The organism is Pantoea sp. BJ2 (assembly GCF_040255075.1).
GTDB lineage: Bacteria > Pseudomonadota > Gammaproteobacteria > Enterobacterales > Enterobacteriaceae > Pantoea > Pantoea leporis.
In genome coordinates this window covers 1955892-2013562 of the sequence record NZ_CP158292.1, presented here as the reverse complement: position 1 = coordinate 2013562, position 57671 = coordinate 1955892, and the positions used below count along the sequence as shown (strand labels likewise).

General features: G+C 56.4%; 48 protein-coding genes (2 of these 48 cut by a window edge). 21 read left to right on the top strand and 27 right to left on the bottom strand.

All coding sequences use genetic code 11. The features are described from left to right. The 7 genes in view from AAF463_RS09295 to AAF463_RS09265 are tightly spaced (at most 1 nt apart) and all read left to right on the top strand, a layout consistent with a single transcriptional unit that may run on beyond the window. Positions 1 to 1132, top strand: partial view of an ABC transporter substrate-binding protein gene (locus tag AAF463_RS09295; protein WP_110866135.1) — the 3' portion only. It extends 359 nt beyond the left edge of the window; the window shows 1132 of its 1491 coding nt (coding positions 360-1491); the start codon falls outside the window, past its left edge; it ends in the stop codon at positions 1130 to 1132. Beyond that, positions 1129 to 1989 (top strand): ABC transporter permease, encoded by an 861-nt coding sequence (locus AAF463_RS09290; RefSeq protein WP_101764420.1) that lies wholly within the window; start codon positions 1129 to 1131, stop codon positions 1987 to 1989. Before AAF463_RS09295 ends, AAF463_RS09290 begins: the two co-directional genes overlap by 4 nt. Position 1990: 1 nt before the next feature. Beyond that, positions 1991 to 2905: an ABC transporter permease gene (locus AAF463_RS09285; RefSeq protein ID WP_110866134.1), complete on the top strand. Its 915-nt coding sequence runs from the start codon at positions 1991 to 1993 to the stop codon at positions 2903 to 2905. Continuing rightward, positions 2902 to 4305, top strand: coding sequence for a M20/M25/M40 family metallo-hydrolase (locus AAF463_RS09280; RefSeq protein WP_350261925.1), 1404 nt, complete (start codon positions 2902 to 2904; stop codon positions 4303 to 4305). Before AAF463_RS09285 ends, AAF463_RS09280 begins: the two co-directional genes overlap by 4 nt. Beyond that, entirely contained in the window at positions 4305 to 5303 is a 999-nt protein-coding gene (locus AAF463_RS09275) for a D-cysteine desulfhydrase family protein (RefSeq protein ID WP_192411853.1), read from the top strand. The genes AAF463_RS09280 and AAF463_RS09275 overlap by 1 nt, the downstream gene beginning before the upstream one ends. Continuing rightward, on the top strand, positions 5303 to 6286 hold the full coding sequence (locus tag AAF463_RS09270; RefSeq protein WP_350261924.1) for an ornithine cyclodeaminase: 984 nt from the start codon (positions 5303 to 5305) through the stop codon (positions 6284 to 6286). The genes AAF463_RS09275 and AAF463_RS09270 overlap by 1 nt, the downstream gene beginning before the upstream one ends. Next, positions 6276 to 7094 (top strand): rhodanese-like domain-containing protein, encoded by an 819-nt coding sequence (locus AAF463_RS09265; RefSeq protein WP_350261923.1) that lies wholly within the window; start codon positions 6276 to 6278, stop codon positions 7092 to 7094. Before AAF463_RS09270 ends, AAF463_RS09265 begins: the two co-directional genes overlap by 11 nt. Here the strand turns inward: AAF463_RS09265 and AAF463_RS09260 are convergent. The 7 genes from AAF463_RS09260 to AAF463_RS09230 form a co-directional block, all read right to left on the bottom strand. Continuing rightward, positions 7080 to 8687, bottom strand: a complete 1608-nt coding sequence (locus tag AAF463_RS09260) for an ABC transporter ATP-binding protein (protein WP_192233821.1) — start codon at positions 8685 to 8687, stop codon at positions 7080 to 7082. The genes AAF463_RS09265 and AAF463_RS09260 overlap by 15 nt on opposite strands. 181 nt (positions 8688 to 8868) lie before the next feature. Continuing rightward, positions 8869 to 9843, bottom strand: coding sequence for a sugar-binding transcriptional regulator (locus AAF463_RS09255; protein WP_008104043.1), 975 nt, complete (start codon positions 9841 to 9843; stop codon positions 8869 to 8871). Between the two features lie 194 nt (positions 9844 to 10037). Continuing rightward, entirely contained in the window at positions 10038 to 10895 is an 858-nt protein-coding gene (locus AAF463_RS09250) for a phosphogluconate dehydrogenase C-terminal domain-containing protein (protein WP_101764427.1), read from the bottom strand. Between the two features lie 4 nt (positions 10896 to 10899). Further along, the gene (locus AAF463_RS09245; RefSeq protein ID WP_350261922.1) at positions 10900 to 11709 is read right to left on the bottom strand and encodes a TIM barrel protein; all 810 of its coding nucleotides are present in this window, start codon (positions 11707 to 11709) and stop codon (positions 10900 to 10902) included. Then, positions 11709 to 12482, bottom strand: coding sequence for a triose-phosphate isomerase family protein (locus tag AAF463_RS09240; RefSeq protein WP_101764429.1), 774 nt, complete (start codon positions 12480 to 12482; stop codon positions 11709 to 11711). Before AAF463_RS09240 ends, AAF463_RS09245 begins: the two co-directional genes overlap by 1 nt. A 3-nt stretch (positions 12483 to 12485) precedes the next feature. Continuing rightward, complete coding sequence (locus tag AAF463_RS09235; protein WP_350261921.1) at positions 12486 to 14231, bottom strand: dihydroxyacetone kinase family protein; 1746 nt, start codon at positions 14229 to 14231, stop codon at positions 12486 to 12488. A 1-nt stretch (position 14232) separates the two neighbouring features. After that, positions 14233 to 15567: an MFS transporter gene (locus AAF463_RS09230; protein ID WP_350261920.1), complete on the bottom strand. Its 1335-nt coding sequence runs from the start codon at positions 15565 to 15567 to the stop codon at positions 14233 to 14235. A gap of 446 nt (positions 15568 to 16013) precedes the next feature. On the opposite strand from AAF463_RS09230, the gene AAF463_RS09225 reads away from it, so the two are divergent. Together AAF463_RS09225 and tkt are read left to right on the top strand one after the other, a co-directional pair. Further along, positions 16014 to 16472: an RpiB/LacA/LacB family sugar-phosphate isomerase gene (locus AAF463_RS09225; protein ID WP_101764432.1), complete on the top strand. Its 459-nt coding sequence runs from the start codon at positions 16014 to 16016 to the stop codon at positions 16470 to 16472. A gap of 29 nt (positions 16473 to 16501) precedes the next feature. Beyond that, entirely contained in the window at positions 16502 to 18493 is a 1992-nt protein-coding gene (gene tkt / locus AAF463_RS09220) for a transketolase (RefSeq protein ID WP_192233814.1), read from the top strand. Positions 18494 to 18556: 63 nt separating this feature from the next. Here the strand turns inward: tkt and AAF463_RS09215 are convergent, their stop codons facing one another. Next, positions 18557 to 19162, bottom strand: a complete 606-nt coding sequence (locus tag AAF463_RS09215; RefSeq protein WP_350261919.1) for a TetR/AcrR family transcriptional regulator — start codon at positions 19160 to 19162, stop codon at positions 18557 to 18559. 99 nt (positions 19163 to 19261) lie between these two features. Then, positions 19262 to 19942, bottom strand: a complete 681-nt coding sequence (locus tag AAF463_RS09210; protein ID WP_192411975.1) for a type 1 glutamine amidotransferase domain-containing protein — start codon at positions 19940 to 19942, stop codon at positions 19262 to 19264. Between the two features lie 203 nt (positions 19943 to 20145). On the opposite strand from AAF463_RS09210, the gene AAF463_RS09205 reads away from it, so the two are divergent. Further along, positions 20146 to 21162 carry a lipoate--protein ligase A gene (locus AAF463_RS09205; RefSeq protein WP_350261918.1) on the top strand — a complete coding sequence of 339 codons (1017 nt, stop codon included), beginning with the start codon at positions 20146 to 20148 and terminating at the stop codon, positions 21160 to 21162. 34 nt (positions 21163 to 21196) lie between these two features. Here the strand turns inward: AAF463_RS09205 and AAF463_RS09200 are convergent, their stop codons facing one another. Beyond that, positions 21197 to 22588, bottom strand: a complete 1392-nt coding sequence (locus tag AAF463_RS09200; RefSeq protein ID WP_350261917.1) for a PTS transporter subunit EIIC — start codon at positions 22586 to 22588, stop codon at positions 21197 to 21199. A gap of 304 nt (positions 22589 to 22892) precedes the next feature. Here AAF463_RS09200 and AAF463_RS09195 point away from each other — a divergent pair, with 304 nt between their 5' ends. After that, entirely contained in the window at positions 22893 to 24092 is a 1200-nt protein-coding gene (locus tag AAF463_RS09195) for an enolase C-terminal domain-like protein (RefSeq protein ID WP_350261916.1), read from the top strand. Between the two features lies 1 nt (position 24093). Here AAF463_RS09195 and AAF463_RS09190 read toward each other — a convergent pair whose 3' ends face one another. Together AAF463_RS09190 and AAF463_RS09185 are read right to left on the bottom strand one after the other, a co-directional pair. Next, entirely contained in the window at positions 24094 to 24810 is a 717-nt protein-coding gene (locus tag AAF463_RS09190) for a GntR family transcriptional regulator (RefSeq protein WP_350261915.1), read from the bottom strand. Positions 24811 to 24894: 84 nt separating this feature from the next. After that, positions 24895 to 25566, bottom strand: coding sequence for a pirin family protein (locus AAF463_RS09185; RefSeq protein ID WP_350261914.1), 672 nt, complete (start codon positions 25564 to 25566; stop codon positions 24895 to 24897). Between the two features lie 204 nt (positions 25567 to 25770). Here AAF463_RS09185 and AAF463_RS09180 point away from each other — a divergent pair, with 204 nt between their 5' ends. Beyond that, a complete protein-coding gene (locus AAF463_RS09180; protein WP_101764441.1) occupies positions 25771 to 26334 on the top strand; it encodes a TetR/AcrR family transcriptional regulator in 564 nt (187 codons plus the stop codon). Between the two features lie 2 nt (positions 26335 to 26336). On the opposite strand, the gene AAF463_RS09175 is transcribed toward AAF463_RS09180, so the two are convergent. The 6 genes from AAF463_RS09175 to AAF463_RS09150 all read right to left on the bottom strand — a co-directional run bounded on the left by AAF463_RS09175 (position 26337) and on the right by AAF463_RS09150 (position 36177). Further along, positions 26337 to 26918, bottom strand: a complete 582-nt coding sequence (locus tag AAF463_RS09175) for a TetR/AcrR family transcriptional regulator (RefSeq protein ID WP_101764619.1) — start codon at positions 26916 to 26918, stop codon at positions 26337 to 26339. Between the two features lie 162 nt (positions 26919 to 27080). Next, on the bottom strand, positions 27081 to 28514 hold the full coding sequence (locus AAF463_RS09170) for an efflux transporter outer membrane subunit (RefSeq protein ID WP_350261913.1): 1434 nt from the start codon (positions 28512 to 28514) through the stop codon (positions 27081 to 27083). A 1-nt stretch (position 28515) separates the two neighbouring features. Beyond that, positions 28516 to 31671: an efflux RND transporter permease subunit gene (locus AAF463_RS09165; RefSeq protein ID WP_350261912.1), complete on the bottom strand. Its 3156-nt coding sequence runs from the start codon at positions 31669 to 31671 to the stop codon at positions 28516 to 28518. Positions 31672 to 31673: 2 nt separating this feature from the next. After that, positions 31674 to 32816, bottom strand: coding sequence for an efflux RND transporter periplasmic adaptor subunit (locus tag AAF463_RS09160; RefSeq protein ID WP_350261911.1), 1143 nt, complete (start codon positions 32814 to 32816; stop codon positions 31674 to 31676). Between the two features lie 259 nt (positions 32817 to 33075). Then, entirely contained in the window at positions 33076 to 33717 is a 642-nt protein-coding gene (locus tag AAF463_RS09155) for a glutamate racemase (RefSeq protein WP_350261910.1), read from the bottom strand. Between the two features lie 99 nt (positions 33718 to 33816). Further along, on the bottom strand, positions 33817 to 36177 hold the full coding sequence (locus tag AAF463_RS09150) for a membrane-bound PQQ-dependent dehydrogenase, glucose/quinate/shikimate family (protein WP_271459815.1): 2361 nt from the start codon (positions 36175 to 36177) through the stop codon (positions 33817 to 33819). A 368-nt stretch (positions 36178 to 36545) separates the two neighbouring features. Between AAF463_RS09150 and AAF463_RS09145 the strand changes: the two genes are divergently transcribed. The 3 genes from AAF463_RS09145 to AAF463_RS09135 all read left to right on the top strand — a co-directional run bounded on the left by AAF463_RS09145 (position 36546) and on the right by AAF463_RS09135 (position 40017). Continuing rightward, positions 36546 to 37475 (top strand): aliphatic sulfonate ABC transporter substrate-binding protein, encoded by a 930-nt coding sequence (locus tag AAF463_RS09145; protein ID WP_350261909.1) that lies wholly within the window; start codon positions 36546 to 36548, stop codon positions 37473 to 37475. After that, on the top strand, positions 37472 to 38815 hold the full coding sequence (locus AAF463_RS09140) for an LLM class flavin-dependent oxidoreductase (RefSeq protein WP_350261908.1): 1344 nt from the start codon (positions 37472 to 37474) through the stop codon (positions 38813 to 38815). Before AAF463_RS09145 ends, AAF463_RS09140 begins: the two co-directional genes overlap by 4 nt. A 236-nt stretch (positions 38816 to 39051) precedes the next feature. Continuing rightward, positions 39052 to 40017 carry a GT-D fold domain-containing glycosyltransferase gene (locus AAF463_RS09135; RefSeq protein WP_350261986.1) on the top strand — a complete coding sequence of 322 codons (966 nt, stop codon included), beginning with the start codon at positions 39052 to 39054 and terminating at the stop codon, positions 40015 to 40017. Positions 40018 to 40075: 58 nt separating this feature from the next. On the opposite strand, the gene AAF463_RS09130 is transcribed toward AAF463_RS09135, so the two are convergent. Next, positions 40076 to 41374, bottom strand: coding sequence for a Fic family protein (locus AAF463_RS09130; protein WP_350261907.1), 1299 nt, complete (start codon positions 41372 to 41374; stop codon positions 40076 to 40078). Positions 41375 to 41451: 77 nt separating this feature from the next. Beyond that, on the bottom strand, positions 41452 to 42084 hold the full coding sequence (locus AAF463_RS09125) for a DapH/DapD/GlmU-related protein (protein WP_280172800.1): 633 nt from the start codon (positions 42082 to 42084) through the stop codon (positions 41452 to 41454). Positions 42085 to 42216: 132 nt separating this feature from the next. On the opposite strand from AAF463_RS09125, the gene AAF463_RS09120 reads away from it, so the two are divergent. Further along, entirely contained in the window at positions 42217 to 43119 is a 903-nt protein-coding gene (locus tag AAF463_RS09120; RefSeq protein ID WP_350261906.1) for a ParB/Srx family N-terminal domain-containing protein, read from the top strand. Positions 43120 to 43322: 203 nt separating this feature from the next. Here the strand turns inward: AAF463_RS09120 and AAF463_RS09115 are convergent, their stop codons facing one another. After that, the gene (locus AAF463_RS09115; protein WP_350261905.1) at positions 43323 to 44417 is read right to left on the bottom strand and encodes an NADH:flavin oxidoreductase; all 1095 of its coding nucleotides are present in this window, start codon (positions 44415 to 44417) and stop codon (positions 43323 to 43325) included. A gap of 103 nt (positions 44418 to 44520) precedes the next feature. Here AAF463_RS09115 and AAF463_RS09110 point away from each other — a divergent pair, with 103 nt between their 5' ends. Next, on the top strand, positions 44521 to 45396 hold the full coding sequence (locus AAF463_RS09110) for a LysR family transcriptional regulator (RefSeq protein WP_222233486.1): 876 nt from the start codon (positions 44521 to 44523) through the stop codon (positions 45394 to 45396). A 14-nt stretch (positions 45397 to 45410) separates the two neighbouring features. Then, on the top strand, positions 45411 to 45572 hold the full coding sequence (locus AAF463_RS09105; protein WP_225608150.1) for a hypothetical protein: 162 nt from the start codon (positions 45411 to 45413) through the stop codon (positions 45570 to 45572). Between the two features lie 83 nt (positions 45573 to 45655). On the opposite strand, the gene AAF463_RS09100 is transcribed toward AAF463_RS09105, so the two are convergent. Continuing rightward, positions 45656 to 48049 (bottom strand): glycoside hydrolase family 31 protein, encoded by a 2394-nt coding sequence (locus tag AAF463_RS09100; protein ID WP_101764455.1) that lies wholly within the window; start codon positions 48047 to 48049, stop codon positions 45656 to 45658. 14 nt (positions 48050 to 48063) lie between these two features. Then, the gene (locus AAF463_RS09095; RefSeq protein ID WP_110866104.1) at positions 48064 to 49365 is read right to left on the bottom strand and encodes an MFS transporter; all 1302 of its coding nucleotides are present in this window, start codon (positions 49363 to 49365) and stop codon (positions 48064 to 48066) included. A 230-nt stretch (positions 49366 to 49595) separates the two neighbouring features. Here AAF463_RS09095 and uxuA point away from each other — a divergent pair, with 230 nt between their 5' ends. From uxuA to uxuR, 3 genes are all read left to right on the top strand, one after another. After that, positions 49596 to 50789 (top strand): mannonate dehydratase, encoded by a 1194-nt coding sequence (gene uxuA, locus AAF463_RS09090; protein ID WP_350261904.1) that lies wholly within the window; start codon positions 49596 to 49598, stop codon positions 50787 to 50789. Beyond that, positions 50786 to 52204 carry a glucuronate isomerase gene (gene uxaC / locus AAF463_RS09085; protein ID WP_350261985.1) on the top strand — a complete coding sequence of 473 codons (1419 nt, stop codon included), beginning with the start codon at positions 50786 to 50788 and terminating at the stop codon, positions 52202 to 52204. The genes uxuA and uxaC overlap by 4 nt, the downstream gene beginning before the upstream one ends. A gap of 121 nt (positions 52205 to 52325) precedes the next feature. Beyond that, on the top strand, positions 52326 to 53102 hold the full coding sequence (gene uxuR / locus AAF463_RS09080; protein WP_350261903.1) for a Uxu operon transcriptional regulator: 777 nt from the start codon (positions 52326 to 52328) through the stop codon (positions 53100 to 53102). Positions 53103 to 53260: 158 nt separating this feature from the next. On the opposite strand, the gene AAF463_RS09075 is transcribed toward uxuR, so the two are convergent. The 4 genes from AAF463_RS09075 to AAF463_RS09060 form a co-directional block, all read right to left on the bottom strand. Then, positions 53261 to 54643 carry a M24 family metallopeptidase gene (locus AAF463_RS09075; protein WP_350261902.1) on the bottom strand — a complete coding sequence of 461 codons (1383 nt, stop codon included), beginning with the start codon at positions 54641 to 54643 and terminating at the stop codon, positions 53261 to 53263. Between the two features lie 590 nt (positions 54644 to 55233). Next, positions 55234 to 56526: a sorbosone dehydrogenase family protein gene (locus AAF463_RS09070; protein ID WP_101764461.1), complete on the bottom strand. Its 1293-nt coding sequence runs from the start codon at positions 56524 to 56526 to the stop codon at positions 55234 to 55236. Further along, on the bottom strand, positions 56523 to 56945 hold the full coding sequence (locus AAF463_RS09065; protein WP_101764462.1) for a DUF2231 domain-containing protein: 423 nt from the start codon (positions 56943 to 56945) through the stop codon (positions 56523 to 56525). The genes AAF463_RS09070 and AAF463_RS09065 overlap by 4 nt, the downstream gene beginning before the upstream one ends. A gap of 130 nt (positions 56946 to 57075) precedes the next feature. Continuing rightward, positions 57076 to 57671, bottom strand: partial view of an ABC transporter substrate-binding protein gene (locus tag AAF463_RS09060; RefSeq protein WP_192233767.1) — the 3' portion only. It continues 520 nt past the right edge of the window; the window shows 596 of its 1116 coding nt (coding positions 521-1116); the start codon falls outside the window, past its right edge; its stop codon occupies positions 57076 to 57078.

The window sequence follows — 57671 nt, the reverse complement described above, 5'->3', positions numbered from 1 at the left end:
CTATATCCGCACCATCAAATCAGTGGACGTGATCAACGACTATCAGGTGCAGATCCACACCAACGGCCCGGATCCTCTGCTGCCCACGCGCATGAGCCGCTACCCGGCTTACATTGTGCCGCCAGCGTACGTGAAGAAAGTCGGCGCCAGCGAGTTCGCACGCAAACCGGTAGGCAGCGGCGCTTACAAGCTGGATAGCTTTATCCCGGATGAAAAAGTGGTGATGGTCGCCAATGAAACTTACTGGCGCGGCAAACCGGCGATTGATCGCGTTACCTGGCGTCCGATTCCCGAAGCCACCGCACGCCTCACCGCACTGCTGACCGGCGAAGTGCAACTGATTGAAAGCGTGCCAGCCGATTTAGTCCCCGCGCTGAAAAATCGCCCCAACGTCGAACTGGAACAGGTGAAAGGCGGCGGACTGACGATTTACCTCGGTCTTAAAGATGATGAGAAACCGCTGAGTGATGTGCGCGTCCGTCAGGCGCTTTCGCTGGCGTTAAACCGTCAGGCTTATACCCAACAGCTGCTGCACGGCTTTGGCACGCCAACCGGCACCATGGCCGGAGCCAATGACTTTGGTTATCTGGCGGTTCCAGCCACCGCGCAGGATGTGGCGAAAGCCAAGTCGCTGCTGGCTGCAGCCGGTTACGCCAACGGCTTTACCCTGCGCTTCCAGGCGCCGCGCCGCTATATTGCCAGCGCCGATGTGGCGCAAGCCATCGTGCAGGATTTAGCCGCCATTGGCGTGAAAGCCGAGCTGGAGGTACCGGAATGGTCGGTTTACACCCAGCAGGTCGCGTCCCAGAAACAGGCTCCGATGTATATGCTGGCGTGGGGATCCACGCAGACGCTGGATGCCGATGCCGCGCTGTTCCCCATCCTGCGCAGCGGCGAGCCCTATTCCACCGTGCATGATGCAGAGCTGGATAAGCTGCTCGATCAAAGCCGCCAGATTGTCGATCCCGTTGCGCGCAAAAAAGTGTTAGAGCAGATTCAGCAACGCGTCGCGGAACAACAGCCGCTGCTGCCGCTGTACCGTGAAGATACCTTGTATGCGCACAGCACGTCGCTCAACTTCAAAGGCCGCGTCGATGCCCGCATCCCGCTGTTTGATCTGAGGCTGAAATGATTTCACCGGGCACCGTGCTGCAGCGCCGTCCACGCCGCCTGATTTACGGCGATGCGGTAATCGGCAGCCTTTTGCTGATCGTGGTGATTGCCGCGGCGCTGCTCTCTCCGTGGCTGCCGTTGCCCGATGCCTTAAGTAACAATCTCAATGAGATGTTCCTGCCGCCGGGTTCACCCGGTGCGCAAGCCACGCATTGGCTCGGCACCGATCAACTGGGCCGCGATCTGCTGGCGCGCATTCTCTCCGGCACGCGCTTGTCGCTGCTGGTGGTGCTGGTCGCGGCGGCGATTGGCGCGGTGATTGGCGTCGCGCTCGGTATGATCGCCGGTTACGCCGGCGGTTGGGTTGATGCGCTGATCATGCGACTGATCGACATCCAGCTGGCGGTACCGTTTATTCTGTTGATTTTGCTGGTAATTGCGCTGATGGGCGCGTCACTGACCAACATCATTGTGATTATGGGCTGCACCAGCTGGGCGATTTATGCCCGCGTGGCGCGCGCCAAAACCTTAGAGATTCGGGAACTGGAATATATTCAGGCGGTGCGCGCCATGGGCTTTTCGCCGCTGCGCATACTGCTACGGCATATCCTGCCCAATCTGCTGACGCCGCTGGTGGTGTTGCTAACGCTGGATATCCCACGCCTGATCGTGCTCGAAGCCTCAGTGGGTTTTCTCGGCATGGGCATTCAGCCACCCACGCCAACGCTGGGCAACCTGATTGGCGAAGGTCGCTCTTACATGCTGCTGTCGCAATGGCTGGTGCTCTATCCCGGTTTGGTGATTGCGGCGCTGGTGATTGGCTGCAACCTGCTCGGCGATGCGCTGCTACGTCGCACGCATACAAGGCTGGATTAAGATGCTGAACATTCTGCTCAATCGCCTTGGCCAATCGGTATTAGTGCTGCTCGGCGTGTCGCTGCTGATTTTCTTTAGCCTGCACATGACGGGCGATCCGGCGGCGCTGATGATGCCGCCCGGCTCCAGCCAGCAGGAGATCGATACTTTTCGTCATAGCATGGGCTTTGATCGTCCGCTGCTGTGGCAATACAGCCACTATCTTGGCGGCGTGCTGCACGGGGATTTTGGTGAATCGCTGCGCTACAGCCAGCCGGTATTGGCGTTGATTGCCGAACGTCTGCCGGCGACGGCGCTGCTGGCGGTGAGTGCGCTGGCATGGAGTTCGCTGCTCGGTCTGCTGCTCGGCATTATCAGCGCCCTGCGGCCGCACAGCCTGTGGGATTTGTTATGCCGCCTGCTGGCCTTCTCCGGCCAGGCGATTCCGGTGTTCTGGCTCGGGCTGCTGCTGATTCTGCTATTCAGCCTGAAGTTACAGTGGCTGCCCTCCAGCGGTTACGGCACTTTCGCCGCGCTGGTAATGCCGGCGCTCAGTCTGGGTGCGTTTTACATGAGCGCCGTGGCACGCCTGACGCGCGCCAGCCTGCTGGATGTGCTGCAACAGGATTATATCCGCACCGCGCGCGCCAAAGGGCTCAGCGCCTGGCGCATCGTGGTACGCCACGGTTTGCGTAACGCGCTGATCCCGGTGATCACCGTACAGGGCATGTATTTCGCCTCGCTGCTCGGCGGCGCACTGGTAACCGAGATTATTTTTGCCTGGCCCGGCATTGGTCGTCTGGCGATTCAGGCGATTCAAAACCGCGATTTCCCGCTGGTGCAGGCGATTGTGTTGCTCGCCGCCGTGGTGTTCGTGGCGATCAATTTGTTGATCGACCTGCTCTATCTGGTGCTGAACCCGAGGATTCGTTTATGAGTCGCCTTGACGCCACGCTTGAACTGCTGAGTGAACTGACGCGCTGGCCAAGCGTGGCCGGTCAGTTATCCTCGCAGCGCGGGTTGGCTGCCTGGCTGGAACAGTGGATGGTGGCGCAGCTGAATGCCGCGATCGTCTATCCGGTGGCGTCTCAAACCGATGATGTCCCGCCGCTGGTCCATGTACGCATCGATAACGGCAGCAGCAAAACCGTGGTGCTGTACAACATGTATGACGTAATGCCTGCGGATGATGCCGGCTGGGATGTGCCGCCGTTTGTCGGTGGCGTGTGTCACTGGGACGATCTCGGCGCGGTATTTGTCGGACGCGGTGCAGAGAACAACAAAGGCCCAGTCGCCGCCCTGCTGATCCTGCTGCGCGAACTGCAGCAGAGCCAGCAGCTCGATTTTAATATTGAAATCCTGCTCGAAGGCGAAGAGGAAGTGGGCAGCGGCGCGCTGCGGCGATATCTGGCACAACAGCCTTGCCCGATTGCTCCCGCTGAAGCCGTGCTGTTTCCGTCACTGTGCGAATACGGTGGCGGCGCACCGCGCGTCTATCTCGGCTTTACCGGACTGGCCAGCGGACGCCTCAGCGTCACCGGCGGCGCATGGGGCGGACCGTCCTCCGCGATTCATGCCAGCAATGCCGGTTGGATCGCCAATCCGGCGTGGCGTTTAGTACAGGCATTAGATGCCATCGCGCCAGCAGAACACAGCGGCGTATTGGCGTGTCACGCCACGGACGATGAGGCGAATCAATTATTGGCGACCTTAGCCGCCGAATTCAGCATCGATGACGAACTGAAGTTCCGTCGCAGTCAGCGCCTGATGATCGCCGGCGACACGCTGAGCTGCCTGCAAACGCTGCTTGGCAGCGCGGTGTTAACGCTGGCAGAACTGCACAGCGATCCGCCAGGCGGACGCGGCGTCATCCCGTTCCGTGCCAGCGCGGAGCTGGCGTTTCGCATCCCGCCGGGTTTCGATCAGGACGCGATGATTGCCGACGTGCAGCAGCGTCTGGCGCAACCCGATTTAGCCGGCAGCGAGCTGCACCTGTTTGATCGCTATCCCGGCGTGCGCTTTAGTCGCAGCGCCAGCGGCGTCGATGCCCTAATCGCCAGCTATCAAAAGCTGGGCGCGGCACCGCAAATCTGGCCGTGGGCGCCGGGCTGTGCGCCCGCCTACGCTTTCGCGGCCGTCGCGCCCGCCTTTCTGATTGGCGGATTAGGCCACGGCGGCAACGCGCACGCCGTCAATGAGTTTGTCACGCTGGCGGGACTCGAACGCTTCCAGCAATTCATGAGCCTGTGGCTCAACGCATTCAATGATTCGGCCATTGGCCGGGTCGCGCCACACCAGGGAAACACCGCAGTACACAAAAATAAAGGTAGTAAATAATGAAATCAGTAGAAGAGTTTGAACGCGTTCCGCTCGGCTTCTTCCCCACTCCTCACGAGCCGCTGCCGCGGCTCAGTGAGGCACTTGGGATTACGCTGACGATCAAACGTGATGACTACAGTGGCTTCGGCGGCGGCGGCAACAAAGTCCGCAAGCTGGAGTATCTGATGGCGGAGGCCTGCAAAACAGGCGTGAATGTGGTGATCACCACCGGCGGGCATCAGTCGAACCACGCCCGCATGGTGGCTGCCGCCGCACGCAAGTTTGGTATGCGTCCGGTGCTGGTGTTGCGGGGCAATCCGCCCGCAAGCTGGCAGGGTAATCTGCTGCTGGATAAGCTGTTCGGGGCCGAGGTGCAGTTCCTCGATCCCGACGGCTATTTCAGCCAGATTGAAGGTGCGATGCAGGCGCACGCGGATGCGGCTCTCGCGCAAGGTGAAACCCCCATGATTATTCCGCTGGGTGGCGCAACGCCACTCGGCGCATTGGGTTATGTACGCGCAGTGGAAGAGTTAGCGGCGCAGCTGGCACCCAGCCAGATGCCCGCACCCGATTTCATCGTCGCGCCCACCGGTTCCGGCGGCACGCTGGCGGGATTGCATGTGGGCACGCGTCGCTATTGGCCCAATACTAAGGTGATTGGCGTGAGCGTCAGCGCCAAAGCCGACTGGTTCCAGCCACGCATTGCCGGCATGGCGCAGGATTGTGCCGATCTGCTGCAATGGCCGCAGCAGTGGCAGCCGGAGGATATCTGGATTGAGGATGGTTATGTCGGTCAGGCGTACGGCGTGCCATCGGACGGCGGCATCGCTGCCATCTATCAACTCGCCCAACTGGAAGGCGTGCTGCTGGATCCGGTTTACACCGGTAAAGCGATGCACGGCCTGTTCTCGCTGGTCGAACAGGGGCGCATTCCGCAGGGATCGCGCGTGACCTTCGTGCATTGTGGCGGTTCTCCGGCGCTCTATCCCTTCGCCGATCGCCTGCTGGAGGCGTAATGGAAGCCTTATTGCGTGTACTGGATGAAGCCACCGTCGCGCAATTAGGCGGCGGGGATGTCGCTTTGGCGCTGGAAGACGTCAAAGCGGTGATTCAGCTGATGCGTCTCGGCGAGGCGCAGATGCCCGCCGAAAATCACATCGACCTCGGTACGCCGCTCGGTAAAGCGTATGCCTTACCGGCACGCGTCGGCGGCACCTACAATGCCGCAGGCGTGAAGTGGACGGCACATCGTCCACAGCGACCGGATGCGCTGCCCGCCGCCCTAGCCGTGACCCTGATTAACGATGCGCAGAGCGGCATTCCGCGCGGCTTGCTGGCCAGCGGAGCACTCACTGCGGCGCGCACCGCGGCGGTGAGCGCACTGGCGTTACAGCTGGCCGCACCGCGTCCGGTAAAACGCGTGCTGCTGCTCGGAGCCGGTTTGCATGCTCAGGCGCATCTGCGCATGCTGCAGCAGCTGTTTCCGCAGCTGGAACAGATTGGCGTGTGGAACCGCTCCCCTTTTAAACTCAGTGCATTGCGCGAAGTGCAGATCGAAACCGATCTGCAACTCGCTCTGGCGCAGCCTTATGACGCCGTGCTGACCTGTACCAGCGCCGACCAGCCGATTGTCGACGCCGCAGCGGTACGTCCCGGCAGGATCATTGTGCAGGTCGGTTATCACGAAGTGAGTTTTGCCGCCATCAAAGCCAGCAGCAAGGTGGTGGTGGATGCGTGGGGCGATTTTGCCCAGCGCAGCGCCAAAAGCCTGTTCCAGATGTTCCGCGCCGGGGAGTTTGCTGAGCAGGATGTGGCGGCCGATTTCGCCGCGCTGCTGCTGGATCACTGGCGTCCACAGCCCGATGACAGCGTCTATTTCTCCTCGTTTGGACTCAATGTATTTGATATCGCCCTCGCCGCCCGCGTGCTACAGGCCGCCGAGCACGACGAGCTCGGTTCATTGCAGTCGCTGTTTTCAGGAGTTCTGCATGATCATTGATGTGCTTTCACTGCATCAGCGCCAGGCGCGCGGCGAAGCGTTTCTGCTGATCGATGTCCGCGAATTTGCCGACTGGCAACGCGCCACCTTGCCTGGCGCGCAGCACTGTAACGTCTACGACTATTTTATTGAGGATTGCAGCGAGGCAGGTTTAGCGGTGATGGCAGCCGAAGCCGCCACCGCGCTGCAGCCGATGTTTACCGCATATCCCAACGCCACGCCGGTGTTTTTCGAGCAGCAGGTTGGCATGCGTTCACCGCGCGGCGCCTGGTTCGCCTGGCTGCTCAAGCGTGATGATGCGCTGATTCTGGATGGCGGCGTGGATGCCTGGATTGCGGCAGGCTATGAACTCGCGCCGGGATTGGGATTAAGCCGCACCGTGGCGCATCCACCGGCAGCCAACGCACCCGCGTGGAATCGCGAGCTGGTGTGCAGCCGTGAACAGGTACTAGCAGCGGATGGCGTGGCGGTGATCAACGTGGATGCCCGTCGCCCCAGCGAGTTTGACGGCAGCTTTGCGCATGCCTGCTGTCAGCGTGCGGGACGGATTCCGCATTCTCAGCTGCTGTTCTGGGAAGATGTCATCGCCAACGGCCATTTCTTATCAGCGCAGCAGATTGCCGCACGCGCCGAGGCGGCAGGACTGAGTAAAAACGCGAAGTTGCAGGTTTATTGCCATCGTGGTGCCCGCGCCGCCACGGTGTTGGCGGCGTTAAAACTGGCGGGCTATCCCCATGTTTCGGTGTACGTCGGTTCCTGGCACGAATGGGCCGAACATCACGAACTGCCACTGTTACACGGCGGCTGATCGCAGCGCCAGCGCCTGCTGCACGTCCGGCGCAGCGGCGAGCAGTTGGCGGGTGTAATTGTCCTGTGGATGGTTAATCACGCTGGCGGTCGCGCCCGATTCCACAATCCTGCCGTGATACATCACCACCACGCGATCGCACAACTGACGCACCGCGCCGAGATCGTGGCTGATAAACAGCACCGATAATCCCAGCTTGTGGCGCAGCGTATTAAACAGCGCCAGAATCTGCCCGCGCACCGATAAATCCAGCGCCGCTACCGCTTCATCCGCCACCAGCAGCTTCGGCTCCATCGCCAGCGCGCGCGCAATGGCAATACGCTGACGCTGGCCGCCCGAGAACGCGCCCGGCAGACGGGTGGCATGTTCGGCTTTCAATCCCACCAACGCCAGCAGCTCTTTGACTCGCGCATCCACCGCCGCGCCTTTGCGCAGTTGCCAGACGCGCAGCGGTTCGGCGATCTGCTCACCAACCGGGATTTTCGGATTCAGGCTGGCATAAGGATCCTGGAAAATAATCTGCGTGTGGCGACGTAAGCTATGCAGCTGACGTCCTTGCAAATGCTGCCCCTGAAAATGCACTTCGCCGCCATCCGCCGTAATCAGGCCAATCGCCGCACTGCCCAATGTGGTTTTACCGGAGCCGGATTCGCCAATCAGTCCGACAATTTCGCCCTGCGCAATCGACAGATTCGCCGGATGCAACACGGTTTGCCGTTTGGCCGGCCACAGCGGCATGCGGCGCGGCAGCGGATAGCTTTTACTGATGTCGCGCAGCACCAGCAGCGGCGGCTGGGCAACCGGCGCAGTCGCCTCGGGGATTTGCGCTGCCGAAGCAGCAATCAATTTGCGCGTGTAAGGATGCGTTGGCGCGCCGAGCGTACTCAGCACCGCACCCTGTTCAACCAGTTGCCCTTGCTGCATCACGCAGACGCGGTCGGCGTAGCGCGCTACCACCGAGAGATCGTGGGTGATCAACAAGATCCCCATGCCCATCTCCTGTTGCAGTTCCTGCAACAGCGCCAGAATTTGCGCCTGAATAGTCACGTCCAGCGCGGTGGTCGGCTCATCGGCAATCAATAACTCCGGCTGACCGCTAATGGCACTGGCGATCATCACCCGTTGCCGCATGCCACCCGACAGCTGATGAATATACTGCCGCGCGCGCTGCGCTGGATTGACGATGCCGACGCGATCCAGCAGCGCTATCGCTTCCTGCTGCGCCTGTTTCCAGCCAAACTGACGATGCCGCACCAGCACTTCGGCAATCTGTTCACCAATACGCAGCGTGGGATTCATGCTGGTCATCGGCTCCTGAAACACCGTGGCGATGCGGCAACCACGCAATTGCTGGGTTGTGCGCGCATCCAGCGGCTCGCCATTGAACACCACGCGGCCGCCACTCTGCTGCACGCCCGCCGGCAACAAACTCATTAGCGCCAGCGAGGTCAAGGTTTTGCCAGATCCCGATTCGCCAACTAACGCCAGGATTTCCTTGCGATCGAGATGAAAAGAGATGTTATCCACCAGCAAGCGCTGATCGTGAGTGTGCAGCGAGAGATTTTCAACCGAGAGCAAGCGCGCGTTAGTCATCAGGCAGGGATTCTCAACAAGGAAAAATACAGGATATATCCTGAACATAGCACGAACAAGACCGTTAAGTTATGGCACTGCGCGTGGCGGAATAAGGCTGTACGCCAGGTTTAAAATACGCCGTATTAACGGCGATGATCGCCGTTGATGACTTAATGAATAAACGCAGTGAACCGTTTAACTAAACTTTCTCCTGCGACAAACTCAGAATGGTGCGGATGTTCTGCGCGGTGGTGGCGATAATATCAATCGCGCCAGTGCGCAGTGCGCCGAGGATCGCCATCGCTTTGGTATTTTCCGCGGCAATGGCAATTACGCAGGGAATCTTGCGTAGTTCATCAATGCTCAGCCCAATGACGCGATCGTTCATCACGGTATCCACATGCTGGCCCTGCGAATTAAAAAAGTCGTAGCCGGCGACATCGCCCGTCACGCCCTGATTAACGCTGGCGTCGATGATTTCGTGCGGTGTGAACCAGCCGAGTTTCACCATATAGCTGTTTTCGTTCATGTCGCCGATGCCCACCAGCGCCACGTCGGCTTTACGCGCGCGGTCCAGCGTCTCTTTGATGGTGCCGTTTTGCATAAACGCATCGCGCAACGCGCGGTTCTCAACATAAGCGGGCGCGTAAAGCGTTTCGCTGATGCCGCCGAACTTCTTCGCCAGACGACGGCTGATATGGTCAGCGTTAATGGCATCACCGGGACGATGCGTGCCGCCAATACCGCTGATAAACAGACAATTACGCGTCGGCACCTGGCCGGGATAATCGGCGACAGCGGCCACGTTGCGTCCTTGCCCAACGGCAACAATGGCGTCGTCTTTCAGCGACTGCGCTAAATGTGACGACACCAGCGCGGCGACCTGACGTCGCTGCTCTTCCTGATCGGGCTGATCGAGCGCTATCAGCGCACGTTGCAGTTGTGGGAAGCGATTTTGCAGCTGTTGTTCGAGGCGGGTGCTGAAGACGGGATGGTAGCGCACGTTGATTTCGACGATGCCCTCTTCGCGTGCGCGTTTGAGCAGCCGGCCAACTTTAATGCGGGAAATACCAAACTTACGCGCAATCTCCTCCTGGGTGATTTCGTCCTGATAATAGGCAACAGCTATTTCCGTCAGCAGCTCGGAGTCCTGAGAAAGCGTGTTTTTTTCCATCCGTAACCTGTCTTTTTGGGCGTTATATGAAGATGTTGCGACCGCGCCATGTAGGGTGCGAATTGATGCGCACCAGGTCAACATAAATGGCGACCCTACAAAATGGGGCGAGATCTGACTTTGGCAGGGAGTTATATCATTGATACGACTCGCTTCGCCAGACCACAGCGCCGCGAGTCGATCGAGCGTCACGCTTAGCGCTTGATGGCGTCGATTTTCAGCATACGGGCAATCACGATATCCAGCTCTTTCTGATCGAAGATCTGTTTCCAGTCAGGTTTCACAATCTTCTCACGACCGTACTCCATGGCGATCATGCAGGCATCCGAGAACGGGTTGGTCGCGCGGAACGCCACGGCGAGCGCGATCTGAATATGGCCGTACAACATCGCTTTAGCCGCTTCTTCCGGCACGCCGCTGTGCTTCACGGTTTCATCCAGCGCCTCTTTCATAAACGCACCCACCATGCAGGCTACGGTTTCCACCAGCGTCGGTTCCAGATACGCCAGCTGCGTCACGGTGACCCAATGCACCTGCTCCACCGGGCCGTACATCACGCTGATCACCTTGCTCAGCTCGGCTTTCTGCTCATCAGAACCAGTTTCATAGGAAGCCGCCACGTGCTGAATCGCCGCGATACCGCCAAAGGCATCGGCATGTTCTTCTTTGGTGTAACGCTCAAGGAATACCGACGGATGGCAAGGATGCGCCACCGCGTATTCAATGCCATCACGATGGGCGATCAGATTGGCGTAGGCCGCCGCCGGATCCAGCGTCAGCAGAATCGCGCCCGGTTTCATCTGTGGCACCACGCCTTCAGACACTTTGCCCAGCACGATATCCGGCACCGCCAGAATCACCACGTCGCTCAATGGCACCACGGAGGCGGCATCAGAAAGTTCGCGCCCCTGCGCGCTCACCTGCTCTTGCGCCTTGGGGGAGTTCTCACAGTAAAACACCTGGTAATCGCTTTTCTGGAAGTTTGCAGAAATACGCATACCCATTTTGCCGCCCGCGCCAATCACGGTGATGGTTTTCAGTTGCACGCTCATGTTGTTACTCCTGATCTTGTTTACTACGTAAGAATTCCACGGTGCGGCGAGTCCATTCGGCTTCTCGCTCGCAGGTTACAGCGGCATCGTCTTGCCACGGCAACCAATGTTCGACGATTTGGTTAATGCCTTTATCCGCCGGGCGCACGCTGGCGATCATCCGGTCGTAATCCAGCAAGCCTTCGCCCATCGGGCAGCCGGCAAAGGTAAAGCCGATCCAGCCATCACGGCGCGTGAAGGCAAAGTCTTTGATATGCAGATTGCCGACGCGCGCGGCGGTGTTGGCAATCACCTGCTCTGGCAGTTCGAGGCCGGCGACACAGTTGGCGGGGTCGAGACACACGCCGAGCCAAGGCGACAGGAACTTGTTGATCACTGACATCATCGCGCCGCTGTTCACCTGCTCGTATGTCTCCAGACAGAGACGCACCTGCTGGCGGGCAAAATCCGGCAACACGGCGCCAATCAGCTCGGCGGCTTCGTCGAGCGTGGGACGGTGATCGGCGGTGTAGAACATCGAACGAATGACGCGCGCATCAAGGATTTCCGCCATGTGCAGATAACGACGCAGATGCGCAGTCCCGAGGCCGCGCGTGCCGAGTTCCAGCGTGATGCCGAGCGCATCAGCCTGCTGACGCAGCGTCAGCAGTTGTGCGTCAGTCCAGCTTTCAATCGCCGGGTAATCGCAGATTTGAAACACCGACACATCGAGATCGGCGGTCTGTTGCAGCATCTGCTCCAGCGTCAGCGGATGAGGGACTTTCGATGACATGCGCCAGAAAAAGGCGTAGGTACTGAGTCCAATACGGCTCATTAACGGCGCTCCTGGGCCAGCTCACTGGCTTCATCAATAATTTGTGCCAACGCTTTGGGATCGTGGGCAAAGCGCCCCAGAAACAGGCCATTTACATCCGCGCCAAGGCGCTGAATCAGTCCCGGACCGGCACTGCCGCCGTAAATGATTTTCAGGGTGATGCCGGGCGGCGTGGCGAGTTGCTGCAATCCGGCGCACACGGCGCGGATATAGCTGTCTGGAGCCGGTTGCGGCGCACCAATCGCCCACTGCGGTTCGTAGGCAAAGAACACCTCGCCCTTTAAGCCTTGCTGCGCTGACTCAGCCAGCGCTTCGGCCAGCTGCTGTTGGCACAGCGCGATTGCCTGCTGCGGTTCTGCCTGCACTTCTTCGCCAATGCACAGCACCGGCGTGATGCCGTGACGCAGCGACATCGCCACTTTGGCAGCAATTTGCACTTTATCTTCGTGGAAATGACGACGGCGCTCAGCGTGACCAATTTCGGCCAGCGAGCAGCCTAACTCCTGCAACATACTGGCGCTGACTTCGCCGGTCCAGGCTCCGTTCTCAGCCTGGCAAACATCCTGAGCGCCGAAGCGCACCGGCGTGTCAGCGAAGATGGCTGCAACCGCCGGAATCGCCGGATAAGCCGGTAACACAAACAAGCCCACGTCGCCGTTTTTCACCGCAGCATGGTCGGCTAATGCCGCTACATCACGACACCATTGCAAGGTTTGCTGATAGCCGAAGTACATTTTCAAACTGACACCGAGCCAGATTTTTGGCTGAGACATGCTTCAAGCTCCTTGTTCAGAGGCACTGTGTTCTTTTAGCAGATCGCCGACGGTATTGACGATTAATGCCAGCGAAATGGCTCCGGCATCCGGCGTGCCAACGCTTTTTTCTGCCAGCGGACGCGCACGCCCCATTTTTGGCACCAGCTGCGCGGTGTCCTGCGCAGCTTTATCAGCCACCTGCGCCGCCTTCAGCCAGGCGTCCGTTAACGACGCACCGGCGGCAACCGCCTCAATCAGGCTGTCGCTGAACGGCACCAGCACATCCACCATGGTTTTATCGCCAACGCGCGCTTTACCAAAGTGCATAATGCCTTCTTTTGCTTCACGTACGCCGGTGGCCACACGCTGTGCATCTGGTGTCTGACGATCGCCAAGCGCGGTACCCAATGCAGTGAGCGCCACGCCCCACAACGCGCCGGATGTGCCACCCGCTTTATCCGCCCAGGCATCTGCCGCGCGGCACAGCAAGCTGCCCGCCCCGGCACCGCGCGCAGCGACTTCACGCGCTTTCTCAACCGCGCCCAGCACGCCGCGCTCCATGCCGATACCGTGGTCGCCGTCACCGGCCACCGCATCGATATCGCCAAGGCGTTCAGCGTTACGCTGTAATGTTTCCGCCACGGATTCGAGTAACTGAAGTACGCGTTTCGCACTCTCTTGCGATTCCGCGGTGGCTGCTGGCAAGGCTTCTTCCGTGCTTTCAACGCGCTCAGCGGCGCTTAACGGTTCGGCCACCAATACGCTGCCTTTGCGGTACGCTGGCGTATTGGTCGGCGCGCGCCACAAGGTTTCCAGCTGATCGTCCAGCCACATCAGCGTCAGTGACGCACCGGCCATATTGAAGCTGGTGACAAACTCGCCGACGTCCGGCTCAACCACCTGCAGGTTGGCGGCCTCCAGCAGTTGCGCGACGCGACGATAGACAACAAACAGCTCTTCATATTTCACCGAGCCCAGACCGTTGAGGATCACCGCCACGCGCTGACCTTCGGCCTGCGGGATGTCGGCTGGCAATTCATTGAGCAAGCGCTCCACGAAGATCTCGGCCAGCTCATCCGCACTCGGCATGTCGGTCTCTTTGATCCCCGGCTCGCCGTGAATGCCCAGTCCCAGCGCCATGCGCCCTTTTTCCACTTCGAACAGCGGATGCGAAGCGCCCGGCAGGCTGCAACCGGAAAACGCCACGCCAAAGGTACGCGTGCGTTGATTCGCGTGCTGTGCCAGCTGCAGAACCTGCGATAAATCGTGACCCGCTTCAGCCGCGGCGCAGGCGGCTTTGAACACACACAGATCGCCAGCCACACCGCGACGCTTCTCCAGCTCATCTTTACCCGCGCTGGAGATATCGTCGGTCACCGCCAGCACTTCGCAGGCAATGCCTTCCGCCCGCAGACGCTCGCACGCCTGGCCGAAGTGCAGCACATCCCCGGCGTAGTTACCGAACATCAGCAACACGCCCGCGCCGTTATGGGCCGCACGCGCTACGTTGTAGATCTGCTGCGCCGACGGCGAAGCGAATAAGTTACCCATCGCCGCGCCGTGTGCCAGACCTTGTCCAACCAACCCGGCGAACGCCGGATAGTGACCGGACCCGCCGCCCACAATCACCGCCACCGTATTCGGCTGGCTGCGGGTACTGCGCACCACGCCTCCGGCGACCTGACGGACTTTATCGGCGTTGGCGGCGACAAAGCCTTCGATAAGCTCAGCGGCAAAGGCTGAAGGTTGGTTAAACAGGTACGTCATATTAATGCTCCTGAGCTAAAGAGGTCGGCTGAGACGGCGAGCGACGGCGATTAAGTAACAGCATGAGGAACGCGGACAGCAGCATGAATCCACCCACTACAAACATCGGCAAGGCGTAGCTGTTGGTGGCGTCATGCAGCGCGCCGGTAATGTAGCCCGCGGAGAAGCCCGCTACGTTTCCTAAGGTATTGATCAAGGCAATGGCTGCGGCGGCAGACGCGCCGGTCAGGAACTGCGTGGGTATGGTCCAGAAATTCGGCAGTGCAGCGAAGATGGAGCTGGCGGTGATCGCAATCACCATAATGGTGGTGAACGGCGAATCCATATACAGCGCCAGCGGCACGCTGATGCCGCCTGCCAGCGCTGGAATGGCGATATGCCAGGTTTTGCAACCGCGACGCGTGGCATCTTTCGACCAGAAGAACATCACCACCGCCGCAATCAGATACGGCACGCCGGTAATCAGCCCTTTCTGCATCACGTTAAAAGTGGTACCGAACTGCTGCTGGAAGCCCGCGATAATGGTTGGCAGGAAGAACGCCAGCGCATACAGGCCATAAATAAAGCCGAAGTAAATCAGGCACAGCATCCAGACGCGGCCGTTGCCCATCACCGAGCGCAGGCTGTGTTTTTGATGGCCCTGCTTCTGTTGATGCTCGGCTTCCAGTTCGGTGGTCAGCCAGGTTTTCTCTTCGGCGGTCAGCCACTTGGCCTGACGCGGCGAATCCACCAACCAGAACAGCGCGACGATACCAATCAAAATCGCGGGAATCGACACGCCCATAAACATCACGCGCCAGCCTTCCATGCCGAACAGGCCGTGCTGCTGAATCAGGGACGCGGCTAATGGCGCACCGAACACCACCGTTAGCGGCTGGGCAAGATAGAACAGCGACAGGATTTTGCTGCGATGACGTCCCGGCACCCACATGCTGAGGTAGAGAATCGCGCCTGGGAAGAAGCCGGCTTCAGCGATACCCAGCAGCAGACGCAGCGTATACAAGCCTTCCACACTGCTCACCCAGGTGAACAGCAGCGAGACAATGCCCCAGCTGATCATGATGCGCGCCAGCCAGCGACGCGCGCCGAACTTATGCAGCGCCAGGTTGCTTGGCACTTCCAGCAGAATGTAGCCAATAAAGAAGATGCCCGATGCCAGGCCAAACTGCAGTGCGGTGAGGCCGAGGTCTTGCGTCATGCCGTTGGGGCCGGCAAACGAAATCGCTGTGCGATCGAGGAAGTTGATAAAGAACATCAGCGCCACGAACGGCACTAAGCGCCAGGAGATTTTTCTGATGGTGGATTGTTCCACCGCTGTCATTGATGGTTGGTTCATAACGCACCTCCACGACGTGCGTGAGTGATCATTTCTTTATGTGGTGTTGACCAATCGCCAAACAGGCGCTGGCTGCAGGAGTACTGAGAGGTACGGTGTAAATGACACATGTTCGAGTCCTCGATGGGTCTTCTTGTACATTGGTATAGTCATGCGAACATATGAACACTACACGGATAATTGTGCATCTCTCAACTGCAACACGCGAAAGTGTGAGCGGCTTCATGAGATCTGATTTTGGTCAATTTATCGGATTACTGCGCCCATACGGCTCGGCACAGGCGGTTTAACAGGGTTTTCTGAGGCATTCAGGCGCGATCCTGAAGGCAATTCATATGAACAACCATTGAACATATGATTGATTTTGTGGCAGGCTAACTATGAACATCTTCTCGCCTGCTGAACAAACGTGCAGGCGTCATTGCACACCCTGCTGGAGAACGACGATGAAAACTATCGCAATTGGCGCCGATGATGCGGCTATCGAATTGAAAAATGTGATTAAAAAGCTGCTGGAAGAGAAAGAGTATGTGGTGACGGATTACACCAATGACGCGCAAAACGACCGTCCGATGTACCCGGATGTGGCATTTGCGCTCGCCACCGCCATCCAGAAGAACGAATTTGAGCGCGGCATTCTGCTGTGCGGCACCGGCATCGGCGTGGCGATTGTCGCCAACAAGGTGGAAGGCGTGCGCGCGGCGCAGTGTCATGACACCTTCTCTGCTGAGCGTGCTCGCAAGAGCAACAACGCGCAGATCATGACCATGGGCGCGCGCGTCATCGGGCCTGAGCTGGCGAAGAACATCGTGAATGCCTGGCTGGCATCGGAATTTGAAGGTGGCGGCTCAACCGCCAAAGTAGACAAGATCGGTTACTACGAACAAGTATCCCACGCTAAATAAGCGCCGACGTCGCACCTCTGGAGAACCTTATGTCGACACACCGGGAAAGAGCCAACGCCATCCGCGCTTTGAGTATGGATGGCGTACAACAAGCCAATTCGGGACATCCGGGCGCCCCGCTGGGCATGGCGGACATCGCTGAAGTGTTGTGGCTCGACTTTTTGCAGCACAATCCACGCAATCCTCACTGGGCTAACCGCGACCGCTTCGTTTTATCGAACGGTCACGGTTCGATGCTGATTTACAGCCTGTTGCACCTGAGCGGTTACGATTTGCCGCTCAGTGAATTAAAAAATTTTCGTCAGCTGCACTCCAAAACGCCGGGGCATCCCGAATACGGCTACACACCCGGCGTTGAAACCACCACCGGCCCGCTGGGTCAGGGCATCGCTAACGCAGTGGGTTTTGCCATTGCCGAGCGCACGCTGGCGGCGCAGTTCAACCGTCCGGGACATGACATCGTAGACCATAACACCTACGTGTTTATGGGCGACGGCTGCATGATGGAAGGCATCTCACACGAAGTCTGCTCCATCGCCGGCACCCTGAAGCTGGGCAAACTGGTTGCCTTCTACGATGACAACGGCATCTCCATCGACGGTCACGTTGACGGCTGGTTCACCGACGACACCGCCAAACGTTTCGAAGCCTACGGCTGGCACGTAGTGCGCGGCGTGGACGGTCACAATGCGGACGCGATTAAAAAAGCGGTGGAAGAAGCCAAAGCGGTTTCCGACAAGCCTTCACTGCTGATGTGCAAAACCGTTATCGGTTTTGGTTCGCCGAACAAAGCCGGTACGCACGACTCGCACGGCGCGCCGCTGGGTGCCGATGAAATCGCGCTGACCCGCAAGCAGCTCGGCTGGAACCACGGTCCGTTTGAAATCCCTTCAGACATCTACGCGCAGTGGGATGCCAAAGAAGCCGGCCAGGCGAAAGAGTCCGCATGGGACCAGAAGTTTGCCGCCTACGCCGCCGCGCATCCGGAGCTGGCTGCCGAGTTCAAACGTCGCGTGAACAATGAGCTGCCGGCGAACTGGGCCAGCGAGTCGCAGAAGTTCATCGAGCAGCTGCAGGCCAGTCCGGCGAAAATCGCCAGCCGTAAAGCCTCGCAGAACGCCATCGAAGCCTTCGGCAAAATCCTGCCGGAATATCTGGGCGGCTCCGCTGACCTGGCGCCGAGCAACCTCACCATGTGGTCCGGCTCGAAGCCAATCAACGAAGACGCGGCGGGCAACTACATCCATTACGGCGTGCGCGAGTTCGGTATGACCGCCATCGCCAACGGTATCGCGCTGCACGGCGGCTTCCTGCCGTACACCGCCACCTTCCTGATGTTCGTCGAGTACGCGCGCAACGCCGCACGTATGGCCGCGCTGATGAAGATTCGTCAGATCATGGTGTACACCCACGACTCAATTGGTCTGGGCGAAGATGGCCCGACGCACCAGCCGGTTGAGCAGATGGCCAGCCTGCGCGTGACGCCAAACATGAGCCTGTGGCGCCCGTGCGACCAGGTTGAGTCAGCGGTAGCGTGGAAGTACGCGATTGAACGCGTGGACGGCCCGTCGGCGCTGATCTTCTCGCGTCAGAACCTGGCGCAGCAGGATCGTAGCGCTGAGCAGCTGGCTAACGTGGCGCGCGGCGGTTACGTGCTGAAGGACAGCGAAGGTACGCCGGAGCTGATCCTGATCGCCACCGGTTCGGAAGTGGAGCTGGCGGTGGCGGCGTTTGATCAGCTGACGGCGGAAGGCCGCAAGGTGCGCGTGGTGTCTATGCCATCCACCGACGCCTTCGACAAGCAGGACGCGGCTTATCGTGAATCCGTGCTGCCGAAAGCGGTTGCCGCACGCGTGGCGATTGAAGCGGGTATCGCGGATTACTGGTTCAAATACACCGGCCTGAACGGCGCGATCGTCGGCATGACCACCTTCGGTGAGTCAGCGCCTGCGGATCAGCTGTTCAAAGAGTTTGGTTTTACCGTTGAGAACGTGGTTAACACGGCGAAATCGGTTTTGTGATTTGAGGTCGCTAAATGGTGACCCGACAAAATAAAAGGCGGCTCTGTGGAGTCGCCCTTTTTACTAAGCGGTGATACGAATGATTTTTTGCGTCATGCTCATGGCGGAATCAAATGGGCCGGTATTGCGCACGATTTTCACCATCACGCTGGCGCCCACCCACAGCTGATACAAACTTTCCGCTACACGCACAGGTTTGTCATCGATAGACAGCGAACCGTCCTCAACACCCGCTTCTAGCGCATCCGCCAGTCGTACGATAATGCCGGCCGTGCCGGTCTGAAGCGTGACGCGCATGCTATCCGAGAGATCGGCAACTTCCGCGCCTAGCTTCACCGCCAGACACTTGCCCTGACAATCAGAGAACGATTGCGATTCACGCCACAGCTGCCAGTAATTCATCAGCCGCTGCGCCATCGTCAAGCCCGGCTGGCTCAATGTCGCGTCTAGCTCAGCCAGATAATCATCGAAATAGCGCGCCAGCATATCCACCCCAAAAGCCTCTTTCGAGCTGAAGTAGTGATAGAACGAGCCTTTTGGCACACCGGCATCGGTGAGGATTTCATTTAATCCGACAGCCGAAAAACCCTTGCCGGCCATAATGCGTTGGCCAGTGGCAAGGATGTGATCGCGGATTTCATTGCTATGCAATTGGGATGTAGTCGTCATAGCGGTAGATTACCAAATACTAGACCAGTCGTCTAGGCGCTAAGCATGCGTTTACTGCTGCGATAAGGGAGGCGGACAGCGGTTCGCCTCCCGATGCGTTTATTGCGCCAGTTGCTTGATCAACTGTTGCGCCGTCTCTGCTGAAGACGTTGGGTTTTGTCCGGTAATCAGCAAACCATCGCTGACGACATAGGAACTCCAGTCCGCGCCTTTCGAATACAGACCGCCCTTCGCAACCAGCTCGTCTTCCACCAGGAAAGGCACCACCTGAGTCAGGCCGACCGCTTCCTCTTCGCTGTTGGTAAAACCGGTGACTTTACGGCCTGCTACCAGCGGGTTTCCTTGCGGGGTTTTGACGTGGCGCAGCACGCCCGGCGCATGACACACCAGCGCAACGTGCTTATTGGCGGCCAGGAAGCCTTCAATCAGTGCGATAGAGTGCTGATCTTCTGCTAGATCCCACAGCGGACCGTGACCGCCTGGGTAAAACACCGCGTCGAAATCGGCTGGCGATACGCTGTCCAGACGCACGGTGGCGGCGAGTTGCGCGGTTGCTGCGGCATCCGCTTCAAAACGATGCGTTTGCTCAGTCTGAAAATCGGGTTCATTGCTTTTAGGATCTAACGGCGGGTTGCCCCCTTTCGGTGACGCCAGCGTGATTTCTGCGCCAGCATCTTTGAAGGCGTAGTAAGGCGCGGCCAGCTCTTCCAGCCAGAAACCGGTTTTGCGGCCGGTGTTACCCAATTGGTCGTGTGAGGTTAGAACCATAAGAATCTTCATCATCAATCTCCTGCTTGCTGGATTAAACGTCTAAACTAGACCAGTCGTCTAGCGCTTGAATTCAAAGTAACAGCTAATAGACCAGTCGTCTAGAGGTTAATTCATTTTATTATTGAAATGGAATGCGCTGCTGTTTCTTACCTTTCGATCCGCTTCAGCGTACTCTGTCCCGGTTTGCACTTTCTCACGGAACCGAAAAAATCATGTCCACACTACGATTACTCATTTCTGACTCACACGATCCCTGGTTCAACCTCGCAGTAGAAGAGTGTATTTTCCGCCAGATGCCGACAACGCAGCGCGTGCTGTTTCTCTGGCAGAACGCCGAAACCGTGGTTATCGGTCGCGCCCAGAATCCGTGGAAAGAGTGCAACACGCGACGCATGGCGGAAGACGGCATCAAGCTGGCACGACGCAGCAGCGGCGGCGGCGCGGTGTTTCACGACTTGGGCAACTGCTGCTTCACCTTTATGGCCGGTAAACCGGAATACGATAAGTCAGTCTCCACGGCGATTATCCTGCGCGCCCTGGAACAGCTCGGCATTCCGGCTGCAGCCTCCGGTCGCAACGATATCGTGGTGAATGTGGATGGCGAAGTGCGCAAGATTTCCGGATCTGCTTACCGTGAAACGCCGGATCGCGGTTTTCATCACGGCACCTTTTTGATGAATGCTGATTTGTCGCGTCTCGCAGATTACCTCAATCCAGACATTAAAAAGTTACAGGCGAAAGGCATTACCTCGGTGCGATCGCGCGTGGCCAACATTGCCGATTTGGTGCCAGGTATCAGCTTTGAGGCGATCTGCCGTGAGGTGATTGCCGCCTATTTCGCTTACTACCAGGAAGAGTGCGAACCGGAGCATATTTCCCCCGCCGCACTGCCTGATTTGCCTGGTTTTGAAGAGCAGTTTGCGCGGCTAAGCAGCTGGGAATGGAATTTTGGTAACGCACCGGATTTCTCGCATCTGCTGAATGAGCGTTTTGTCTGGGGCGGCGTTGAGATCCACTTTGATGTCGAACGCGGCGTGATTTCTCGCTGCCAGATTTTCACCGACAGCCTGAACCCTTCGCCATTAGAAGCGCTGGCGTTACGTCTGCAGGGCGCGATGTATCGACCTGAAACCATACTGGCGCAATTAGCGCAGTTGAAAGCAGAATATCCTCAGCAGATGAATGAGCTGAGCGAGCTGGAAAACTGGCTGGTGGCGAGTGTGAGCTAAGCGTAAATTGGTCGCCATAAATGGCGACCAAACATTACTTATTCTCGGGCTGTGCGACTAAATCCGGTTCTTTGCCTACCAACATCAATGTCAGACTAAACGACATAATAAGCGCAATGGCGACGCCGGAAATGGCCCAGATAAAGTATGGGCCAATATAGGCCGGCAAACTGAATATACTGGAAAGAATATAGCCGTATAAACGCACGCCAAAGAAACCGATAAAGGCCGAAGCCAGCGCACTGGAAACCGTTGCCGCAATAAAGGCTTTTTTGTAGCGCGTTAACACGCCAAACAACGCCGGTTCTGTAATGCCTAATAACGCTGAAATGGCGGCTGAAAGTGTGACCACTTTGTCCTGACGATTTTTAGTCAATTTCCAGATAGCAAACGTCGCTCCGGCAATCGACATATTTGCCATAAACATCATCGGCATCAACATGTCATAACCGCGATCGCTGAAATTCTGCAGCGCAATCGGTGTCATCGCGTGATGCATGCCGGTTAGCACCGCAACGGGGCGAATGGCACCGACAATTAAGCCAGCAAAGCTTGCTGAAATACTGAATAAGCCCTCAATAAACAGCGCCAAACCTTTGCCAAGCCAAATACCCATCGGGCCAATTACCACCAGCGCGGTTAATGCCGCCAGGAACAGCGTTAAGGTTGGGGTAAATACGGTTTTCAATACTTCCGGCATAATGCGATCCACCCCGCGATGGATATAGCTGAGAGCCAGAACAGAGAAGATGACCGGGATAACGCTGGAAGCATAATTAAATACCGAAACCGGCAGCACGCCCATCAGCCAAAATGCGCTTACTGCCCCCTCCTGATGCGCCGCCAGCGATTTTGCCGCATCAATTAAAGAGGGATACATTAAACATGCCGCCACGGCTGCAGCTAAATACTCATTAGTTTTAAATATTTTGGCGGCGGAGACCGCTAAAAAGAACGGCAGGAAATAGAACACGCCGCTGGCGATTAAATCAATCACCATCACCGTATCGCTTTTGGCCGAGACAAGCTGTAACGCCACTAATCCAGCCAGCAAGCCTTTGATCATTCCGGCGCCAGCAATGGCGGGAACAATCGGGCCAAATACGCCCGAAACGGTATCCATAAACAGCGATATCAGGCTTTTGCGCGCTTTCTCGTTTTGCGCGGGCTGAACGCCATCGTTATTTAACGCCGGAACGATTTGCTCATACCAGCTATTGACCTTGGGCCCGATAATAATCTGGAATTGTTCACTCTGCATTTGCGCGCCCAATACGCCGGGCAAGGTTTTAATTTCGCTCTGGTTAACTTTATTGTCATCAATAAGGTCAAAGCGCAGACGCGTCATGCAATGCCAGACTTTATTGATATTATTCTTCCCACCCACTAAGTGGATTATATTTTTTATTACTTCCTGCGTTCCCATACGTGCTCCTGAGGGAAGAAAAACAGCCTGATGAAATCTGCACTGGATGGTAATAAATAACGCTCGACAAAACAAACCAATAAATCATGACTGCTATCACAAAACCCGCTGCAACAGGGCTATTAAGTTTTAAAATAGCAAATTGGTCTGTTTTTATCGCGATAAATACTCTTTTTTACTGACCAATATTTATTGGCTGAAAAAGGGTTTGCGTCTCAATAAAAACCCGGTAATGATACGCCAAAATAGCTTATCAACAGGCCTTGAAATTGAGCGCAGTGACTGCGCCACAGGAGTATTTCACGTGACCCCAACCCTTATTGAAAGTATTGAGTGTTTTATTACCCGCCCCGATCGCCATAACCTTATTACCGTACGTGTTACCACCAATAAAGGGATTACCGGTCACGGCTGCGCCACCTTTCAACAGCGCCCTTTGGCGGTAAAAACCATGGTGGATGAGTATCTGGTGCCGCTATTAGTTGGACGCGATGCCAACAATATTGAAGACCTGTGGCAGATGATGAACGTTAATGCCTATTGGCGTAACGGTCCGGTGACCAACAATACCATTTCGGGCGTGGATATGGCGCTGTGGGATATTAAATCGCAGTTAGCCGATATGCCTTTATATCAGCTGTGGGGCGGCAAAGCGCGCGATGCGATTGCAGCTTACACCCATGCCAGCGGTGAAACGCTGGATGAACTTTATACCTCCGTTGATAACGCCTTAGAGAAAGGCTATCGCCATATCCGCTGTCAGCTGGGCTTTTACGGCGGAACGCCGAAAGAACTCCACGCACCGGAAAATAGCACCTCCGGCGCTTACTACTCGCAGCAAGAGTACATGACGAATACGGTCGAGATGTTCCGCGCGTTGCGGGAGAAATACGGTCACTGTTTTGAAATACTGCATGACGTGCATGAGCGCTTATTCCCGCAGCAGGCCATTCAGCTGGTAAAACAGCTTGAGCCGTATATGCCCTACTTCCTTGAGGATGTGCTCCCACCCGCGCAAACTGGCTGGCTAGCGCAGTTGCGTCAGCAAAGCGCGGTGCCGTTAGCGTTAGGCGAATTATTTAATAATCCCGCAGAATGGCACGAATTAATTGTCAATCGTCGCATCGACTTTATTCGTTGTCACGTCTCGCAGATTGGTGGTATTACGCCGGCATTGAAACTGGCTGCACTGTGTCAGGCATTTGGTGTGCGACTGGCATGGCACGGACCGGGCGATATGACGCCGATTGGCGTGGCGGTTAATACACATCTGAATATTCACCTGCACAATGCTGCGATTCAGGAATTTATTCCACGCTCAACGCTGACGGATGCCATTTTCCCTGGCGCGCCGGAAATTAAAAATGGCTATCTCTATCCGCCGCAAGCATCAGGTATTGGCGTCGGCTTTGATCAGGCGTTAGCGGAAAAATATCCGGTAGTTTATCGTCCGCATGAATGGACGCAGAGTCGCCTGCCAGACGGCACCATGCACACGCCATAAGTTAGCGCTGTTGCTGGCGGAAACGCAGATTATCCGGGTTATGCGGAATCAGATAGGTGCAGGTGTAATGAATATCAACGATGTCGCTGATTTCATACACCTGCCCGCCCTGCAAAATACCACGATTAATAATGTGCATCGCCGGACTGCCTTTTTTACAACCCAGTAGCGTCGCCTGTTCGCGGTTAACGCTAATCGCGCGATAGCTGGTGAGTAAATGTGAGATTTGGTAGCCTTTGGACAACACATATTGCTGTATCGAGCGCTCAATAACCTCACCGTTGAGATCGGTAAATAAGGTTGCGGGCATACGCGATATTTCAATTTGTACTGCCACATTATCGACATAGCGCAGGCGGGAAAACTCCCAGATAAAGGCGTTGTCGTTAATGGCGAATATCTGTTGCTCATCACTATCGGGGCGTCTTTTACGCAGGTTGAGTGAGCGGTAATGCATCTGATCAAAGCGCTTTTCGGTGATCGAATTATAAACCAGCGGGTTATTACGTACCGTTTCATTAATCCAGATACCTGATCCCTGCACGATACGTACCGCGCCGATACTCACCAGTTTCTCCAGCGCCTGGCGGATAGTGAAACGCGATACGCCATATTCTTCGGCCAGCTGGCGTTCAGGCGGTAATTTGCGTGGCGCGGAGGTATCTTCCTGATAGATCTTGCTCAGCAAATCCTGGGTAACGAACTCTTTCTTTTTCATTGAATTACCCTCCTCCGGTGTTTTATCCGCAGATGATAACACGATGTTATGAGGAGGTTGGGTTAGGTGCCCATGAATGGGGCTTTACAGGCTTTTCTGCACCAGAAACGCAATCAGCGTTGCATCCCGCTCGCCCATCAACGCTGGCAAAGCTTTGTGATCGCTCACGGAATCGCCTTTGTGCAACCGTTCATTATCCATACGCACAATGCCGTCCAGCACGCTGACCCAGCTTGAAAAGCCTGCACGCTGTGGCACATCCACCTGTTTGCCGCGCTCCAGTTTCAGGTCATAAATGTATACCGCCTGATTCAGCGCCAGCGGCGCCTCGCTGCCGTGCGGCCCTGCCAGTAACGTCCATGCGTTTACTGCCGCACCGTCCGCACGGGTAAAGGTATTGACCTGCGGCTCACCGCCGGTTTGCGCTGGAATGATGGTGGCCTGCAACATGTCGGTTTCGATAAAAGGCGCAGACTCGGCAAAGCGCATGCCGCTACCGGCACTCAGCAGCAGCGCGCGTTTGGCGTTAAGGGAGTGCGTTTCACCCTGCTCGGTGCTGTGCAGCAGCGAACCGCGCCAAACGTAGCTGAAAATCTCGCTATCCTGATGAGAATGCAGCGGGATAGTGGCATCCAGTTGCAGCGTCATTTGGTCGACAATCGCCAGCGGTCCAAACGCTTCACCGGGACGCTGACGGCGAATGGTAAAAGGACCATATTCAAACAGCTGATCGCGTTGGGCGCGCAGGATGTTCATGATGTTATTCCTTGATGATTTTTTCTGTCCACCATCATAGAGGTCTGAAAAATCATGAACAGCAGGCAAAACTGCTCGCTTAAATCAAAAAAACTGAACAACGCTAAAGCGCCGAAATAATCAGGTCGGGTTAATGTTTTTATTCATCGCCAGTACAGCTTTAATTGCGTAAAATAGCCGCTTTATTCTGCGAGTGTAATAATCATGAACCGAAGCGAACAGATCCTGGCCGCCGCCGAGCAATGCATGCGGCTGAAAGGCTTTCACCAGACATCGATTCAGAATATTGCCAGCCAGGCCGACGTCAGCATTGGTTTAATTTATAAATACTATAAAAACAAAGAGGCGATCATTGAGGCATTAGTCACCAATGTAGTGCAGCGGATGATCACGCTACTCAATGCCGACTTTGAACGTATCGCGCATATGAAAGGACATTATCACGAAGCGGAAGATATTGTGCCGGCGGCAGTGGAAAACAGTATTATTCTGCTGATGGAAGTGTCATCTGAAGCCACGCGTAATAATCGCATCCGACAAATTATGCTCGATGCCTGGCATGAGCTTAAAAATAATTTTATTGCTCAGGAGCAGGCGCTGCACCCCGAGCAGGATGCCAATTCCATTCACACCCGCTTATATGTGATGTCGCTGATTATTGACGGCATTATTATTCGCCGCTGCATGAAGCAGCGCGATATGGCGCCGGGCTTTATGCCGTTTTTCAATGCGGTGGTGAATGATGTCTATCCGCACGGTGCGATGTAAATTCAGCCGAACAGATGCTGGCTGAGAACGCCGTTCACCCGCTGCATTTCACGTTGGTTCAGGTCGCTATCGCCGAAGGCGCGACAGGCGACGCCATCGACCAGCAACAATAAAAATTGAATGCGATTGGCGCGCTGTGTTGGATCGATATCAGGTTGTTGCGCGCGAAAAATAGCCGCTAACTCAGCAAGTAATAATTGCTCCTGCTGGGCCAGAATGGTACGCACCGATTCATTACGCGACGCCTCAGAATACATTTCCAGTAATAATTTCCGGTCCTGACTCGGCCAATGCTGCCAGAATGGCGAATCAGCGTTGATAATATCCTGAGTCGATTGTTGTGCGGGTAAATATTGTATTAAAAACAGGCGCCAGTTCTGCGCGATGCTTTTTATGGTTTCCATTACAATAAGCTCTTTACTGCTAAAGTAACGATATATTTGCCCTGCCCCTAACGCTGATTCGCGGCTAATATCCGCCATGCTGGCGCCATGAAATCCGGAGCGACTAAAACAGACTTTCGCCGCAGAAATCACCTGCTGCTGACGCTGTAAGAGAAAATCGTCATGTTCAGAGTGACTCACATTGGCTCCGAAAAAGAATTTATCGTTTTAATCCCGTCATCATACGTGATGCGTTTCCGGTGAGAAACCCAGACAATGTTTCCAATTCTTGCTTCCCCGCACGCAGGCCATGTAGCGACGCAATTTGTTGCGCGATAAATCGCGCCGCTACGAAAAGTGCAATTATTGCGCGCTCATTATTTCAGATTCTTTCAACGCCGTGCCGCCACCCATCACTTTATAGAAGGTGATCAAATTCAGGTAATAGGCTTGCTGCGTACTCACCAGATTGGTTCGGGCACTGTACAGCGTGCGCTGCGCGGTTAACGCATTGAGGTAGCTATCAACGCCGTTGCGGTAGCGCAGATCCGCCAGATGATAATAGGTTTGCGATGCCGCTACATTACGCTGCTGACTGCTGAGCTGATCGTTGATGGTGCCACGACGCGCCAGCGCATCCGCCACTTCCTGGAAGGCGGTTTGCACCGCTTTCTCATACGCCGCTACGTAATACTCTTTCTGTGCTTTGGTGTATTTCAGGTAAGAGACGTTGTAGCCGCCCTGGAAAATCGGCAGCGAAATGCTCGGTGCAAACGACCAAATGCCCGCCCCGTTTTTAAACAGCGTCGACAGATCGCTGCTGCCGACGCCGCCGCTGCCCGTCAGCGTGATGCTCGGGAAGAAGTTGGCACGCGCCGCGCCGATACTGGCGTTGGCAGACTTGAGATTATGCTCGGCTTGCAACACATCAGGACGATTCAGCAAGGCCTCCGATGAGACGCCCGCAGGGACCTCGCGCAGTGCGTTACCGATCGATTCAATGCTGTCAGGCAGCAGATTATCCGGCACGCTGCGGCCCACCACCAAATCCAGCGCGTTTTTATCCTGCGCCACCAGCGTGCTGTAGCTGGCGACATCGGCCTGCGCGGACTGATAGGTGGTTTCCGCAGACGAGACATCCACCATTGAGGCGATACCATTTTCCATCTGCTTGCGCGTCACCTGCCACGATTGTCGCGCGCTCTCAGCGGTCTCCTTGGCAATCGCCAGATTGCTGCGATCGGCGGCGAGCTGCAGCCAGTAATCCACGGTGTTGTACAACACCGTCAGGCGCGTGCTGCGTGCGCCCTGCAGCGTGCCGAGATAGGTTTCATACTGCTCGCGCGTCAGGCTCTGGTTTTTGCCAAACAGATCGAGTTCAAACGAACTGACGCTGCCTTCTGCCGAATAACTGTTGCTGATGGCGGTTTGATTGCCTTCGCCTGTTAACGCGCGCGAACGCGTGCCGCTCACGCCGGCGCTAATAGCCGGGAACAGATTGGCGCGCTCTTCACCGTATTGCGCATGCGCGGATTTAACGCTGGCCACCGCTTCACGCAAGTCGCGGCTGCTATCCAGCGCCATCGCCACCACCTGCCGCAGTTTGGCGTCGAGCACATAATCCTGCCAGCTCAGGTCGCGGTAGTTGCTGGCTGGTGTGCCTTGCAATGAACGATAGGCTTCACCGCTCGGCATCTGGCTGCTGACCGCGCCTTGCGGGCGCTCATAGTGCGGATCGAGCGACACACAACCCGACAGCAGCGCGGGAACCAATACCATTAAGAGTTTTGCCGACATGTTATTCCCCCGCCTTGGCCACAGATGCATGATTATCGTCATGCGGTATCGCCGGGAACACGCGACGCACCAGAACAAAGAACAGCGGTACAAAGAAGATCGCCAGCAAGGTAGCGGTCAGCGTGCCGCCAATAATACCAGTACCAATCGCAATACGGCTGTTGGCGCCCGCGCCGGTGGAAATCGCCAGCGGCAATACGCCAGCGGTAAATGCCAGCGAAGTCATAATGATGGGCCGCAGGCGCATCGATGCCGCGTGCGTTGCCGCCTTCACCAGGCTTTCCCCTTTGCGGTAATTGTCTTCGGCGAACTCAACGATCAGAATCGCGTTCTTCGCCGACAAGCCAATGATGGTTAACAGCGCCACTTGGAAGTAGACGTCGTTTTCCAGCCCGCGCAGGCTGATCGCCAGCAGCGAGCCGATCACGCCTAGCGGTACTACCATCATCACCGAGAACGGCACCGACCAGCTTTCATACAACGCCGCCAGGCACAGGAACACCACAATCAGCGAGATGCCATACAGCGACATCGCCTGGTTGCCGGAGAGTTTTTCCTGATAGGACAAGCCGCTCCACGCAAAGGTGGTGCCCGCCGGCAACTTCGCCGCCAGTTTTTCCATCGCGCTGATCGCATCCCCGGAACTCTTGCCGGCCGCCGCCGAACCTTCTATTTCGTAGGACGCGAGGCCGTTATAACGAGACAGCACATCCGGGCCGTACGCCCACTCTGAGGAGGCAAACGACGCAAACGGCACCATGGTGGTATTGCTGTTGCTATCGCTGCCGCGCACGTACCAGCGATCGATATCTTCCGGCTTGCTGCGGAACTGCTGATCGCCCTGCATGTAAACCTTCTTCACGCGGCCACGATCGGTGAAGTCGTTGATGTAGCTGCCGCCGATCGCCGCGCTGAGCGTGTCGTTAATGTCGCTGATGGTGAGACCCAGCGACTGCGCTTTTTCATCGTCGATATTAACCTGCAGCTGCGGCAAATCCGGCAAGGTGTTGGCTCGCACCGCGCTGAGCAGCGGATCCTGATTGGCTTCAGCAATCAGCTGATTGCGCATTTGCAGTAGCTGATCGCGCCCGGTGGCACCACGCGCCTGCAGCTCAAAGGTGAATCCGTCTGACTGCCCCAAACCGGACACCGACGGCGGCGACAGCACGAAGATCTGCGCATCACGAATGCTGGCAAGATTGGCCATTGCACGCGCGGCAATGGCATCGGCACTGTTTTCAGCACCTTTACGCTCGCTCCAGTTCTTCAGCGAGATAAAGCCAATCCCGGCGTTCTGGCCGCTGCCGGCAAAACTGAAGCCATTCACCAGCATGCTGACGTTGACGTTGTCTTTTTCTTTGGTGGCGAAGTATTCCTGCACCTGACGACGAACCGCGCTGGTGCGGTTTTCCGTCGCGCCCGGTGCCAGCTGGTATTGCACCATGATATAGCCCTGATCCTCAGTCGGCAGGAAGCCGGTCGGCAAACGCATATACAGCACCGCGCAACCGATCAGCAGCACCGCGTAGAGCAGCAGATAGCGCACCGAACTGTGCAGCACATGACCCACGCCGTTGTGATAACGCGTCTGCACGCGCTCGTAGCTGCGATTAAACCAGCCGAAAAAGCCCTTTTGACCGCCTTCTTCGTTGTGCGGTTTGAGCAGCGTGGCGCACAACGCCGGCGTCAACGTTAACGCCACAATCACCGACAGCACCATCGATGACACAATGGTGATGGAGAACTGACGATAGATAACACCGGTTGAGCCGCTAAAGAAGGTCATCGGCAGAAACACCGCCGACAGCACCAGCGCGATACCAATCAGCGCGCCGGTGATCTCTTTCATCGACTTTTCAGTGGCCTGACGCGGCGGCAAGCCCTCTTCGCGCATCACACGCTCGACGTTCTCCACCACCACGATCGCGTCATCCACTAACAGCCCGATGGCGAGCACCATGCCGAACATAGTTAAGGTGTTGATCGAGTACCCGAACAGTGACAGCACGCCAAAGGTTCCCAGCAGCACCACCGGCACGGCAATCGCCGGAATCAGCGTGGTGCGGATGTTCTGCAGAAACACGAACATCACGATCACCACCAGAATCACCGCCTCGATCAGGGTTTTCACCACCTCTTCAATCGAGATTTTCACGAAGTCGGTGCTGTCGAGCGGATACGCCACTTCATAGCCCGGCGGCATGCTGCTGCGGAACTCGTCGATGGTGGCTTTCACCTGCTCGGCGGTTGACAGCGCATTGGCGCCGGACGCCAGCTGCACCGCGATCCCTGAAGCCGGATGACCGTTCGCCAGCACGTTGGCGCTGTAATCCTCATCACCCATTTCCACGCGTGCCACATCACTCAGATGCACCACCGAGCCGTCGCTTTGGCTTTTCAGCACGATATTGCGGAACTGTTCCGGCGTTTGCAGACGTGAACGCGAACGCACGGTCGCCACCAGCTGCTGCTCTTTGCTGGCCGGTTGCGCGCCCAGCTGACCGGAGGAAACCTGGGTATTCTGGCTCTCCAGCGCGCTGGTCACATCGGACGGCATCAGCGAAAAGGAGGCGAGTTTGGCGGGATCGAGCCAGATGCGCATGGCGTATTCGGCACCAAACACCTGCACGCTACCGACGCCCGGCACGCGCGCCAGCGTATCTTCCATGTTGCTGACCATGTAGTCCGCCACATCGGCCGAGGTGCTTTGGTTGGTTTTATCGTACAGCGCCAGAATCAACAGGAAGTCGCTTTGCGCCTTCTCCACCGTCACGCCTTGCGTGGTAACGGACGTCGGCAAGCGGCTTTCGGCCTGCTGCACTTTGTTCTGCACCTGCACCTGCGCAATATCCGGATCGGTGCCCTGCTGGAAAGTGACGCTGATTTTTACCTGGCCGGTTGAGGCGGTGCTGGTGGAATCGAAATAGAGCAAGCCGTCGAGGCCGGTGAGCTGCTGCTCGATCACCTGCGTGACGCTGCTTTCCAGCGTTTCCGCCGACGCGCCGGTGTAAGTGGCCTGAATACTGATCTGCGGCGGTGCGACGTCGGGATATTGCGCAATCGGCAGGCTTTTAATGCTGAGCACGCCAAACATCATGATGCAGATGGCGATCACCCAAGCGAATACCGGGCGGCGAATAAAGAACTGAGCCAACATAGTTACTGGCCTCCGCTGCGGGCGCTGTTTGGCGTCACTTCAACTGCTTTTACCGTCATCCCGGCCTGCACTTTGGCGGTGCCTTCGACAATCAGCTTGTCGCCGCTGTTTAAACCGCTGGTCACCAGCCAGGTATTGCCGATAACCCGATCGGTCACAACTTCCCGGCTTTGCACTTTGTTCTCGTTATCCACCACCAGCGCCGTGGCGTTGCCCTTGGCATCACGCGTGATGCCCTGTTGCGGCGCCAGAATCGCATCCTTTTTAACGCCGTTAGTGACGCTGGCGCGCACATACATGCCCGGCAACAATTCATGCTGCGGATTAGGGAAAATGGCGCGCAGCGTAACGGTTCCGGTGGCTTCATCAACCGCCACTTCAGTCAGTTCCAGCTTGCCGGGATGATCGTAATTGCTGCCGTCTTCCAGTTTTACCGTTACTGGCACCACATCGCTGCTCTGCTGGAGGGAAGCCTGCTGACGCTTCAGTTTCAGCAGTTGCACGCTGGATTGCGTGAGATCGACATAGATCGGATCGAGCGCGCGAATGGTCGCCAGCGCCGTGGTTTGCGCCGAGGTCACCAGCGCGCCCGGCGTCACTGACGAGATGCCGATGCGGCCAGAAATCGGTGCTTTGATTTGCGTGTAGTTGAGGTTGATGCGGGCGCTTTCGACGGCGGCACGATATTGATCAACCGACGCCACGTTCTGTTGATATGTTGCCAGCGCATCGTCGGCATCCTGACGCGATACGCCGTTCTCTTTCACCAGCGCGCTATAGCGCGCGGATTTTAACTGGCTACTTTTCACTAACGCCTGCGCATTTTTCAACTGCGCAACGGCCTGGTCGTAGCTGGCCTGATAGCTGGCCGCATCGATTTGATACAGCACCTGACCGGCTTTGACTTCGTCGCCTTCGGTAAACAGGCGCTTCTGGATGATACCGTCCACCTGCGGACGCACTTCCGACACCATGCTGCCCACCACGCGTCCGGTGAGTTGACTATCGAGCGTCACCGACTCAGTTTGCAGCGTTTTCACGCCGACTTCGGTGGTCATGTCGCCCGCTGGCGGGGCGCTATTTTGGTCACAGGCGGCGAGCAATAACACCAGCCCGGCGATGGCCGCGCGCTGAAAATTCTTCATGAATAATCCTGTAGTGAACGTTCATTCTCAATCTTGAGTCTACCAAATCGCGGATGTTGGCGTATGTCAGGAAAATGAAAAGAGCGCTCCTGAAAAGCGACAGCAGAATAGCGACCTCTTTGATTGAGGATTTTTAGGGGTTAAATCGCTATGGGTTACAAAGTGTTGCTAACGATAATGAGTTATAACCACTAATGCAAATGATTATTATTTACATGAAAGTAAACGTTAACCTGATGCACGGTCATGCATGCGCACCCTACAAAAAATCACGTACCACCTTTAACGCCAGCTGCGGGCTGGTTAATGGCTGACTACCGGCGCTAAACAGCCTGGACGCCGCCGCCATGGAAACCTGGGCCAGCGCCACATGATCTGCGCCCTGCTGTTTCCCGTCTGCCACCGCTTGCGCAATCATTTGCAGATACGCATCCTGTTGACCCGCTTTAAACGCCGCCCATGCGCCAGGAATCAGCTGCACAACAGGATGCTGTTCAACCGGCAGCGTCGCTGGGCAAAACAGCGCTCGCGTCGCCGCCAGTGTGGATTCCGCCGCACACAGCACCAGAGATTTACCCGGCAAACGGTGCACTTCATCGGCCAGCATGCGATCGGTGCGATACACCGGGCAATCATGCCCTTCAACACAAAAACCATCGGCAACCGGACCCAGCGTCGAGCAGGTAATCAGAATCGCGTCGAACCACGGCGTCAGGCTGCGTAACAGCTGTTCCAGCTTTTGCTGCTGAGAAGCGGTCATGCCACCGGTCAGCTCCGCTTCCGCCAGCAAATGCGGCATCACGATATGACTCAGTGCGCCGTTGCTCATGCCCAGTGAGTGCGCGGCGTCATCGAAAATAGCGATATTACTGGCGGCGGTATGCAGGCAGGCGATAGTCATAGAATTCCTGATCAGTGGCGTCTTTCACGGAGGTTCAATATAACCTGACAAAAACAAAAAAAGGCGCCACAGCGGGCGCCTTATTCTATTTTACTGCGATTACTTCAAACGGAATGCCACAACGCTGTCACCCGCTTGGGTGCCGAGCGAACCGTGACCGCCTGCGGCAATCACCACGTACTGCTTACCGTCTTTACCCATAAAGGTAGACGGCGTGGCTTGCGCACCGGCACTCAGCTCGGTCTGCCACAGCAGCTCGCCGGTGGTGCTGTCGTAGGCGCGGAAGAAGTTATCCGCAGTTGCACCGTGGAACACCAAATCCCCTGCGGTCAGCAATGGACCACCGTGCGCCACCATGCCCATCGGGAAGCCGATGGGGAAGCGGCCAGGCAGGAAGCTGGTCTTCAGGTTTTTGGTCACGCCCACGCGGCGCAGCCATTCGGTTTTACCGGTCTTCAGATCCACGCCCACCATGCGGCCCCAAGGCGGCGCAACACAGGGAATGCCGAGGCCTGACGCCATCTGCTGGATATGGATCGCGTAGTCACCGTGGAAGTTTTCGTTCCAGTATGGCGTGCCATCTTTGGTGAACAGGCGCTCGGTGGCGGTCTGCTCGGTGCGTTTGATCAGGTTGTACTTGTAGGCCAGACGCACTGGCGCGGCAATCAACATTTGACGCTGTGGATCGACAGCAACAGAACCCCAGTTGAACACACCAATGTTGCCAGGGAAGATCAGTGAACCGCCTTCCGTTGCGGGCGTCCACGGATTGCCATCATAGCGCAGGCTACGGAAATCCATGCGGCATGACATCTGGTCAAACGGCGTGATGCCCCACATTGACTTCTCGGTCAACGGCTGCGGGATGAAGTTCAGGCTGGAAACCGGCTGAGTCGCCGCAAATTTCTCACCCGCTACGCCACCTTCAGTCGAAACCTTCACCTGGTTTACCGGATACACCGGCTGGCCGGTAAGACGGTTCAGCACAAACAGGTTGCCGGTTTTGGTCGGCAGGATCACCACAGGCTGCTTCTGGCCTTGATAATCGATGTCCACCAGTGAAGGCTGTGACGGATTATCGCGGTCCCACAGATCGTGGTTGGAGCTCTGATAGCGCCATTTGAACGCACCGGTTTGCAGATCCAGCGCCACAAGCGCATCACGGAACTTCTCGGTGTTGCTGTTCGGATCGCGTTCAATGCCTACTTCATCCGGTGAAGCGTTACCAAACGGCACATAGACTACGCCATTTTTCAGGTCAGCACTCAGCGTGCCCCACGCCACTGGCGTGTCCTGCGGGTAGTTTTGACCGGCAGCAATTGGCGCGGTGTTTTCCGGGTTGGCCGGATCAAAGTTCCACACCAGACGACCGCTTTGCACGTCATAGGCACGAATCACGCCTGACGGGTTGCCGCTGTTGAAGCCGTTATCCATCACGGAACCGCCAACGATCACCAGCTTGCCCGCCACCAGCGGTGCTGCGGTTTGCATCAGCGCATGTGGACGCACTTCACCCATGTTGGCGTGCAGATCAACCACACCGTTCTGACCGAAATCAGCGCACGGTTTACCGGTATCGGCATCCAACGCAATCAGCTGCGCATCCGTGGTGGCGTTAAAGATACGTTTACGGCAGATGGCCGGATTCGCGGCGCTATCCTGCGCGGCAACCGGGGTTTCTTCGTAGTAGCTTACGCCGCGACAGGTCTGATGCTGCTGCAGGTAAGAGCGATCTTTATTTGGCGTGAATTTCCACTTCACCGCGCCGGTTTCCGGATCAAGCGCATGCACTTCGTTATGCGGCGTACAGAAATACAGCATACCGTTGGCTTTCAGCGGCGTAGCTTCGAAGGTGTATTCGGTGGCATCCGCATCCTGGCGCAAATCACCGGTGTGATAGGTCCATGCAACTTCGAGGTTTTTGACGTTGTCTTTGCTGATCTGATTCAGCGCCGAGAAACGCAGGCCGTCAGACGAACCACCGTAAGCGGTCCAGTCGTTAGCGGCGCCCTGCTCGCTGTTCTGCTCGCGGGCATTGCTGATGGTGCCTTGCTGCGGAACCGGATCGTAGAAGCACAGACCAATCACCACCACGATCATGATAATCACGGTGCCGCCGAGGAAGCCGTGGAAACGGCGTTCGCCGCGATACAGCGGTTTCACCACCCACGGCATCGCCAGCCACAGGCCGATCACGCCGAACAGGTCACCGCGTGGGATCCACTGCCATTTATCAAAGCCCACTTCCCAGATAATCCAGGCGAGCGTAATCCACATCAGCACCGCATACAGCGCCAGCGCGCTGCGCTGGTTGCGGAACAGTAAAATTGCGGTGATGAGTAATCCCACCGCCATCAGCGCATAGAAGGCGCTGCCGCCCAGCATCAACAGCTTGCCGCCCATGTACAGCAAGGCAATCGCCAGAATCGCGAGCACGATACTGGTTAATTTGTTAACCATGCTAATCCCTCAACCATATTCATCGAAAAACCTCAAAAATAACCCCACATAAAATCAACAGAATTTTAACTTACGTTACCGTTTAGTAAAAACCCGTTGCGAGGTGTGTCGTTAGCTCCGCTAATGAATGTAGTTTGGCTAATGGCTGCCAGCTACCGCCTCGTTCAATCTGTGACTGAAATCACGTTTCATTTTCGTTGAGAGAATTAATCATTAGTGAGGAAAATTCGCATTTTTTGATAATGAAAAATGGCGAGGATGCGCGATTTGGGGGGAATTTGCGCCTGAGACATAACCTTGCGCAGATTTGTTACTACGCCCGCTGTAGTAGAAAACTTACGCTGTTTTCTTTTTACCCGGGAAACGTTATGAAAATCACTTTATTAGCCAGCTCATTGTTGCTCCTCGCGGTGACTTCTCACGCTGCAACTGACCCACTGATCGTCGGCGATCAAAAAGGCAATGCTCGCGCGGTGATGTCCGCCGCTGGCGAGCTCAACAATGTGCCGTATGAAATCAAATGGTATGAGTTCCCCAACGCTGCGCCGCTGCTGGAGTCGCTCAACTCCCAGCATCTGGATGCCGGCTTAGTCGGCGATGGTCCGCTGTCGTTTGCCGTGGCCGCAGGCGCGCAGATCCGCGCCATTCAGGCATCTCAATATCTCGGCAATGCCATCCTGGTGAAAAAGGACAGCGCCCTGCACAGCATCGCCGACCTAAAAGGCAAGAAAGTGGCGACGGTAAAAGGATCGGCCGGGCAAAACATGGTGCTGAATGCGCTGCACGAAGCGGGTTTGCCCGACGACAGCGTCAATTTTGTCTTCACCACGCCGTCGGAAGCGACGCTGGCGCTGGATAATGGCGCGGTGGATGCGGTGGCAACCTGGGAACCTTATGTGTCCTTTACCGTGGCGCAGTCCGGCGATCGCATCGCCATCGACGGCAAAAATTCGCCAGTTTCAAACTATCTGGTGGCGACCGATAGCGCCATCGCCAGCAAGCGTGAACAGCTCATGGACTTCCGCGAGCGCCTGATTCGCGCACGTGCGTGGGGCGTGGCGCATCCACAAGCCTACGCCAGCGAGATCGCCAAACTGCTGCGTCTGCCAGATGCGGTGGCGCTGAGTAAAGTGCAGCGTGAAAACAACGCGCCGGTAGAAGATTACGCGTTGGTAGAGAAACGCCAGCAGCTGGCGATTGATACCTTCACCCGCGGCGGCCTGATCAAACCCGGCTTAAAAGCTGACAAACTGGTGGATGCCTCCTTCTTTAACGCCAACGGAGCCGCCAAACCATGATGAATCTGGCGCTCTACCTCGACTCCGGCATTCATCAGGGCGGCTGGCGCCATCCCGATTCAGCTGCGACCGGCGGCAGTGACTGGCCGCTGTACCGCAAAATCGCCCAGCGCGCCGAAGACGCGAAGCTGGACATGATTTTTGTCGCGGACAAGCTGGCGATTGATGATGTTTACGGCGGGCATCTGGCGCACACCGTGCAGCATCGTCAGGTTGGCTGGTCTGAACCCTTAACATTATTAGCCGGGCTGGCGGCGGTGACTGACCACATCGGCCTCGGCGGCACGGTTTCCTCCTCCTATTCGGTGCCTTACACCACCGCGCGTCAACTGGCAAACATCGACCATATTAGCGGCGGGCGCGCAGCGTGGAACGTGGTTACCTCGCTGAGCCACGCCGAAGCGCGCAACTTTGGTCGCAGCGAGCACTTCAGCCATGAAGCTCGCTATCGCCGCGCGGCTGAATTTATTGATGTCATGAAAGCGCTGTGGGACAGCTTTGAAGAGGACGCGCTGATTCTGGATAAAGCGCAGGCGCACTTTGCCGACCCGGCACGCTTCCATAGGCTTGATCATCAGGGTGAATCTTTCAACGTGCAGGGACCGCTTAATCTGCCGCGTCCGCCGCAAGGTCATCCGGTGGTGATCCAGGCTGGCGTATCGGAAGCCTTTATCGATCTGGCCGCGCAACAGGCGGAAGTGCTGTTTGTGGTGCAACCTAATCGGGAACGCGCGCAGCAGTTTTATCAAACCCTGAAACAGCGTGCGCTGCAGTATCAGCGTCAGCCCGATCAACTGCGCATTCTGCCCGGCATGGTGCCGATTGTCGGCAATACGCAGCGCGATGCCGAGGAGCGTGCGGCGTACCTGAAATCATTGATTACCGTGGAATCGGGCCTCAGCTTTGTTTCGGCCAGCATGAATATCGATCTTTCGCAGTACCCCATTGACGGGCCGGTGCCTGACCTGCGTGAAAAGATCACCGGCAGCAAAGGCCGTTTTCAATATGTGATCGCCAGCGCCATTGAGCAGAACCTGACGCTGGGCGAGATGGCGAAACGCTACGCCGAGAGCTTGTCGTTCCCGGCACCGACCGGCACAGCGGATAGCATTGCGCAGCAGATGATTGACTGGTATCAGCATCAGGCCTGCGACGGTTTTGTCATTCTGCCCACCTACATTGACGAGAACGAAGATCGCTTCCTCGAACAGGTTGTCCCGCGCCTGCAAGCTGCGGGCGTCTTCCGCAGCGACTATCAACCGGGCACGCTGCGCGATCGTTTAGGCTTAGTAAAGCCGGAAAATCGCTTTAACCGTTCGTCATCAATTGAAATAACTTAATTAATCATTAATGCGCTGCTGCGATTATTCCTGGCAACAATTATCATAGCAGCGCGAATAAGTTCGGTTTTATTACAGTTTTATTTTCCGCCTCTCCATTTACCCTTTTTTAAATTGATTAGCCATTGCGACACAATGACTTTTTGAGAGTTTCCTCAGCCTGTTATCCCGGATTAAGCGTGATATAAATCACGTAACTGCTCTGCGGCAAGGCCGCTAATAAAAAGAAGGTTATGATGATTAGCGCAGATTTCTTTTATCGTAAATTACGTTTTCCTTTTAAACTCACACACGCTGCTTTTAAGTTTCCGGTTGCCAATGCGCGAGCCCGGCAATATCAGGTGATGTCGCCTGAACAGACCATTGACCTGCTGCTTAGCAACCACAAGCTCTCCGTAAGCCGCTATGGCGACGGCGAACTGGAAATGACTTTGTTCAAGAATATCGGCTTTCAATCTTTTGATGAACGACTCTCTATTCGCCTTAAAGAGATATTACGGCGCGGAAGTCAGCCGAAGAATCCGTGTTTATTATGTATGCCCGATGCCTTTCGCGGCACCGCGAATATGCGTTTTGGTTCGGCCCTATTCTGGTTTTTTCATAAAGCATTTTATTTTCGCCATTATGAAAGCTTATTAAAGAAAGATTACCGCTACGGCAACACCTCCGTTACGCGTCCCTATCACGATTATAAGGACAAGCAGCAGGCGGTTCGCGTGTTTAATAAGTTCAAGCAGCTGTTCAGCGATAAAAAGATATTAATTGTGGAAGGCAGCGGCACGCGTCTCGGCATCGGTAACGATCTGCTTGATGGCGCGCGGGAGATTAAACGCATCACCACGCTCAATCGCAACGCCTTCTCGGTTTACAACGATCTCTACAGCTCGGTGCTGGCGCACGCACGCGATTACGATATGGTGCTAATGTCGCTCGGCCCCACCGCCACGGTGCTGGCTTACGATCTCAGCCAGCATGGCATTCGCTGCATTGATACCGGCCACATTGATATCGAGTACGAATGGATGCGCAGTGCCGCGCGTGACAAGGTGCAGGTGGCTGGCAAGAACGTCAATGAAGTGGGCGTGTTACTCAGCGACGATGCGCGCGACGCCGACGATCATTATCGCCAGCAGATTTTGCTGCATGTCGGGTTGCCGCAGGAAGCGGTGCTGTCGGCGATGGTAATGCATCCGCCGATCTAATCCACATCGCAAGCAATCGCAAAAACAGGGCATTTTGAGATTGCTTGCGATAACGCTGTTACCCTTCGCGCTTTTTCAGCCACTCCTGTAGCTTGCGCAGTGAAACAGGCGCCTGATACACCGTTCCTTTCCCCTCCTTTAGTGGACGCAACAATCCCTGTTCGGTGAGGTTTTTCAGGCGCGCACGCGCGGTGTTATCCGCGATGCCGAGCCGCGATTTAATCCCGGCAGAGCTGAGTAACGAACCCGGCGCATTCAGCGCGATGGCCATGATATCCAGCTCACCTTTGGCTAAGGTCATATGCTCTTCCACCCACGTCACTAGACGTTCCCGCTCTTTGTGCAGCGTGGCGATTTGCTCGGTGAAGGCAGTCACCGCGCGCATCACCACTTCGCACTGAAACTGCACGAAATAGGTCAGATCCATCTCATCAGTTTCGCTGTAAAGATAGGAAATGCCGTACTTCACCGCCGCGGCTTTCAACAGCTTGCTGATGGAGATGTAGCGGAACGCGCTGTAACCGTGACGAATCAGATGATGATAGAACAGCCCGCGCGCGGTGCGCCCGTTGCCGTCATTGAAGGGATGAATGTAGCCGATAGCAAAGTGCAACACGCAGGCCACCAGCAAAGGATGCGTGCCCTGCTGCTCCAGCCACGCAACTTCGGCGCATAACGCGTCCAGCAGGCTATTGAGCCGCTGATAATCCGGCGGCTGATGAATGATTTCGCCGTCGCGCCCGGCAACAAACACATCGTTATTGTCGCGCACGGCGCCGGGCCGATATTTTTCATCATTAATGCCGGCGCAGGCGATGTGATGAATTTCCAGAATATCGGCGCGCGTCAGCGGCGCGTCACCCAGCGTGGCAATGTGCTGCATTAAGCGCCAGTTGCCCATGATCATGCTTTCATCTTCGTTGCGCGGTGCACGCCCCACCGCCAGCAACTCCATCGCCACGCGCGAGGTGGTCGCCGCGCCTTCCAACTGGCTGGATGAAATCGCCTCTTCCATGATCAGCTGTGACATCAGGTAAGAAGCCGCGTCCTCATTCGTTGGTTCGCCGTTGCGCGCAAAGGTCATACGATCAACCATCGACATCGCCGCCGTGATTTTGGCCGTAAGATTACAGGTCACGGTTTGATCGGCGATCACAAAGTGCTGCGCGCTGCTGCGGCGCTTGAATTTCAGTGCGCTCCACACTTTCTCACGCATCTGACCATCATTGACCCGACGATACAACTCATCGAAATGCAGATAGCGCTCATCCCACTCGGCATGACTGGCGAGGAGCGAATTAATCTCACTGATACTCAGCGAATCAATAAGTTGAGCGGGTGGGCGGCGCAGCTTCATCTCAAGCAATCTCAAAAACAGGGTATTTTGAGTTTACTTGAGATTCGCTGCGACGACAAATGGCGCTTGCAGCACGGTTAGCTGCCATGCCGCTGGCAAAATGCGCGAAGATCGGAGGACTGGAAATCGGCCAGATTCGCCATCAGCTTCTCCAGCGGCCAGTTCCACCAGGCAATCGCCTGCAGCTGCGCGGCAATATCCGCCGCGAAACGTGCACGGATCACTTTGGCTGGCACGCCACCGACAATGGTGTATGGCGGCACATCTTTCGTCACCACCGCACCGGCCGCCAGCACCGCGCCGTCACCCACCGCCACGCCCGGCAGTACGATCACGCCATGCCCAATCCACACATCATTGCCAATAATCACGCGATCGGCGCGACGGTCAGCAAAGAAGCCATTATCGCGCTCCGCCTGCGCATCGTAGTATTCCGGACAGTAGGTGAAACGGTGCTGCGAGGCGCGATCCATCGGATGATTGGGTGCGCCAATCCGTACATGATTGGCAATGGCGGTAAAGCGTCCGATTTGCGCATCGGCGACGCAGCAATGCTCTCCGAGATAGGAGAAGTCGCCCAGTTCGCTGTATTCGATATAGGTTTCGGCCAGCACTTCACATTGCGCGCCAATCTGGGTTTCGCGCATGCGCACGCTGGGATCGATAACAGTGTGTTGCAGTTTTGTCGGTTGCACAGCAGCAAGTGCCATAATCAAAGCTCCGTGTGGTCAGATGTCTGGATGACCGGTTGCGACTGGGCAACCGCGAGCGACAACACTACAGCGGCAAAATGACACTAATGCTATTGTGCGTATCTGTTTCAGGCGATTCGAGGAAAAGGAATGAGAACACCGTGGTCAATACTGGCGCTGTTATGGTCAGCCGGACAGGCATCCGCCGCGCTGCCCGCCGACATCAAAGCCGGTGATATTGTGCAAGTGCAGTTAGCGCAACTCCATCCGACGCAGGCTGCGATTGGCTATCGTCAGCTGGATTACAAACAGCATCGTTATGAAGCCGAACCGAAAAAGCTGTTCGATGATTATTGCGAAAGCATGGGGCAGAAAGGCGTTGATAAATTTGACAATAAATCGCGTCTCTCGCAGCCCAGCAGCTTCAGCTGTAAAGCACCGGTCGGCAGCGAACCGGGCCCGATGAAAACGGCGGTGATTGCGCCGGAAAACGTGCTGTACCTCACCGATGGTCATCATACTTTCAGCAATTTCGCCGATATCGCCGGTCTTAATACGCCGGTGCAGGTGCGCATCACCGATGACTTCCGCAGCCTGAAAACCATGTCCGCCTTCTGGCAAAAAATGGAAACGGCACATCTGGTGTGGCTGGATACGCCAGCTGGCAAAATTAAACCGGACGCGCTGCCGAAAGAGTTGGGCCGCCAGCATATGCAGAATGATGAATATCGCTCGCTGGTCTATTTCGTGCGCGATATTGGCTTTGAGAAGGAGCAGAATCCGCCGCCGTTCCTCGAGTTCTACTGGGGCAAATGGCTGGAAACGCAGCTGCCGCTGAAGAACTTTGACCTCAATAACCGCAACGGTTACGCCAAAGCGCTGGAAACCATCGCTGAGAAGATGACCAGCGTGCCGAAAGACACGGTGATTGCGCACAGCGATAGCGGTCCGCTGACGGCGGATCGGTTAGGCGCACGCAAGAAAGTGAACGAGAAGAAGCTGGAGAAGCTGGTCTCCGACAATGGCAAACTGACGTGGGCTTTTGCGCAATAATCGTGTGGTCGCCATTCATGGCGTAATGCTCGTCAGTTGAGACATGAAAACCCTTAATTATCGAGAGCACACATTGTAGCGGCGCAATTTATTGCGCGATAAATCGCGCCGCTACGGAAGGTGCGGTGATTTGATACGGCGCTTAACTGATCGGCATTACGCCATTCACGGCGACCCATTTACCCATCAGCGACCTTTCAGCGTTAAACCAATTCGCAGTTTTTCACATCCGCCGATGGCGCCAGCAGATTTTTATCAAATGCGCGCAGTTCCACACCATCACGAATACGCATCGGCCAGTCGGGATTCGCCAGCGCGCTTTTGCCTATCGACACATAATCCGCGCCCTGCTCCAGCGCCTGCGCCGCCGTGCTGGCATCACTTAACGCGCCATTGGCGATAATCGGCAATTTCGGTGCCGCCTGACGCGCAATTTGCACCAGTGACAGCGGCGAATCGGCAAACGCCGGTTGCAGCGCGTCATATTCAGTCAGATGCAGATAATCCACGCCGGCCTCAGCAATCGCGGCGAATACCAGGCGCGCGCCAGCTTCGCCTTCCCGCCATTTGTGATGAAAATCATTCACTTTGCCCTGTGAGAGGCGAATTCCCAGCGTAACATCCTTGCCTACGCGCTGGCGCACCGCGGCGATCACCGCCAGCGTCAGAGACAAACGTGCCACGATATCGCCGCCCCAGCGATCGCTGCGCTGATTGGTGTAATCGGTAAAGAACTGGTCAAGCAGATAGCCGTTAGCGCCATGAATTTCGATGCCATCAAAACCCGCTTCGCCGACTGCCCGCGCCGCAGTGTGCGCAAAGCTGTCGATCACCTGCTGGATCTGCTCTTCATTCATTTCGCGTGGCAGCGGATAGGCGCCATGACCGTGATAGAAACCGAGTTGTTCCCCGCGCGGTTGCACCGCTGAGGGCGCGAGCGTGTCCGGTCGATAGATGTTGCCCTGCGATATCGCCCCGGCATGCATCAACTGCGCAATGATTTTGCCGCCATGCTGATGCACCCGATCGGTGATCGCACGCCAGCCGGCGCTCTGTTTAGCGTTAATCAGCCCCGCCTGAAACGCATAGGTTTGCGACCAGGCTTCATCGATATAGATGCCTTCGGTGATGATGGAGCTAAAGCCGCCGCGCACGAAGCGCTGATAGTAGTGCTGCATACGTTCGCCTGGTATGCCGTCAACGCTGGCGGAGATGCGCGTCATGGGCGCCACCATAATGCGATTCTTCAGCGCCAGCCGATTCAGTGTGCCGCTCTGAAAAAGATGTTTATCACTCATATTGCTCTCTGGATGCGGATTATCTACAGAGCGCAGTATATTCGGTCGCCACAGGGACAAAAATGGCCGATGATGATACGTCTGTATAACGGAAATCGTTACAATGAACTCAAAAGATGTTGAGGTGTTCCTGATGGTCACCCAGACGCGCAGCCTGACGCAGGCTGCGCGTCGACTGAACACCACGCCGATGACGGTCTCACGCCGACTCGCCTCGCTGGAAGAAGATCTCGGCGTGCGCCTGCTGCATCGCACCACCCGCGCCATTGCGTTAACAGATGAAGGTGAAGAGTTTCTGCCCTACGCCAAAACCCTGATGGAAACCGAACAGAGCGCGCGCAATCTGTTCTCGCCGAATAAACAGGGCGCCACCGGCCAGCTGCGCATCACCGCACCTTCTGGTTTTGGCCGCCGCACCATTATTCCATTGCTGCCCGCGCTGATGGCGGAGAATCCCGAACTGAAGATCGATTTCCAGCTCAGCGATAACGTCACCGATATTGTTGGGCTGGGCTACGATGTCGCCATTCGCATCGCCCCGCTGCGGGATTCGCGCTTAGTCGCGCAGCGGCTGGCGGATAATCCGCGCGTGCTCTGTGCTTCTCCAGACTATCTGGCGCGCTTCGGCACGCCAAAACTGCTGGCCGATTTGCATCAGCATAACTGCCTGCGCTTATCCGGCGTGCCGCAATGGAGTTTTATAGTCGACGACCATATTTCCAGTGTCAGCGTTGAGGGCCGTTTTAGCGGCAGCAATGTGGAAGGCGTGCGTACCTTATGCGTAGCGGGCAGCGGCATCGCCCAGCTCTCTGCGTGGGATGTGCAGCAAGAGTTGGCGGCAGGTGAACTGACTGAGATTACCTTGCGAGATGCCCAACCGCAGCTGCTCGGCGTCTGGGCGCTGTTTCCCACCGCACGGCATCTGCCAACGCGCGTCACGGTTTTTCTAAACGCCCTAAAACAGGCGATGGCACGTTAATTCAGAAAATGTGAATGGCGAATCAGGGGCAAAATCTGGATGCGGAAGAGGTGGGACTAACCGCGAAGAAAATTAAAATCGACGCATTTCTTGAACTGATTCTGGCAGGAAAGATCAGCGACGCGACAACGGTTACCGCGTTTCTGTTGGCGCGGGCGAAAGGGTTAATCGACTGATCTCTCTGCTTTATTCCAGGTGCGCATGAATGCGCACCCTACGAATACAACATCGATGTAGTGCCGCCATTCAGGGCGACCGATTACTCCGCAGCAATATCCGCTAACACCGCTTCTGCCTGCGCCTTATCCACCGCTACGCCATCAATAAACAGCTGACGCTGTTCACCCGGCGGCAGCATAATCTTCAGCGTCTGCCAGGCTGGCTGGAAGCTGCCTTTACGCTGGAAGTTGAGGTGAATCGCCTCAGCATCGCTCCGCATTTTCCAGTTGAGCCACAGCGCATTGCCCTGCTGATAACCCCAGCTTTCGCCATCATCCTCAAACAGCATACCGTGGCTAACCCCTTTGCCTTTCAGCGGGAACAGCTGCAAGGTGCGGCGATCGTCAGTTTTAGTGTCAACATGACGCAGGCGCTCGCTGAGCGGTAAGCCCGCTCCGGCACGCACCAGCATCGGCTGGGTTTCCAGCGGAGCCGCCAGCGTGATCCATTGACCGCCGCTGAACCATTGCTGGGTAGCGAAGTCATACCAGCCAGTTTGGTTGTCGGGCAGCCACAGACGACGCTCGCGCTGGCCGGGTTCGACCACGCTGGCCACCAGCAGATCGCGGCCCAGCATAAACTCATCGCACTCGGCGAACGTCTGCGCATCCTGTTCATGATCGAGGAAAGTCGGACGCAGCATCGGTTCATCGTCAGCATGCGCCTGCCACAGTAACGTATAGAGGTAAGGCAGCAGACGATAACGCAGTTCAATCGCGGCGCGGATCGCAGGCGTAGCCGCCGGATACATCCAGGGTTCATTGACGGTGTGATCGTCATTCCACGAGTGAATGGTGAAACGCGGATGCATCACGCCGTTTTGTACCCAGCGCACAAACAGTTCTGCATCTGGTTTATCGCCGGAGAAGCCACCGACGTCGTGTCCCACGTTGTACAAACCGGACAGGCTCATACCCAATCCCATGCGGATGTTGTAACGCAACGTGGTCCAGTTGGTGCGGTTATCGCCGCTCCAGGTTTGCACATAGCGCTGCATCCCGGCGCAACCCGAACGGGAAATCAGGAAAGGACGTTTTTCCGGCGCGAAGCGCTGTTGCGCTTCCATCGAGGCGCGCATCATCAGCAGCGGCATCACCGGGCGAATGTGTTTGATGGCAATTGGCGTGCCGAAACCGTGGCAACGCGCTTCGCCGTCCCACACTTCATATTCGTTATTATCGTTCCAGGTGGAATCGATGCCCTTTTCCAGCAGCTGTTTGGTGACGTTTTCCTGCCACCAGGCGACGGCTTGCGGATGGGTGAAATCGAGATGTGAACCTTCGTCATCCCAGAACACCGAACGCTCAGGCGCATCCTCTTCCGAGTCGCGGATAAACAGCCCTTGTTCCGCCACTTCGTTATAACGCGGATGATCCTGCAACAGGCACGGTTTGATATTAGCGGCGAGGCGCAAGCCGGCGTCGTGAAACGCCTGGCTCATCACCTCCGGCTGCGGCACTTTGTCGTAGTTCCAGTTGAACACGTAGCGCTTGTTGTTAATCGAGGTGTAGCCGGACGAGAGCTGGAATGAATCGCACGGAATATCGTGCTCTTCGCAGAGACGAATGAAGTTCATCAGCTGATGTTGTGCATCCGGCGCATCGGTGTAATGCATGGTTGAACCGCTGTAGCCGAGGCTCCATTTCGGGCCGAACAGCGTTTTACCTGTGAGACGCACGAAGGCTTTGGTGACATCCAGCACCTTGTCACCAACAAACAGGTAATAGTCGATATCACCGCTTTCCGCCTGCCAGCGGCGATACGGTTGGTGATAGTTATCGAGTTCATTACCCAGATCAAACCAGCTGCTGCTGAGGTTATCGTAATAGAGACCAAAGCTAACATCGGTACGACGGGTGATGGTAAAAGGCACATGCTTGTACAGCGGATCGGTGGAGGCCGCGTTGTAGCCCATCGCATCAAGGTTACGCATCTCATAGCGCTGGCCATTACGCTGCAAATCGCCGGTTTTCTCGCCCAGACCATAATAGCGATCGTCATTCATGCGGCACTGATAGTGCGCCACGCCATCGCCGTGCGCGTTGATTTGATAAGCGCTGGTTGGGCGGTCGCAGGTCAGCAGCTGCCATGCGCCGTGGCTGTCGCAATATTGCCACTCCAGCGCCAGCGGTTGATGGACGATCACCCGCAGCTTATCGGTGGCCACCACCAGCGTGTCGCCCTCTTCTTCCAGCGTGAACGATGGCAAGGTGAATCCGGCCAGGCTGTCACGCTGACGCCCTTCCCACGGCACATCACTTTGTGGCGCGATGCTCCAGGTGCGATCGAGGCTGTATGCGCCATGACGTTTAATCGCCACGCGGAACATGCCCGTTTCCAGCACATACAGACACAGCGTGTGTTTGCCGTCGACGTTTAACGCCACGTGGTGTGCATCGGAACCGGCTAATGACCAATTTTTTAACGTTTTCATCGTTACCTACTTTTTCATGCGCGCTGGGCGCGACGTTCAGCAATAAAAGCAATCAGGAATACGGCGCCAATCAGGTCGAAGAAGCCCATGGCGACAAACAGCGGATTAAAGCCAATGGTGTCGGCGGTAACGCCGATCAGCAGTGAGAACAGGAAGCTGGAGATCCAGGCGAACGAGCCGCGCATGCCGTTGACGGTGGCCATCTGGCCTTTATCAAACTTCTCCACCACCAGCGCGCTCAGCATGCAGGAGATGATCTGATGGCCGAAACCACCAATCGAGATCAGCGCAATCGCTACGTAAGGATCTTTAGTGACCGCCACCAGCGCCAGCGACAGCATCAGGAAAGCGCCCGTCACCGAACTCGCCACCACGGAATTAACCTGAGTAAAACCAAAGATTTTGGTGTAGAGCCGCGTCAGATAGCCGCTGGCCGCGCTGCCTAAATCGGCGGCGAGGAACGGCAGCCAGGCGAACATAGCAATCTGCTTCAGATCCATACCCAGCTCTTTCGCCAGATAGAGCGGCACCCAGAAGCTCAGCACGCCCCAGGCAGGTTCAGCCATAAAGGCGGGAATGGCGATGCCGTAAAAACGTTTGTTTTTCGACACGGTTTTCAGCGCGGTAAAGAACGGCAGTTTCACTGCTGGCGGTTCATTATCCTGACGAATAAATTCCAGTTCCGAGGCCTGCAGATTGGGATGCTGCTCCGGATCGCGATAGAACAACCACCACAGCACCACCCAACCCAACGCCAGGCAGCCGGTGAACAGGAACGCGCCCTGCCAGCCAAAGGAAGCGTGCGCAAAGTAGATAATCGGCGGTGCCAGCATCGCGCCAAGCGAAAAGCCCACCCCCGCCCATCCGGCGGCGATAGGACGCTCTTTTTTCGGGAACCATTCGCCAATCACTTTGGCGTTAGCGGGCGTGGCTGCTGCTTCTGCACCGCCCATGACAAAACGCAGGATAGCCAGATGCACCCAACTGGCCGCGCCAGCGTGGAACAAACAGGCGACGGCCCAAATGGTGGCGCAGATCAGGAAGCCGACTTTCAGGCCAATAACGTCGATCAGCCAGCCGCAAATGGGTTGAAAGAAGGTATACGCCAGCTGGAAGGCGCCGACGATCCAGGAATATTGTTCGGTGGTGATGTTGAGGCTGGTTTTGAGCTCCGGTGCCAGCAAGCCCAACGAGTTACGGGTGATGTAGTTGACCGTGACGCCTGCTAAGAACAGCACCAATACCCACCAGCGCAGATTGCGCAAGGTGCGTTTGGTGCCTGCGGCGGTTATCCCTGGGTTTAAACTGCGGTTCATCTGATTCTCCGTTAGTGAGTCATTTCTAACCATCCGCCAGGAGTGAACCACAGTTGCGAAAAGTGGTCGCCAGATTGATGTCGCAAATGTGATCTGGTTAACCAAAATCACTTACCAGGTTGACTTAACCCCGTAAAGAGCAGAGTTTTAATCCGGAATCGCGTAGTTATTATCTGATGTAGCGCGCTAATAAAGAATATTGGTCAACCAATAGTGAGTGAGGTAACAACATGAAGCAGACCTGGCGATGGTACGGCCCCAACGATCCTGTCTCTCTGGCCGATGCGCGCCAGGCGGGCGCAACCGGCATTGTCACCGCACTGCACCACATCCCTAACGGCGAAGTGTGGTCAGTCGACGAAATTATGCAGCGCAAGGCGCTGGTGGAAGCCGCTGGTTTGGTGTGGTCGGTGGTGGAGAGCGTGCCGATTCATGAAGAGATTAAAACCGGCAGCGGCCGCTGCCAGCACTGGATCAGCAATTATCAGCAGTCGCTGCGCAACCTGGCGCAGTGCGGCATTAAAACCGTGTGCTACAACTTCATGCCGATCCTCGACTGGACGCGCACCGATCTCGAATATCTGCTGCCGGATGGCGCGAAAGCCCTGCGTTTTGATCAAATTGAGTTCGCGGTGTTTGAACTGCACATTCTGCAGCGTCCCGGCGCGGAGCAGGATTACAGTGCGCAAGAGATCGCCGAGGCTGATAAACGCTTTGCAACGATGAGTGAAGAGCACCGTAACCGCCTGATGCGCAACATCATCGCCGGTTTGCCGGGTGCGGAAGAAGGCTACACGCTGGACCAATTCCGCGCCCAGCTGGCGCGTTATGAAGGTATCGGTAAAGCCGAGCTGCGTGAGAATTTTGCCACCTTCCTGCGCGCCATTGTCGCGGTTGCGGAAGAGGTGGGCGTACGCATGGCGGTACATCCGGACGATCCGCCACGCCCAATTCTCGGCTTACCGCGCATCGTTTCCAACGCCGACGATCTGCAATGGATGATCGATACCGTCAGCAGCCCCGCCAACGGTTTCACCATGTGTACCGGCTCGTACGGCGTGCTGGCACAGAATGATTTAGCCGGCATGGTCAAGCGCTTCGGCCCACGCATCTACTTCGCGCATCTGCGCTCCACCAAGCGGGAAGAGAACCCCAACAGCTTCCACGAAGCCGCGCATTTGGGTGGCGATGTCGATATGTTTGCGGTGATCAAGGCGATTGCCGAAGAGGAGCAGCGACGTAAAGCCGCGGGGGAGGAAGATTTGATTCCAATGCGTCCCGACCACGGCCACCAGATGCTGGATGACCTGAAGAAGAAAACCAATCCCGGCTACTCGGCGATTGGTCGCCTGAAAGGATTGGCTGAAATTCGCGGCGTCGAACTGGCGATCCACCGCGCCTATTTTGCTCAGGAAGCCCAATAATGCGCTTTATGGATGAAGATTTTCTGCTGCAGAGCGACATCGCGCGGCGCTTGTACCACGACTTCGCTGCGGATATGCCAATCTACGATTATCACTGTCACCTCAATCCTCAGGAGATTGCTGAAGATCGTCGCTTCGCCAACCTCGGCCAAATCTGGCTGGAAGGCGATCACTACAAATGGCGCGCGCTGCGCGCCGCGGGCGTCGATGAGTCGTTGATTACCGGCAAGAACACCAGCGACTACGACAAGTATCTCGCCTGGGCGCAAACGGTGCCAAAAACCCTCGGTAACCCGCTCTATCACTGGACGCACCTTGAACTGCGGCGCCCGTTTGGCATCACCGATACGCTGTTTGGCCCGGACACCGCGCCTGCGATCTGGCAGCGCTGTGCGGAACAGCTGGCGACGCCGGAATTTTCCGCGCGCGGCATCATGCACCAGATGAAGGTGCGCATGGTCGGCACCACCGACGATCCGGTTGATTCACTGCACTATCACCGTCAAATCGCCGATGACCGCAGCTTTGATATTGACGTTGCGCCGAGCTGGCGTCCGGACAAGGTCTTCAAAATCGAGCTGGAGGGTTTTGTCGACTATCTTGCTCGTCTGGAAGCCGCCGCCGATGTCGCCATCGACAGCTTCGAGGCGCTACGCCGCGCGCTGTTACGACGCCTTGACCACTTCTCCGCCCACGGTTGTCGCGCCTCAGACCACGGTATTGAAACCCTGCGCTTTGCGCCGGTGCCGGACGACCGCGTGCTCGATACGATTTTGGCGAAACGTCGCCGTGGCGATGCGCTGGATGAATTGGAAATCGCCCAGTTCAGCAGCGCAGTGTTGGTGTGGCTCGGCAGCGAATATGCGCGACGCGGCTGGGTAATGCAGCTGCACATCGGCGCGATCCGTAATAACAGCACGCGCATGTTCCGCCAGCTCGGGCCAGACAGCGGGTTTGATTCGATTGGCGATAACAATATTGCCTGGCCGCTGGCGCGCCTGCTGGATGCGATGGACCTCAACGATCAGCTGCCGAAAACCATTCTCTATTGCCTCAATCCGCGCGATAACGAAGTGCTGGCTACTATGGCGGGCAACTTCAAGGGCGCGGGCGTTGCCGGCAAGGTGCAGTTCGGTTCCGGTTGGTGGTTCAACGATCAGCGCGACGGCATGCTGCGTCAACTGGAGCAACTGTCGCAAATCGGCTTGCTCAGCCAGTTTGTCGGTATGCTGACCAATTCACGCAGCTTCCTCTCCTACACGCGCCACGAATACTTCCGCCGTATTCTGTGCAATCTGCTGGCGCAGTGGGTAAAAGACGGCATTGTGCCGCACGATGAGCCGATGCTCGGCAACATGCTGCGCGACATCTGCTTTAACAATGCCGAACGCTATTTCGCGCTGAAAGCCCAGTGATGGTGGCCTGGTCACTGCGCGCCGTGACCAGGCCGATTCTTATTCGCTATGCTATAGTGCGCGTCTCTGAGTGAGGCTGTATCAGAGATTGTGAATCCTTTAACACACAGAAAAGAGCACGATGAAAACTCAAACTTCAGCACAGCGCCCTTATCAGGAAGTCGGGGAAATGCTCCGCCAGATGATCACGCAGAAGCAGTATGCGGTGGGCGAACGGCTGCCGCCGGAGCGCGAACTCGCCGCGCTATTGAATGTGACGCGTACGCTGGTGCGTGAAGCGCTGATTATGCTGGAGCTGGAAGGATTAATTGAGGTACGTCGCGGTGCGGGCATCTATGTGATTCACGATTCGCCGCAGCAACCTGTTTCGCTTCACAAAGCCAGCAACGATGCCGGACCGTTCGAGATGTTGCAGGCGCGTCAGCTGCTGGAGAGCAATATTGCCGAGTTCGCCGCGCTGCAGGCGACGCGTGAAGACATTATGAAGATGCGCCAGGCGCTGGAGCTGGAAGAGAAAGAGCTGGCGTCGGGTTCGGTCAACCAAAGTGAAAACGGCGATCGCAATTTCCATCTGGCGATTGCCGAAGCCACCCATAACAGCATGCTGGTTGAGCTGTTTAAGCAATCCTGGCAGTGGCGCGAGGATAACGTGATGTGGAGCCAACTGCATCGCCATCTGGTCAACAACGATTACCGCAAACAGTGGCTCGACGATCACAAAAAAATCCTCGCGACGCTGATCAAAAAAGACGCGCGCGCCGCCAAGCTGGCGATGTGGCAACATCTGGAAAACGTGAAACAACGGCTGCTGGAGTTCTCAGACGTTGATGATATTGATTTCGATGGTTATCTGTTTGAATCCTGGCCGCTGTACGCCACCCATAATCCGCCAAAATAATGTGCGTTAACGACTTACCTTGTAAGGCTAATTACCGAGAGCACACATTGAAGCGGCGCAATTCATTGCGTGCTAAATCGCGCCGCTACGGAAGGTGCGCTGATTCGGTACGGCGCTTGACTGATCGGCATTACGCCATTCAGGGCGACCTCACGACATCAACTCACCACGCTTAACGCCTGATCCTTTGCTAAAAAGAACGGCCTTAAATACGCCACGCTATTCGACAGCGGCAAAATTTCATCGCTGAGCTGAATGCCGATGGTTTCCCGCAGATAACGGCGGCGGGTTTCGATGCGCTGCCACAGCTCCGGATAATCAGTACGGATGTCGCTTTGCAGCGCCGCATCGGCCAGCACCACGCACTCTTCGGCGCTGGCACCGTTGTAGCCCGGCACCGACGGGATGATGTCAATTTGCAGCATCATGCCGCTCTTAAGCAATTCGGTGGACTGATGATAAATCGGCGACGACATCCACTCTTCGTCCGCCACCAGATGTCCCGGATTGAGGTGCCAGCCAAAACGGGCCTTCGGCAAAACCTGCTCGATAAGCTGATACAGCTCGCCACCGCTCATGCCGCAGCGAATGTTTTCCAGCCAGGCCACCACGGCTGAGAAATAGGGTTTGGCGATGCGCTCCAGATAATCTTGCTGGCCTGGCGGCAGCTCGCTTTGATCGGCAATGACGAAGCCGCTGCGGCTGGAGAGTCCGCCTTTGAAGGCGGTGGTTAGCGAGAGCGGATCGCCGCGCTGCACTTTTTTGTCGGTGGGATAGAGGTTCGCTTTGTCGAAACGGTTGCCGGTGGCGGCAATAGTCACCACCGTGTTGCATTGCCCTTCGGCGTGCAGTAACGCGCCCAATTCTGTTTCACGCACGCCCACCTCGATGGCATTCAGCGCGTCCAGCATGCACTTTGACGCGAGGTTTGCGCCATATTCGTAATGGGCGATTTCATTGGCATTGCAGGTGGTGCGCGCGCCATTATCGCCAATAAACAAGTGGATGGCATTTTCTAACATGGCGTCATCGTTTAGCGTGTGCTGAATGGCATCGACAATAAAGTACGGCAGATCAAACATCGCACGCCCATTGCCGGCGGCGGGCGTAAACATCTTCCAGCCCACCAGCCCGACTTTATGGCCGTTCGCTAAGCCAGCATCTTTGAAGAGGCTTTCCAGCGGCACTTCATTGTCCATGGGCTGATTGGGAAGCGAGAAGTACGGCGTGTGCAGCAGCGCGGCCGCTGTGCGTGAAAAGCGCGCCATTTTCAGGTTTTCGTTGCCCAGCACCAGCGTGCAAGCTCCGGAGTGATTCAGCAGCAGCAATCCCTCTTCGAAACGCGGGATAAATCCGCTCAAATATTCGAAATTGCCGCCGTGTTCCTTGTCGGCATAGATCACCAGCCAGTCAAAACCCTCGCGCTGCATGCCCGCCAGCAGCGCGTTCTTGCGCTGCACAAGCGTATCATCGGTGAGAAAAACCGGTTCAACGTCGCTGAACGTCATCGGCGCGGTAATCGGCCCGAACGTGATTGCCATGATGCACTTCCTCGCATTACAGAATGAGATGAGAATAGTCGCGTTTTTAGCGCAGCGGATTTTGATCCACGCGAAAAAAGGCGGAGGGGTGAGCTCCGCCTTGTCTCAAGTTCCAGTCAGTGTGCCTGACCGGTCAGTTGCAAAAGGGCAACGATGATTTGAAGAATGATGCGGACGATGTCCAGCAGCAATCGAACAAGTTCCATCACTTTCCTTCTCCTCTGAGAGGAGCGCGCCTTTCAGCTGCCGGGGCTTTGACTCCACCCGCCGACCGCCTAAGCACAATTGTGAGGAGTGCTGAGCGGCTCTCATTGTAAAAGCCACAGGCCAGCACCACCTGAAACCTGCCGGGATTTAACTATCCGCGCCCCTGGAGTCATCAGAAAAACAATGAGGCTTCGCTCGTCACTCAACACCTGTATAACCATACAGTATTATGGCAAAACTTGAAATATCTCGCCGCACATTTTATTATCGCTGTTGTGAGGAGTGCTGAGCACCCCGTTCGCGGCGCGGTTACCAGCCGTTTAGCGAACATAAAAAAAAGGATTTGGCTTAATGCCAAATCCTTTTTTATTACCTGCGATTAATTATCTGGCGGAACTGATACGCCAAATGGTATTTCCCGCATCATCGGCAATTAATACGCCGCCCTGCCGATCGGTGGCTAAACCAACCGGCAAGCCGCGCACCTGCTTCTGATCGTCGGTGAGGAAACCAGTCACCACCGGCTGTGGTTGTCCCACCGGTTTCCCATTCTCGAATTTCACCCACACCACCTGATAGCCGTTGAGCGGCGTACGGTTCCAGCTGCCGTGTTCGCTGATAAACGCCCCGCCGCGATACTGCGGCATATTATCCGCGCCGTAGAACAACAGACCGAGTGGTGCGACGTGCGAACTCAGGGCGTAATCCGGTTTAATCGCCTTCTCTACCAGATCCGGCCTCTGCGGCTGCGCGCGCTCATCCACGTGCTGGCCATAATAGCTGTACGGCCAGCCGTAAAAGCCTTTGTCCTGCACCGACGTCATGTAATCCGGCACTAAATCAGAACCGATCTCGTCGCGTTCATTCACAATCGCCCACAGCTTGCCGCTCTGCGGCTCCCACTGCAATCCGGTTGGATTGCGCAGGCCGCTGGCATAAATCCGGCTGGCACCGCTGGCCGCATCCACTTCCAGCACCGCCGCACGGCGATACTCCTCGCCAATGCCGTTTTCCGTCACGTTACTGTTCGAACCTACGCCAACGTACAGCTTGCTGCCGTCGGGGCTGGCGAGCAGCGATTTGGTCCAGTGATGATTAATCGGCCCGCCCGGCAGCTCGGTCACTTCCACCGGCGGGGTGCGGATCTCGGTTTGCCCGGTTTCATACGGGAATTTCACCAGGCTATCGGCGTTCGCCACATACAGCGTGTTGCCCACCAGCTGCATACCAAACGGCGCCGTCAGGTTGTCGATAAAGCGATGTTGCTCCCATTTGCCGTTAACATTACGCAGCAAGGTAATGCGATTACCGCCCTCGCCGCCCTTGCCAGACGCTTTCTGCACAATGCCCATAATCAGCTGCTTCGGTGCGGTGGTCGGTTTCGGTGTGCCATTGGATTCCGCCACTAGCACATCATTGTTCGGCAGCACCAGCACCTGACGCGGATGCTGCAGATTGTCGGCGATCTTTTCGATCTTTAACCCATCCGCCACTTTCGGCATTTCACCGGCTTTCCACGGCGTGCCTTCCGGCACCTGCATCGGCGGCATAAAGAAGTTCTGCGCCTGCGGCAGTTCAGGATTCGCACCGATTTGCTTTTGAGGATCGATCAGCGCCCCGTCGTCACAGGCGCTGAGCAGCATCGCGATGGCTACCGCACTGAGTAAGTGTTTCATACGCGACCTCCTTGCGTGCGACGTTCGCGCAACACCAGCTGCACGTTAGCGATCAGCAGCAGCGCCACCACCAGCGTCGACAGCGTGATGCCCAGTGGCACCACCGCGTAAGCATCACGACTGTGAATAAAGGCGTTCACCACCGCCAGCACGATCGCCAGCAGCGAAAGCCAGAAATGGGTTTTCTCGGTCGGCCGCGCGCCACGGAATAAATAAACCAAACTGATTAAACGTGGCAGGATGGCCAGCACCAGACCGATAGTGATCAGCCAACTAGCGGATTTGGTCCACATGATGACGAAGGTTTGCAAATAGAGGATATCGAAAAACCAGGCGGCGACAAAAAAGCCCAGCGGCAACGGTTCCAGCAGCGTATACAACGTCACACCGAACACCGATCTTCCTGAGGTATGAAACATTACTCTCTCCCTTACCGTATTATTGTCAGATGGTGCACGCGTTTCGCTTTTATAAAACAACGTGCAGCCACCTGTGAAATATTAGTAAAGATAAACAGTAACGTTTAACACTTATCTAACACACTCTAACTTAAGACTTATCTGCCGGCAGGCTAACCCAATAACCCGGTTGATACGGCAAAGGCAGAAACTTTTCGTGGAACTCACGGAACGTGGCGTCCGGATCGAGATCGGCAAACAGTTCAGGATGTAGCCACTTCGCCAGCGCCTGAATCGCGACAAACTGATACGGGCTGTCGTAGAACTGATGCCAGATGGCATGCGCGTTACCGTTGTGCGCCACTGGCAGTGTTTTGAAGGCATCACGCATCATTAGCAGGCGTAAACGCGCCGTCGCTTCTTTCACATCCGCACCGGGCCCCACGCCAACCCATTTACCCACGGTGTTGTAGTTTTTCCAGTTCGCGCCTGTCACCACCACCACATCGGGACGGCTGGCGATGATCTGCTCGGGATTGAGTGTGCCGAACGTGCCTGGAATCAACGCTTTGGCGATGTTGCTGCCGCCCGCCAGTTCTACCATCTGACCAAAGTTCTCGTTACCAAACGACATGCAGCACTCGTCGCTGTAGCCGCCAGCACGATCAATCATCACTTTCGGGCGCGTGCCGTTAAAGTTTTTCAGGCGATCGGTCACCTTTTCGATTTGCGCACGGCGGAACGCCA

What these genes read in the sequence shown, in the direction of transcription:
- AAF463_RS09260 (WP_192233821.1), bottom strand. Translation starts at nt 8,687, where the DNA reads ATGACTAACGCGCGCTTGCTCTCGGTTGAAAATCTCTCGCTGCACACT.
- AAF463_RS09120 (WP_350261906.1), top strand. Translation starts at nt 42,217, where the DNA reads ATGAGAACACCGTGGTCAATACTGGCGCTGTTATGGTCAGCCGGACAG.
- AAF463_RS09115 (WP_350261905.1), bottom strand. Translation starts at nt 44,417, where the DNA reads ATGAGTGATAAACATCTTTTTCAGAGCGGCACACTGAATCGGCTGGCG.
- AAF463_RS09105 (WP_225608150.1), top strand. Translation starts at nt 45,411, where the DNA reads ATGGCGAATCAGGGGCAAAATCTGGATGCGGAAGAGGTGGGACTAACC.
- AAF463_RS09070 (WP_101764461.1), bottom strand. Translation starts at nt 56,526, where the DNA reads ATGAAACACTTACTCAGTGCGGTAGCCATCGCGATGCTGCTCAGCGCC.
- AAF463_RS09110 (WP_222233486.1), top strand. Translation starts at nt 44,521, where the DNA reads ATGAACTCAAAAGATGTTGAGGTGTTCCTGATGGTCACCCAGACGCGC.
- AAF463_RS09185 (WP_350261914.1), bottom strand. Translation starts at nt 25,566, where the DNA reads ATGAACATCCTGCGCGCCCAACGCGATCAGCTGTTTGAATATGGTCCT.
- AAF463_RS09205 (WP_350261918.1), top strand. Translation starts at nt 20,146, where the DNA reads ATGTCCACACTACGATTACTCATTTCTGACTCACACGATCCCTGGTTC.
- AAF463_RS09145 (WP_350261909.1), top strand. Translation starts at nt 36,546, where the DNA reads ATGAAAATCACTTTATTAGCCAGCTCATTGTTGCTCCTCGCGGTGACT.
- AAF463_RS09200 (WP_350261917.1), bottom strand. Translation starts at nt 22,588, where the DNA reads ATGGGAACGCAGGAAGTAATAAAAAATATAATCCACTTAGTGGGTGGG.
- AAF463_RS09275 (WP_192411853.1), top strand. Translation starts at nt 4,305, where the DNA reads ATGAAATCAGTAGAAGAGTTTGAACGCGTTCCGCTCGGCTTCTTCCCC.
- AAF463_RS09065 (WP_101764462.1), bottom strand. Translation starts at nt 56,945, where the DNA reads ATGTTTCATACCTCAGGAAGATCGGTGTTCGGTGTGACGTTGTATACG.
- AAF463_RS09075 (WP_350261902.1), bottom strand. Translation starts at nt 54,643, where the DNA reads ATGGCAATCACGTTCGGGCCGATTACCGCGCCGATGACGTTCAGCGAC.
- AAF463_RS09210 (WP_192411975.1), bottom strand. Translation starts at nt 19,942, where the DNA reads ATGAAGATTCTTATGGTTCTAACCTCACACGACCAATTGGGTAACACC.
- AAF463_RS09245 (WP_350261922.1), bottom strand. Translation starts at nt 11,709, where the DNA reads ATGAGCCGTATTGGACTCAGTACCTACGCCTTTTTCTGGCGCATGTCA.
- AAF463_RS09155 (WP_350261910.1), bottom strand. Translation starts at nt 33,717, where the DNA reads ATGACTATCGCCTGCCTGCATACCGCCGCCAGTAATATCGCTATTTTC.
- AAF463_RS09095 (WP_110866104.1), bottom strand. Translation starts at nt 49,365, where the DNA reads ATGAACCGCAGTTTAAACCCAGGGATAACCGCCGCAGGCACCAAACGC.
- AAF463_RS09250 (WP_101764427.1), bottom strand. Translation starts at nt 10,895, where the DNA reads ATGAGCGTGCAACTGAAAACCATCACCGTGATTGGCGCGGGCGGCAAA.
- AAF463_RS09255 (WP_008104043.1), bottom strand. Translation starts at nt 9,843, where the DNA reads ATGGAAAAAAACACGCTTTCTCAGGACTCCGAGCTGCTGACGGAAATA.
- AAF463_RS09270 (WP_350261924.1), top strand. Translation starts at nt 5,303, where the DNA reads ATGGAAGCCTTATTGCGTGTACTGGATGAAGCCACCGTCGCGCAATTA.
- AAF463_RS09240 (WP_101764429.1), bottom strand. Translation starts at nt 12,482, where the DNA reads ATGTCTCAGCCAAAAATCTGGCTCGGTGTCAGTTTGAAAATGTACTTC.
- AAF463_RS09215 (WP_350261919.1), bottom strand. Translation starts at nt 19,162, where the DNA reads ATGACGACTACATCCCAATTGCATAGCAATGAAATCCGCGATCACATC.
- tkt (WP_192233814.1), top strand. Translation starts at nt 16,502, where the DNA reads ATGTCGACACACCGGGAAAGAGCCAACGCCATCCGCGCTTTGAGTATG.
- AAF463_RS09235 (WP_350261921.1), bottom strand. Translation starts at nt 14,231, where the DNA reads ATGACGTACCTGTTTAACCAACCTTCAGCCTTTGCCGCTGAGCTTATC.
- AAF463_RS09285 (WP_110866134.1), top strand. Translation starts at nt 1,991, where the DNA reads ATGCTGAACATTCTGCTCAATCGCCTTGGCCAATCGGTATTAGTGCTG.
- AAF463_RS09280 (WP_350261925.1), top strand. Translation starts at nt 2,902, where the DNA reads ATGAGTCGCCTTGACGCCACGCTTGAACTGCTGAGTGAACTGACGCGC.
- AAF463_RS09130 (WP_350261907.1), bottom strand. Translation starts at nt 41,374, where the DNA reads ATGAAGCTGCGCCGCCCACCCGCTCAACTTATTGATTCGCTGAGTATC.
- AAF463_RS09190 (WP_350261915.1), bottom strand. Translation starts at nt 24,810, where the DNA reads ATGAAAAAGAAAGAGTTCGTTACCCAGGATTTGCTGAGCAAGATCTAT.
- uxuA (WP_350261904.1), top strand. Translation starts at nt 49,596, where the DNA reads ATGAAGCAGACCTGGCGATGGTACGGCCCCAACGATCCTGTCTCTCTG.
- AAF463_RS09180 (WP_101764441.1), top strand. Translation starts at nt 25,771, where the DNA reads ATGAACCGAAGCGAACAGATCCTGGCCGCCGCCGAGCAATGCATGCGG.
- AAF463_RS09165 (WP_350261912.1), bottom strand. Translation starts at nt 31,671, where the DNA reads ATGTTGGCTCAGTTCTTTATTCGCCGCCCGGTATTCGCTTGGGTGATC.
- AAF463_RS09160 (WP_350261911.1), bottom strand. Translation starts at nt 32,816, where the DNA reads ATGAAGAATTTTCAGCGCGCGGCCATCGCCGGGCTGGTGTTATTGCTC.
- uxuR (WP_350261903.1), top strand. Translation starts at nt 52,326, where the DNA reads ATGAAAACTCAAACTTCAGCACAGCGCCCTTATCAGGAAGTCGGGGAA.
- AAF463_RS09150 (WP_271459815.1), bottom strand. Translation starts at nt 36,177, where the DNA reads ATGGTTAACAAATTAACCAGTATCGTGCTCGCGATTCTGGCGATTGCC.
- AAF463_RS09100 (WP_101764455.1), bottom strand. Translation starts at nt 48,049, where the DNA reads ATGAAAACGTTAAAAAATTGGTCATTAGCCGGTTCCGATGCACACCAC.
- AAF463_RS09230 (WP_350261920.1), bottom strand. Translation starts at nt 15,567, where the DNA reads ATGAACCAACCATCAATGACAGCGGTGGAACAATCCACCATCAGAAAA.
- AAF463_RS09170 (WP_350261913.1), bottom strand. Translation starts at nt 28,514, where the DNA reads ATGTCGGCAAAACTCTTAATGGTATTGGTTCCCGCGCTGCTGTCGGGT.
- AAF463_RS09140 (WP_350261908.1), top strand. Translation starts at nt 37,472, where the DNA reads ATGATGAATCTGGCGCTCTACCTCGACTCCGGCATTCATCAGGGCGGC.
- AAF463_RS09265 (WP_350261923.1), top strand. Translation starts at nt 6,276, where the DNA reads ATGATCATTGATGTGCTTTCACTGCATCAGCGCCAGGCGCGCGGCGAA.
- AAF463_RS09125 (WP_280172800.1), bottom strand. Translation starts at nt 42,084, where the DNA reads ATGGCACTTGCTGCTGTGCAACCGACAAAACTGCAACACACTGTTATC.
- AAF463_RS09290 (WP_101764420.1), top strand. Translation starts at nt 1,129, where the DNA reads ATGATTTCACCGGGCACCGTGCTGCAGCGCCGTCCACGCCGCCTGATT.
- AAF463_RS09135 (WP_350261986.1), top strand. Translation starts at nt 39,052, where the DNA reads ATGATTAGCGCAGATTTCTTTTATCGTAAATTACGTTTTCCTTTTAAA.
- AAF463_RS09225 (WP_101764432.1), top strand. Translation starts at nt 16,014, where the DNA reads ATGAAAACTATCGCAATTGGCGCCGATGATGCGGCTATCGAATTGAAA.